This is a genomic window from Halopseudomonas yangmingensis (assembly GCF_900114825.1).
GTDB classification, from domain to species: Bacteria; Pseudomonadota; Gammaproteobacteria; order Pseudomonadales; family Pseudomonadaceae; genus Halopseudomonas; species Halopseudomonas yangmingensis.
Map to the genome: position 1 here is coordinate 1 of NZ_FOUI01000006.1, position 56,045 is coordinate 56,045.

Below are 56,045 nucleotides of genomic sequence, written 5' to 3' on the forward strand. Positions count from 1 at the left end.
CGTCGAAGACTACGACGTTGATAGGCTGGGTGTGTAAGCGTTGTGAGGCGTTGAGCTAACCAGTACTAATTGCCCGTGTGGCTTGACCATATAACACCCAAGTAATCTGGGTATGGCCGAGACACTCAAGATCGACAATGTGGAACTGCATGAGATTGCAAACCACCGAAGCCGTACTTCATCACTGACCCAATTCGCGATGGCGTGAAAGCATAGGCCCACACGACACCGCTAAAGAATTGCTTGACGACCATAGAGCGTTGGAACCACCTGATCCCATCCCGAACTCAGAAGTGAAACGACGCATCGCCGATGGTAGTGTGGGGTCTCCCCATGTGAGAGTAGGTCATCGTCAAGCTCCAAACAAAAACCCCGATCTGGAAACAGATCGGGGTTTTTACTTTGCGCTGGCGATTAGCGCTTTAGCTTGCTCCACTCATCTTCCTGAAGCTGACGCCACATTACTTTGCCTGTAGCAGAGCGGGGCAGGCTTGCGGCGAAATCTATCTCCACGGGGCATTTGTAGGCCGCCATCTGTTGATGGCACCAGGCAATGATCTCTTCGCTGGACGGTTGCTGACCCTCGGCAGCTACAACCACTGCCTTAACGGTTTCCCCGCGGCGCGGATGTGGCATGGAGATCACGCATACCTCACGTATCGCCGGGTTGGCATACATCAACGATTCCACCTCGGCGGGCCAGACCTTGTAGCCCGAGGCGTTGATCATGCGCTTGACCCGGTCTACCAGAAAGAAATATCCATCCTCGTCGATATAGCCAAGGTCGCCGGAGCGAAAGAAGCGTTTGCCGTCCAGTTCGATAAAGGCTTGGGCGGTTGCCACCGGGTTGTTCCAGTAGCCCTGGAACACCTGTTCACCCGCCATGATGATTTCACCGACCTGTCCTGTGGGCAGTGGCTGCAAGGTTTCAACGTCAATGACGCGTGAATCCACGCCAATCACCGGTATCCCGAGGCACTGGGATTTGCAGGCCTGTGGTGGATTGCTGTGGGTGGCGGCCATGGTTTCTGACAAACCGTAGCCTTCCATGTAGCTCAACCCGGTTTTTTCCTTGAGTTTGCCGGCAATGGCTGCTGGCATGGCGGCGCCACCGCCGCCGATATTGCGCAGACTGCGCAGGTCATAGCTGTCGATCGCAGGGTCGGACAACAGGTCTATGACCATGGTGGAGATATTGCGCCAGGTGTTGACCCGGCAGCGCTGGATCAGTTCTGCCGCTACCCGTCTATCCCAGCGGGTCATCACCACCAGAGTGCCGCCGGCATACAGGGTGCTGTTCATGCAGGACTGCATACCGGTGACATGGAACATGGGTACTGAAACCAGGTGCACCAGATCGTGCCGGGCGTTGATCCAGACGGCGGTGTATACCGCAGTGGCCATCACGCTGTGGTGGGTGTGGGCACACCCCTTCGGGTTACCGGTGGTGCCGGAACTGTAGGGGATTACCGCAAGATCAGTCGGGCCGGTACTGAGGGGCGGCGGCGTATATCCCGCGCTTATGGCGTCTGACCATGCAATTACATTATCAGGCAGTCTCGCTGGCGGGTTAGCCAGAAGCTCATCCGGCAGACTAAGGTCGGTTGGCTGGCTCAGGTAGTCGCGGTAATGGGTCAGCACAATCTGATCAACCTGGCCCTGCTGCTGTAGTGGCAGAATATAGTCCAGCAGCTCGCTGGCACAGAGCGCCACCCGCGCGCCGGTGTCCTCAATCAGCCAGGCCAGTTCGGCGCTGCGGTTCATCGGGTTGACCGGAACCACCACGGCATTTGCCCGCAGAATTGCATAGAAACTGATGATGTACTGCGGGCAGTTCTGCATATACAGCAGCACTCTGTCTCCCTTGACTACGCCACAGCTGGCCAGATAACCGGCCAGCGCCTCGGCCTGTTGTTCAAGGCTTTGGTAGGTGACTCGGCTGCCGTAATAGTTGATGGCGGTGTGCTGCGGGTAGCGCAGGGCAGACACACTGATGTTGCAAAACAGATTGGTGTCCGGCAGTTCCAGATGCTGCGGAACTTGTGCAGGCCAGAATCGTGCAGATGGCTGGTTCATGCTTGTCTCTTTGTTATATGGGCATGCTAAGGCAGACTAAACGCTGCGGAGCCGGGCTGTGAAGTGCAAGTCGTTTGACTGCTGAGCCATCATAAGTGGCGCATGGGGTGGGCCGGTCAGATGTCGCATGCGGTATAGTATTGCCATGCAAAACCGAGGAGATGCCAGCATGACCCAGGATCGTGTGATCATATTCGATACCACCTTGCGCGATGGTGAACAGAGCCCCGGCGCTTCCATGACCAAGGAAGAAAAACTGCGTATCGCCAAGGCACTGGAAAAACTGCGGGTGGATGTGATCGAGGCCGGTTTTGCGATTGCCAGTCCCGGTGACTTCGAGGCAGTCAAGGCGATTGCCGACAGCATCAAGGACAGTACAGTGTGCAGCCTGTCGCGGGCAGTGGATGCTGATATCGAGCGCGCCGCCGAGGCGCTGGCTGGTGCCAACAGCGGACGTATCCATACCTTTATCGCCACAAGTCCGATCCATATGCAATACAAGCTCAAGCTGCAGCCGGATCAGGTGGTTGAGCAGGCCGTGCGAGCGGTAAAACGTGCGCGCAACCTGTGCGCCGATGTGGAGTTTTCCTGCGAGGATGCCGGTCGTTCCGAGATCGATTTTCTCTGCCGGATCATTGAGGCGGCGATTGATGCCGGCGCGCGCACCATCAATATTCCGGATACTGTTGGCTATGCGATTCCCCATCAGTTTGCGGAAACCATCCGCACCATCATTCAGCGGGTGCCGAATGCCGACAAGGCGGTTTTTTCGGTGCATTGCCATAATGACCTCGGACTTGCCGTAGCCAACTCGCTGGCTGCGGTGACGGCTGGTGCGCGTCAGGTGGAGTGCACCATCAACGGTCTTGGCGAGCGCGCGGGCAATGCCTCGCTGGAAGAAATCGTGATGGCGATCAAGACCCGTCAGGACGTGCTGGGTGTGCATACCGGCATAGTCACCGAACATATTCTCAGCACTTCACGGTTGGTGTCGGGGATTACCGGTTTTCCGGTACAACCGAACAAGGCCATCGTCGGCGCCAATGCCTTTGCCCACGAGTCCGGTATCCATCAGGATGGTGTACTCAAGCACCGTGAAACCTATGAAATCATGAGTGCCCAGTCAGTCGGCTGGCACACCAACAAGTTGTCACTGGGCAAGCTGTCCGGACGCAATGCGTTCCGCTCGCGGCTGGAGGAGCTGGGTATTCAGCTCAGTGGTGAGGAGCTGAATGCCGCCTTTGCCCGCTTCAAGGAGCTGGCTGATCGCAAGCATGAAATCTATGACGAGGACCTGCAGGCGCTGGTATCGGATACGGTGACCAATGTCGAGGAGCAGGTCCGCCTGCTGCACCTTGAGGTGGCGTCGCGGATGGGTGAAATCCCGCATGCCCATGTGTTGCTGAGTATTGACGGTGCAGAGCGTGAGGCAGACGCCGAAGGCTCGGGCCCGGTGGATGCAACCTTCAAGGCGATCGAGAAGCTTGTTGGCTCGAATGCCTCGCTGCAGCTGTACTCGGTGAATGCCATCACCGAAGGCACTGACTCGCAGGGCGAGGTGACCGTGCGCCTTGAGCGTGGTGGCCGTATCGTCAACGGTAACGGGGCCGATACCGATATCGTGGTGGCCTCGGCCAAGGCCTATATCAATGCGCTGAACCTGATGCTCTCCGGTGCGCCCAAGGCGCATCCGCAGGCGGCCGACGTCTGATGCTGGAGTCCACCCGGCTGGCCTGTTTACAGGCCATGGGTATTCAGGCCTGGACGTTGCGTCAGGCACTGCCGGGTGTGCCCGCACGCATTGCGCCGGCGAGGGCGGATCTTGTGCTGCTGCAACAGCCGGAGGTGCAGAAGCCAACTGAACCTGAGGTGGCCGCCGTCGTGACTGCCGCCGCCCCGGCTATCGATGCCCTGCGTGCGCGTTTGCAGGCGGCGGGCAGCCGCTCGGTTGAGCTGCCGTCTAAACAGCCTGCGGTAAACTCGGGTGCTACTGCTTCGCCAGCCATTCCCGCCGCGCTGCCAGCCATAACGCCCTTCCGGGTCGAGTTGTGGGCAACAGACTCGACCGCAGTGCTGCTCGAAGCGCCCGGCTTCAGCCGCAGCCGCGAGTTTTTTCGCAGCCCACAGTTGGACGATGTGCTGCGTGTACTCGAGCTGTCACTGGCTGAGCCGCTCGCGGCCTTTCACTGGCCGATCAGTCAAAGCCCGCTGCTCGATCGCAGTGCCGTGGCAGCCAGTGAGGCGCTACAGACCTTTGTGGCCTCCCGGCTTGAGGGGCGCGGGGTGTCGCAGTTACTGTGCCTCGGCCGCGGCAGCTGGCTGGTAGCACACAGCGATATTGGGTCACTGCAGCCGGGACCGTTGGCGGGGCCTGCTACGCTGCCCGGTCAGCTGTGGCTGGTTGAGGGGCTGGAACTGCTCGCACAGGCGAGCGGGCGGCAGGTGCTGTGGCAGCAACTTCAGGGTTTTCTGCGTGCGGTGCGTCACTCCCATGGCTGAGGTGTCCTTTAGGCGTATGACACTGGATGATCTGGATGCCGTGCTGCGCGTTGAGTTTGCCGCCTTCACCCATCCCTGGACCGGCGGGATTTTCCGCGACTGCATCAACTCCGGCTATGAGTGCTGGGTGATGTTGGTCGGCAGTCAGCAGGTCGGGCATACGGTGCTGATGCTCGGCGGTGATGAAGGGCATCTGCTGAACATTACGGTGAAGCCGGAAAGTCAGGGGCGCGGCCTGGGCCAGCAGCTCCTCGGGTTTATTGCAGCACGTGCCGCCGCTGCCGGGGTGGAGACCCTGTTCCTCGAGTTGCGTGCTTCCAACCGTGCTGCCTTCCGGCTTTACGAACGGTTTGGTTTCAACGAGGTGGGGCGGCGCAAGGGCTATTACCCGGCGGTAGGTGGGCGCGAAGATGCGCTGGTGATGGCCTGCATGCTCGACCCTGAGGATTGTCCGGCGTGACGCACCAACGCCAGACGGCGTCCAACCGGCTATTCAACCTGGAAAATGGAATTACGCATGTCTGAGTTGCAGCAATTGTTTGCCAACAACCGCGACTGGGCCGAAGCGATAAAGCAGGAAGATACGGACTTTTTCAGCAAACTGGCCAACCAGCAGGCACCTGAATACCTGTGGATCGGTTGTGCCGATTCGCGGGTACCGGCTAACGAGATTGTCGGCCTGTTGCCGGGTGAGTTGTTCGTCCACCGCAATGTGGCCAATGTGGTGCTGCACACCGATCTCAACTGCCTGTCGGTGATGCAGTACGCCGTCGACGTGCTCAAGGTCAAGCACATCATTGTCACCGGCCACTATGGCTGTGGTGGTGTGCGTGCTGCCATGCAGCAGCAACAACTGGGCTTGATTGATGGCTGGCTGCGCAGCATCCGCGACCTGTATTACGAACAGCGTGGCCGGTTGCAGCTGCTGGCCAGTGAAGAGTCACGGCTTGACCTGATGTGCGAGCTGAACGTGATTCAGCAGGTCGCCCATGTCAGCCACACCAGCATAGTGCAGAACGCCTGGCACCGCGGTCAGCCCCTGTCTGTGCACGGCTTTATCTATGGCATCAAGGATGGCCAGCTGAAGGATCTCGGCGTGACGGTCACCAGTTCCGAGCAAATCCCCGAGCAATACCGCCTGACGCCCCCGGCGGAAATCAACTGCGCCGGTCAGTAGTTATCAGCATGTATCGGCTCTGCGTAATTCCCGGGGATGGTATCGGTCGCGAGGTGGTGCCGGTTGCCGTGCGCGCCTTGCAACGCCTGTTGCCGGGGTTGCAGACCATTCAGCTGGAGGCTGGATGGGACTGTTTTACCCGGCATGGCACAAGTGTGCCGCAGGCTACCCTGGAGCAGTTGCGCGAACATGGCGCCGGGCTGTTTGGCGCAGTGTCCTCGCCGTCCGGTGCTGTCCCCGGCTACCGCAGCGCAATCCTGACGCTGCGTCAGCAACTGGATCTGTACCTCAACCTGCGTCCGGTTCGCAGCCTGCCGGGGGTGTCCACGCGGGATGATGTGGATCTGCTGTTGCTGCGGGAGAATACCGAATGCCTGTACGTTGGTCGGGAGCGCATGCTGGGTGATGACGTGACGATTGCCGAGCGGCAGATTTCCCGCCGCGCCAGCGAGCGGCTGGCGGCCTGCGCTGTGGCCCTGGCGCCGCAGCGCCAGCCGCGACGGATTACTCTGGTGCACAAGGCCAATGTGCTGCCGCTGACCTGTGGCCTGTTTCGCGACAGTTGCCGGTCGGTGTTGGAGGCTGCTGGACTGTCGGCGCTGGTGGATGAACGGCTGGTCGATGTGGCTGCCCTGCAACTGGTGCAGGAGCCGCAGAATTTCGACATGCTGCTGACGACCAATCTGTTTGGCGACATTCTCTCGGATCTGGCCAGCCACTGGGGTGGCGGGCTGGGGTTGGCACCCTCGCTGAATCTGGGCGATGGCATCGCGCTGGCCGAACCAGTGCACGGCAGTGCCCCGGATATTGCAGGCACTGGCCGCGCCAATCCGGCGGCGGCACTGCTGAGTGCTGCCCTGTTGCTGCGGCATCACTGGCACTTGCCGGAGCAGGCCGCACTGCTGGAGTCAGCAGTCGATGCCGCCCTGGCCTTGCTGGCTGGACAGTCCACCGGCACCCGCACTACCGCGCTTGTTGAGCAGCGGGTACTGGAGCATCTGCAGCGGCTGGCTTGAAGCAGCGGGATTGATCCCCGATACTGCCTGCAGTTACGGTGCTGCGGCGCCGGATTTCCATTGTTCCAGCTGAGTATTGCGCATGACCACAGATGCCGCCCCCGCGCTGATCCGCGAAACCTTTCCGGTCGGCCCCCTGCAGTGCAACTGCACCATCATTGGCGACCCCCTGACGAAAAAGGCCATAGTGGTCGATCCGGGTGGGGATCATCAGTTTATCCTGCAGCGCCTGGAGATCTTGGGGCTGAAGGTGGTCAGCATCATTCACACACACGCCCACCTGGATCATTTTCTTGCTTCCGGGGAAATGAAAAAGGCCACAGGCGCCAGCCTGCACCTGCATGAGGACGACAAGTTCCTGTGGGACAACCTGGAAATGCAGTGCCGGATGTTCGGTGTGCCCTATACCCCGGTGCCGGCCCCGGATCAGTGGTTGCGTGATGACGAGGAACTGGCCTGTGGTTGCGGCGTAGCCTTGCACACGCCGGGGCACACGCCGGGGTCGATGAGTTTCTGGTTCCCGCGTGACAAGCTGCTGATCGCCGGGGATACGCTGTTTCGCCGGGGTATTGGTCGTACTGATCTGTGGGGCGGGGATTATGCGAGTATCGAGAAATCCATTCGCCAGCGTCTGTACCGGCTGGATGAGGACGCGGTGGTGGTGACCGGACATGGGCCGGATACGCGCATCGGCGATGAAATGCGCAGCAATCCCTTTGTGCGTGGTTGAGTGCTGAACCATCAGAGTTTTTGCGGGTCTTTAGGGGTGATTGGCCGTGCAGGGTGTTATCCTGCATTGGTAGCAACAACCAACAAGGATATTGTCAATGAAAACTCAAGGCTTGATCGTTGCCGGATTTGCCGCACTGCTGATGACCGGCTGTGCTACTCAGAATCCTTACACCGGTGAGCAGCAGACCAGCAAATCAACCATTTATGGTCTGGGCGGCGCCGCTGCCGGTGCCGTGGTAGGTGCGGCCACCTCCAGTAAGAAGGACCGCACAAAAGGGGCGCTTATTGGTGCTGCGGTAGGTGGTGCGGCAGGTGGCGGTTACGGTTACTACGTTGATCAGCAGGAAGCCCGCTTGCGCCAGGAGCTGACCGGCACAGGCGTACAGGTGATTCGCAATGGCAACGATCTGCAGTTGGTGATGCCGGGTAATATCACCTTTGCGACCAACTCATCGGATATCTCCAGTAGCTTCTATCCGACGCTGAATTCACTGGTGAAGGTATTCAAGGAGTTTGACAAGAACGGTATCGATATCGTCGGTCATACTGACAGTACCGGTTCGATGGAGCTGAACATGCGCCTGTCACAGCAACGTGCCAGCAGCGTGGCCTCGTATCTGACCGGTCAGGGCGTGTTGCCGGGTCGTATCAGCAGCCGTGGCGTCGGCCCGACCCAGCCGATTGCCAGTAACGATACAACTACTGGTCGGGCACAGAACCGCCGGGTGGAAATCAACCTGCGTCCGCTGTAAAAGCCTGCAGGTATCTGTAAAAAGCCAGCCCGAAAGGCTGGCTTTTTACATTGGTCCATTGCTCAGTTGCGTTTCGGGTATTGCTGGTATAGCTGATCCAACAGCGCATCCTTGTCTTCCCACAGACCGTTGACCCATTGCTGGAAGCGCTCGCGGAAGGCTGCATCGTTCTGGTAGTCCTGGCCGAGAAATTCGGCGGGGATCGGACGAATGCTGCAGCGCACTACCACGCTGCGCACCTTGCCGCAGAGCAAGTCCCAGAAGGTCGGGTCGCCATCCGGGTAGTGGATGGTGATATCCACCAGCGAGCGCAGTTGCTCACCCATGGCATCCAGTACAAAGGCAACTCCACCAGACTTGGGTTTCAGCAGGTGGCGGAACGGTGATTGCTGCTGGTCATGCTTGGCCTTGGTAAACCGGGTGCCCTCAAGGAAGTTGAACACCGCGACCGGGGTGGTCTTGAATTTCTCGCAGGCCTTGCGTGTGGTGGCCAGATCCTGGCCGGCTTTCTCCGGATGCTTTTCCAGATAGGCCTTGCTGTAGCGTTTCATAAAGGGGAAATCCAGCCCCCACCAGCACAGGCCAATCACCGGGACCCAGATCAGTTCCTGCTTGAGGAAAAACTTCAGCATCGGCATGCGGCGATTCAGGGCGTGCTGCAGGGCCAGGATGTCGACCCAGCTGCGGTGGTTGCTGGTAACCAGATACCAGCCATTCTGGTCCAGGCGTTCACGGCCCTGAATATCCCATTCAATGCGTCGGTTCAGGTGCATCCAGCCGCTGTTGCCGAGTATCCAGATTTCGGCGATGCGAATCAGTACGCGGGTCAGCAAGCGCTGCAGTGGTGGTATTGGTAGCAACTTGAGCAGTGACAGAGGAATCAACAGTGACGCCCAGAACAGGGTATTCAGGGCCAGCAGCAGCGCTGCGATTGTGCCGCGCAGGGCGGCGGGCAGGAAGCTCAGCATCGATTCTCGCTTGCGTCCGGCACCCGGAGGACCGGGCGCCGGGCGTACATCAGTGGTTGTCGGCAGACTGGATGGCAGTCAGTGCAATAGTGTATACGATGTCATCCACCAGCGCTCCGCGCGAAAGGTCATTGACCGGCTTGCGCAAGCCCTGCAGCATCGGGCCGACACTGACTACGTTGGCACTGCGCTGCACCGCCTTGTAGGTAGTGTTGCCGGTGTTCAGGTCGGGGAAGATGAATACCGTTGCCTGGCCTGCTACCGGACTATCCGGTGCTTTTTGCTTGCCAACGCTGGCAATCGCCGCAGCATCGTACTGCAGTGGGCCGTCGATCAGCAGATCCGGCGCCTTTTCCCGGGCCAGTCGGGTGGCTTCGCGCACCTTGTCGACATCGGCGCCGGTGCCCGAACTTCCGGTGGAGTAGCTGATCATGGCGACCCTTGGCGGGATGCCGAAAGAGGCTGCCGAGCGGGCGCTTTGGATGGCAATTTCTGCCAGTTCCTCGGCGTTCGGGTCCGGGTTCACCGCACAATCGCCATAGACCAGTACCTGTTCCTGTAGCAGCATGAAGAACACCGAGGACACCAGATTGTATTCCGGGGCTGTCTTGATCAGCTGGAATGCCGGTCGAATAGTGTTGGCGGTGGTGTGAATGGCACCGGATACCAGTCCGTCTACCTCGTCCAGTGCCAGCATCATGGTGCCCAATACCACGTTGTCTTCCAATTGCTGTAGCGCCATAGGCGCATTCAGTCCGCGTCCCTTGCGCAGCTCGATCATCGGTTCGACATAGCGCTCGCGGACGCTGTCCGGATCAATAATCTGCAGCCCTTCGGGCAGCGTGATGTGCTGGGCACGCGCTACCGCCTCAACCGATTCCGGTTTGGCCAGCAGGATGCACTGAGCAATACCGCGGCGCTGGCAGATGGCTGCTGCCTGTACGGTGCGCGGTTCGTCACCCTCGGGTAGTACGATGCGTTTTCCAGCTTTCTGTGCGCGGCGTACCAGTTCGTAGCGAAACGCCGGCGGCGACATGCGCAGCTCGTTAGGCGTGCCGCAGCGGCGCTGCAGCCAGGCGTGGTCGATGTGCGAGGCAACATAGTCGGTGACTCGGGTGGCCCGCCCGCTGTCATCAATCGGGATTTCGCGGTTCATGCGATCCAGGTTGGTCGCGGTATTGAAGCTGTTGCTGTCAACCACCATCAGCGGCAGTCCGCTATCCAGTGCCGGTTGGCAAAGCTCCAGAATGCGCGGGTCTGGTGCCATGCCGCCGGTCAACAGCAGGCCGGCCAGTGGTGTGCCGGCCAGGGACGCCAGGCTGCTGGCAATAATAATGTCGTCACGGTCGCCCGGCGTGACGATCAGCGCGCCCGGTTTCAGCCGGTAGATAATGTTTGGCACGGTGCGTGCGCACAGGGCAATGTCCATGACCCGGCGCTGGTCTATATCCCCTGCGTGCAGGGTGCGGGCTCCCAGCAGTTGGGCTACATCCGAGGTGCGCGGTGCGTTCAGTTCATCCTGCCAGGGCACGCAGCCGATCAGGCGGAAATCCTCGGTATCCAGCACCTTGGATTGCTGCTTCAGAGCCAGTGCAAATTCCTTCAGGGTTTGTTTCAGCTCGCTGCGATCCACTGGCAGGGTGTCGGCATTTTCCAGGCCCTGTACCTTGTTGACGATGACCCCGAGCACCTTGGGATGGCGTGGTCCGCCGAAGGTTTGTGCGTGAATTTCGATACGGTCGGCCAGGCTGGCCATGTCGTCGCCATCGGGTGCAGTGACCAGAATGACATCGGCATCCAGCGTCTTGGCCAGATGGTAGTTGATGCGCGCGGCATAGCTGACGTGGCGGGTTGGCACCATGCCTTCCACCACCACTACGTCGGCACCCTCGGCAGCTTCGCGGTAACGGCTGACAATGTCTTCCAGCACATCATCCAGTTCGCCATTGGCCAGACGGTGCTCTACTTCGCCTAACGGCAGAGGTGTGGGCGGTTGCAGGCCAAGGGTGCGGCTGATCAGTTCTGTTGAGCGTTCTGGGCCTGCATCACCGGGGTGCGGCTGGGCGATAGGTTTCAGGAAGTGGGTGCGCAGGCCGCTGCGCTCCAGAGCGCGAACCAGACCCAGGCTGGTGGAAGTCAGGCCTACGCCAAACCCGGTGGGGGCGATGAAAAAAGTGTGCATGGCAAGTCTCCGTAGGGTCAGGCGCCGGGCGCGTCAAGCAGCGCCAGACTCTCGTCGGCAATCTGGCGTTCTTCGTCGGTGGGGATCACCAGAATGGCGGGTGATCCTGCCTGCTGGATCTGTCCGGCCTGGCCGCGCGGCAATTGCTGGTTTGCAGCAGGGTCAACGGAAAGGCCAAGTACCTGCAGGTGCGCAACGGTCTTCGCGCGTATCAATGGTGAGTTTTCGCCAATGCCACCGGTAAAAATCAGCCCGTCAAGACGAGGCAGGGCTGCAGTCAGGCCGGCCAGGGAGCGGGCCAAACGGTAGCAGAACACCTCGATGGCCAGCGTGGCGCCGGCATGCCCTTGCTTGTGGGCTTCCTCCAGTGTGCGCATGTCGTTGGAGAGTCCGGACAGCCCCAGCAGACCGCTTTCACGGTTCAGCAGGTTTTCGATGCGCGGTATGTCCCAGCCCAGTGCCCGGTGCAGGTGAGCATAGAGGTTGGGGTCCACATCACCGCTGCGGGTGCCCATGACCAGCCCCTCAAGAGGCGTCAGACCCATACTGGTATCCAGGCTGTGATCGTCCAGAATCGCACAACTGGAGCAGCCGTTGCCCAGATGTGCGGTCAGCCAGGCGCCGCTACCTGACGGCTTGCCCAGCAGTAGGCTGGCCTGACGGCTGACATAACGATGGCTGGTGCCGTGAAAGCCGTAACGACGCACGCCCTGCTCGCGGTAGAGGTTTTCCGGCAAAGCGTAACGATAGGCGTGCGGCGGCATGCTTTGATGAAAGGCGGTATCGAAGATGGCGGTATGTGGAACCTGATCAAAAACCAGCATGGCAGCCCGGATACCGATCAGATTGGCCGGGTTGTGCAGTGGTGCCAGAGGGGCGCTGGCTTCAATGGCTTGCAATACCTGCTCATCAATCAGGCTTGCGCCGGTAAAGTGTTCGCCACCATGCACCACGCGGTGACCGACGGCGCTCAATGGCTGGTCAGCGTGCTCGCCAATCAGCGGCAGCAAGGCGGTCAAGGCGGTTTGATGATCCGCCCCCGGCAGTTCGCGGGTCTGTTTGAGGCTGCCGGCTTTCCAGTGCAGGCAGGCTGAAGGGCTTTCCAGTTGCTCTGCCAGGCCGCTGATCAGGGGTTGGCTGTCACCTTCACGGCGCAGGGCGAATTTGATGGATGAACTACCACAGTTAATTACCAGTACCAGACGTGAAGACATGCAGAGTTTTCCGAAGATGAAGCATTGAAGTGCCCAATTGTAGACAAAATACCGGCAAGCTGCTGCGGCGAGATTGTCGCAGGCCCCCTGTTCGCGGGATGCGTTTGTCATTCAATCGGCGTACACTGCCCCTTTTACAAATGAACTGACAGGTATCCAGATTATGCAGATTTCCGCCAACAAGGCTGTCTCCATCGACTACACCCTGACTAACGACGGTGGTGAGGTCATCGACTCCTCCGCTGGCGGCCAGCCGCTGGTTTACCTGCACGGTGCAGGTAATATCATTCCCGGCCTGGAAAGCGCCCTTGAAGGCAAGCAGGTAGGTGACGAGCTGAATGTGTCGATTGAGCCGGAAGAGGCCTATGGCGAATTCAGCGCCGAGCTGGTGGCAGTACTGGGTCGTCAGATGTTCGAGGGTGTGGATGAGCTGGAAGTCGGTATGCAGTTCCATGCTTCGGCACCGGACGGCGGCATGCAGATCGTTACCATTACCGCCCTGGACGGTGATGAGGTCACTGTGGATGGCAACCATCCGCTGGCTGGCCAACGGCTGACTTTCGAGGTCAAGGTGATCGATATTCGCGATGCCAGTGAAGACGAACTTGCCCATGGTCACATCCATGGCGAAGGTGGTGTACACCACTGAGTTGTGCCGGGTCCCTGTTGTCCAGGGACCCTCTGTTTCTGTCTGTCTGTCTGCGACGCCCTGCGTCCGTCCCCGCCCCCTCTCTGATTTGTACGCCGTTGTGATTCTGCCGGTTATGCCCGGACGGTCTTCATAGCTGTGGATCACGCAGCATTATCACTAATCATTATGATGGTTATTTAAAAGATATGACCGGTCGTATAGTGTCCGCTATGAACAGCATTCAAGACAAACGTGCACGCATTCTGGCCGCCGGTACCGAGGTGATGCTGCGCAAGGGTTACAACGGTACCGGCGTGCAGGAGATTACCCAGGGTGCCGGTGTGCCCAAGGGCTCCTTCTATCACTATTTCGAGAGCAAAGAAGACTTTGCCATTCAGGCGTTGCATTACTACTACACGCCGCGTCTGGAGCGCTTTGCCAATGCCCTCGCTGCCAGTGACGTTTCGCCCCGCGAGCGAATCCTGCGCTGCTACCGGGACCTGGTCGGTTACTTTGCCAATCAGGAACAGCCTACCCACCAGTGCTTTATTGGCAGCCTGTGCCACGAAAAGGCCGACGAAAGTCAGCCGATCGGTTATGCCGCCAGCGCCATCCTCAAGCGCTCCAGTGATTTGCTGGCCGATTGCCTGGAGCAGGCAAAAGCCGCCGGCGAGTTGCCGGCACAGAGCGACTCGCAGGCACTGGCCGGATTTATCGGTGCAGCCTGGGAAGGTGCCCTGTTGCGCATGAAGATTGACCGGCAGATTGGTCCGTTACGGGTGTTCATCGAACAACTGGAGCGTTTGCTGAGTCATTGAGTGTCCCGATGAGGCTTGACTGCCTACAACCAGACGACCGGTCATACGGATACGGTCGCAACCGGTGGCTCAGGCCGCCAGCTCCCCCATCATCCCTATTTGGAGAACGTCTAATGACCGCTGATGTCAGATCCCTGTTCCAGTCCTTCAGTTATGGACCGCTGCAACTGAAGAACCGTATCGTCATGGCTCCGATGACCCGTAACTTTTCGCCGGGCAACGTGGTCAACGAGGCGGTGGTCGAGTATTACCGCAAGCGTGCCGAGGCAGGTGTTGGCCTGATCGTCACCGAGGGCACCTATATCGGTCATGCGGCGGCCAATGGCTATGCCAATGTGCCGGCAATCCATGGTGAGGCGGCGCTGGCCGGCTGGAAAAAAGTAGTCGATGCAGTGCACGCGGCCGGCGGCAAGATTGCTCCGCAGCTCTGGCATGTGGGCAACGTGCGGCGCCTGGGTACTGAGCCGGATGCCAGCGTGCCGGGCTACGGTCCTATGCAGAAGCTCAAGGACGGCAAGGAAGTTGTGCATGGCATGACCAAACAGGACATCGCCGATGTGGTGGCTGCCTTCGCCCAGGCTGCCCGTGATTCCAAGGCCATCGGGTTTGATGCGATCGAGTTGCATGGTGCCCATGGCTACCTGATCGACCAGTTCTTCTGGGAAGGCACCAACCAGCGCGACGACGAGTATGGCGGCAGCATGGCCAATCGTGGGCGATTTGCGGTGGAAATTATCCGTGCCGTGCGCGACGCAGTTGGCCCGGAATTCCCGATCATTTTCCGCTTCTCCCAGTGGAAAATGCAGGATTACAGCGCCCGTCTGGCGCACAACCCTGAAGAGCTGGAGGCCTTCCTCAAGCCATTGGCCGAGGCCGGCGTGGATATTTTCCACTGTTCGCAGCGTCGCTTCTGGGAGCCCGAGTTTGATGGTTCTGATTTGAATCTGGCAGGTTGGGCACGCAAGATCACCGGCAAGCCGGCAATCACTGTTGGCAGTGTCGGGCTCGACAGCGAGTTCCTTGAGTACATGGTCAAGACCGAGAAGGTGGCACAAACTGCCAATATTGACGATCTGCTCAAGCGCCTGCAGGCAGACGAGTTCGATCTGGTAGCTGTTGGCCGTGCCTTGATCGTGGATCCCGCCTGGGCAGACAAGGTCCGCGATGGTCGTTTCGAGGATATCCTGCCATTCAGCCGCGAGGCGCTTGGCCAACTGGCCTGAGTCAAGGCTGCAACTGGCCTGCCGGCAATGCCGTGCAGGCCGCTTGCTGCAGATACCCCTCGAAGCGCTGTACAACCTGCGACCAGTCCAGTTGGCAGGCGCGATGACGTGCATGCAGACGGATATTGCGGCGGCCCTGGGCATCGGCAATCAGCCAGGTCAGGTTGTCGATGAACTGGGCTTCGTCAGCCATGTCGGCCAAACAGCCACTGATGCGATCACTGATGTGTTGTCCGGCGGCGGCGTGCTCGAAGGCACATACCGCCAGCCCGGACGCCATGGCCTCTGTCACAACGTTGCCGAAGGTTTCACTGAGCGACGGAAAAATAAAAATGTCAGCACTGGCATAGGCGCGGGCCAGTGATTCCCCCTCCAGCATTCCGGTAAAGAGCGCGCCAGGCAGCCGCCGCTGTAGTTCGGCACGCTGCGGACCGTCACCTACAATCACCAGCCGAAGCGAGATATTGTTCAGGATCTGCCTGCTGCGCAGCGTTTGCCAGGCATCTACCAGCAATTGCAGGTTTTTCTCGGCTGCCAGCCGTCCTGTGTGCAGTAATACCAGATCACCCTCAGCCACTCCCCAGCTGCGTCGCAGGGCCGGGTCCCGATGGGCCGGAGAAAACTGTTCGCAGTCAACGCCGCGACCAAGCAGAGTGCAGGGTTGGATGCCCAGTTGCTGCAGTTCGCGCAGGTGTGAGTGACTGGCGGCAAGGGTCAGTCGTGTGTGGTTGTGGAACCAGCGTAGATAGCTCGCCATGCTGCCCTGCAGAAATCCCAGCCGGTAATGGTTGCAATAGCCATCGAAGCGGGTATGGAAGCCGCTGATCACCGGGATGCCCATGCGTCTGGCAAGCCGCAGGGCTGACCAGCCGAGAGGGCCTTCAGTGGCCAGGTACACGGCATCCGGGAGTTGCTGCTGCCACAACCGACGCAGTGCGCTGGTCGCTGGCAGTCCCCACTGTAATTGCGGGTAGCCAGGTAAAGGCATGCCGCGTACACGCAGGTCTGTGCGGGCTGATGCCTGGTTCAGGCCGATTTTCTCGGCGCCCTGCGCTGGCCGGACAATCTGCAGATGATGGCCGCGGGCAAGCAGACCCTGACTGAGATGGCTCAGGGTATTGGTCACCCCGTTGATTTGGGGTGACCAGGTTTCGCTGACAAGGGTAAAACACTGTGCCGTTTTCATCGACACAGTGTCGGTCAGCCGGGTTATCGGCAGATGATGTTTTTATTGCGGTTTAATGATTGCGGGGCTGTTGCCTGTTTCAGTTGCCCTGTTGCCGGGCCTCGCGCACCCAGAGCAGAGTGGCGCCTGCCACAGCAGCCGGCATGACCAGCAGGTTGACCAATGGCAACATCAGCCCGAAGTAGACGGGCAGGCCAAAACCGAGCACCTTCATGCGCTGTTTGCGAAGTTGCAACAGCATGTCATTGAAGCCGACCTGATCGTTGTCTGCCTGATAGTCCAGATACTGCACCGCCATCATCCATACACCGAACAGCAACAGCAGAGGCGAGGCCAGAAGATTGATCCCCGGCAACAGGCTGAGCAGCAGCAAGGCCAGCAGCCGCGGCAGATAATAGGCCAGCTTGCGTAATTCGCGTCCAAGGCTGCGCGGCACGCTGATTAACAGCGCCTGCCAGCTTTGATCGGGACTGGCGCTGCCGCGCTCATCGGCGGCGACACGTTCGGCCAGCATGCCGTAGAAGGGTGAGGCAATCAGATTGGCCACCACGCTGAAGCCGAAGAACAGTGCCAGCAATACTACCAGGGCAAAAATCGGCCACATCAGCCACTCGAGAAACCCCAGCCATTGAGGAAGTCCGCCGATCAGGCTGTCCATCCAGCGCCCGAAGGCACTTGCGCCCCAGCCGATCAGGCTGGCGAACAGCACAAGATTGAGTGCCAGCGGGATCAGCACAAAGCGGCGCACGCCCGGCTGGCGAATACGTTGCAGCCCCAGGCGCAGGTAGCCGGGGCCGCTAACGGCGGATTGCGATAGTGACACGGACTGGCTCCAGAGCGCCGATCAAAGGGTTGACCCGGATGTGTCAGTGAAAGCCCTGCACGGCCGGAATCCATAGGTATACACTATCCGCCCGATCGACAGATTGAAATCCCCGTTGCCGGGCGTGGCCCTTATGATGACGCCCGACACCTGCACAGGAGTGTCCAATGAGTGTTCTGGTAAACCGTCCGGCTCCGGACTTCGTGGCGCCGGCGGTGCTGGCTGATGGCAGTATCGTAGATGCCTTTGATTCAACCAGTCTGCGTGGCCGTTATGTGGTGCTGTTTTTCTGGCCGCTGGATTTCACCTTTGTCTGTCCGTCCGAGATCATTGCCCACAACAACCGTATCGACAAGTTCCGTGCCCTTGATGTGGAGGTGGTTGGCGTTTCTGTTGATTCGCAGTACACGCATTACGCCTGGCGTAATACGCCGGTGGAACAGGGTGGTATAGGCCCGGTCGAGTTCACCATGGTAGCTGACGTCAAGCACGAGATAGTGCGCGCTTACGGTATCGAGCATGAAGACGGTGTGGCGCTGCGCGCCTCTTTCCTGATTGACCGTGACGGACGGGTGCAGCATCAGGTAGTGAACAACCTGCCGCTGGGTCGTGAAGTGGACGACATGATCCGCCTGATCGAGGCGCTGCAATTTACCGAAGAGCACGGTGAGGTTTGTCCGGCCGGCTGGCGCAAGGGGCAAAAAGGCATGCAGGCCAGTGCCGCCGGGGTGTCGTCCTATCTGGCCGCGAACGCCGAACAGCTTTGAATTCATCGAATATCACGGCCGCCTGCGGCCTTTGGAGGAAATATGTCTGACGTGCGTCATCACCGCCTGATCATCCTGGGTTCCGGCCCTGCGGGCTACACCGCGGCCGTGTATGCCGCCCGGGCAAACCTCAAGCCGGTGCTGATCACCGGTATGCAGATGGGCGGACAGCTGACCACCACTACCGAGGTCGACAACTGGCCGGGTGACGTGGCCGGTGTGCAGGGCCCGGAGCTGATGGAGCGGATGCGTATGCATGCCGAGCGCTTCGAGACCGAGATTGTCTTCGACCATATCAATCGCGTCGATCTGACCAAGCGTCCGCTCAGCCTCTGGGGTGACAATGGTGAATATCAGTGCGATGCGCTGGTGATTGCCACAGGCGCCTCGGCACGCTACATCGGCCTGCCGTCGGAAGAGGCCTTTATGGGTAAAGGCGTATCCGCCTGCGCCACCTGTGACGGGTTCTTCTACCGTAACCAGCATGTCGGCGTAATTGGTGGTGGCAACACCGCCGTGGAAGAGGCGCTGTATCTGGCCAATATCGCCAGCAAGGTGACCCTGGTGCACCGCCGCGATACCTTCCGCGCCGAGAAAATCCTGATCGACAAGCTGATGAGCCGGGTGGCAGAGGGCAAGATAGAACTCAAACTGAACGCCAATCTGGAAGAGGTGCTGGGTGACGAGAGCGGTGTGACCGGCATGCGTATCCGTCTGGATACCGGTGCGAGTGAGGATATCGAGTTGCGCGGTGTGTTTATCGCCATTGGCCACAGCCCGAATACCGGCCTGTTTGAAGGGCAGTTGGAGATGAAGGGCGGTTACCTCACTGTGCATGGCGGCAGCGAAGGCAACGCCACCCAGACCAGTATTGCCGGCGTGTTTGCTGCAGGCGACGTGGCCGATCATATTTATCGTCAGGCGATCACATCGGCCGGCTCCGGCTGCATGGCCGCGCTGGATGCCGAGCGGTATCTGGATCAGCACTGATCCTTGCTGGATGTCTTGAAGCGGATGTCCTTTTTAGGGCGTCCGCATCTTCTGGCTTATTGATTTAAGTCAAGTTAATTTTTTTGTTTGTTGTAACTGTTTTTGAGGATAAGATTCGCGGCGGCCATGAGGGCCACCTGCTATTACATGTAAGGATCTTATTCGATGAAAATCAACCGCTCGATTGCGCTTTCAGTCATGCTTGCCGCCTCTACCGCTCTGGTGACTGGTTGCGCGAGCATTATCAGTGATTCTCAGTACCCGGTTGCCATGACTTCAGCGCCTGCTGGCGCATATTTTGAAGTTCGTAATGAGACGGGGGTAGTGATTCATCAAGGAACAACTCCCAGCACGGTTACCCTGAAAGCAGGCGACGGGTTCTTTAGCGGAGCCAATTATTCCGTAACGTTCAAGAAAGACGGATATGCTGATCAAGTTAACGCTATCCAGCCGAGCATTGATGGCTGGTACGTTGCCAATATTTTATTTGGTGGGCTGATTGGTTTGCTGATTGTTGATCCGGCGACCGGTGCAATGTACAAGTTGCCGGAAGGCTCTACTGCTTCGCTTTCCCCTCTCAAGGTGCAAATTGGTCAGCATGAGTTGAATGTTGTCAGTCTGGATGCGCTGAGCGCGGAGCAGAAGCTTGCAATGGTTCCGCTTGCTCGCTGAGTATTGAAGGTAGCTGAAGGGAGGGTCGCATTTGCGGCCCTTTTTTGTGCTCGCCTTGGTTTGTTTGCTGTCTTCATGCCATACGAGTCATGCATGAAGAGTTCTACTAGATGGTGCCCCGAGGGAGAATCGAACTCCCACTCTGTCACCAGAAACGGATTTTGAATCCGCCGCGTCTACCAGTTCCGCCATCGGGGCCAATTGCAGGTCGGGGCGGAGTATACGAACCGTTACAGTTGGTGGTCAATGGCATTCGTGGCCTGCTGCCGGCTTTTCCGCTACCATGGGCGACTTTTTTTCATCCCCTGAAGCCTGGTTTGTATGCACGTCAGTGATTTCCATTTCGATCTGCCTGATAACCTGATCGCCCGCCACCCTCTTGCCGAGCGCCGTGCCAGTCGTCTGCTCTGCCTTGACGGGCCGAGCGGTGCGCTGGCACATCGACAATTTGTCGACCTGCTGGACTATCTGCGCCCCGGCGATCTGATGGTGTTCAACGATACCCGGGTGATTCCGGCGCGGCTGTTCGGGCGCAAGGAAAGTGGCGGGCAGCTGGAGATTCTGGTCGAGCGGGTGCTGGACGGGCAGCGGGTGCTGGCGCATGTGCGCTCGAGCAAGTCGCCGAAACCCGGCAGCCTGATCCTGCTTGAGGATGGCACGCCAGTGCGCATGCTGGCCCGTCACGGGGCCTTGTTCGAACTGGGTTTTGATACCGATGTGCTGGCGTTGCTTGAGCGTGTCGGGCATATGCCGTTGCCGCCCTATATCGACCGGCCGGATGAGACGGCTGACCGTGAGCGTTACCAGACCGTGTATGCCGACAAGGCCGGCGCGGTGGCGGCGCCGACCGCCGGCCTGCATTTTGACCGCGAACTGCTGGCGGCGATTGAATCCATGGGCGTGCAAACCGCCCGGGTCACCCTGCATGTGGGGGCCGGTACCTTCCAGCCGGTGCGTGTCGAGCGCATTGAAGAGCATCACATGCACAGCGAGTGGCTGGAGGTCAGTGCCGGGGTGGTGGAGGCCGTCAGGGCCTGCAAGGCGCGTGGCGGGCGGGTGATCGCCGTGGGAACCACCAGCGTGCGCTCACTGGAAACTGCCGCCCAGTCCGGCGAGATCGCGCCCTACACGGGCGACACCGATATCTTTCTGTACCCCGGCAAGCGTTTCAATGTGGTGGATGCACTGGTGACCAACTTCCATCTGCCGGAGTCGACCCTGCTGATGCTGGTGGCGGCCTTTGCCGGCTACCCGCAGGCCATGGCCGCCTATCGCGCCGCAGTGGAACAGCAATACCGCTTTTTCAGTTACGGGGATGCCATGTTCATCACCCGCAATCCGGCGCCGCAAGGCCCCGAGGACAGATCATGAGTCATATGCACTTCGAATTGTTGGCCACCGATGGCAAGGCCCGTCGAGGTCGCCTGACCTTCCCGCGCGGGGTAGTGGAAACGCCGGCCTTTATGCCGGTTGGCACCTATGGGACGGTAAAGGGCATGTTGCCGCGCGACATCGAGGCGATCGGTGCGCAGATCATCCTTGGCAATACCTTTCACCTGTGGCTGCGTCCGGGCACCGAGGTGATACGCCAGCACGGTGATCTGCACGACTTCATGCAGTGGCAGGGCCCGATTCTCACCGACTCCGGTGGCTTTCAGGTGTTCAGTCTCGGTGCCATGCGCAAGATCAAGGAGGAGGGGGTGTATTTCTCCTCGCCGGTGAATGGTGCCAAGGTGTTTATGGGGCCGGAGGAGTCGATGCAGGTACAGCGCGAGCTGGGCTCCGATATTGTGATGATCTTTGATGAATGCACGCCGTACCCGGCGGATCACGATACCGCGCGGCGCTCCATGGAGCTGTCGCTGCGCTGGGCGCAGCGCTCGAAAAATGCACACGAGGGCAATCCCTCGGCGCTGTTCGGCATTGTCCAGGGCGGCATGTACGAGGATTTGCGCCTGCGCTCACTGGAGGGGCTGGAGCAGATCGGCTTTGACGGCTTGGCGATTGGTGGCCTGTCGGTGGGCGAGCCCAAGGAAGAGATGATCCGCGTACTGGATTTTCTGCCGCCGCAGATGCCGGCCGACAAGCCGCGCTACCTGATGGGGGTTGGCAAACCGGAGGATTTGGTCGAGGGCGTGCGTCGCGGCGTCGACATGTTCGATTGCGTGATGCCAACCCGCAATGCGCGTAACGGTCATCTGTTCGTTGACAGTGGCGTGCTGAAAATTCGCAATGCGGTGCACCGGCATGACCAGTCACCGCTGGATGCCGGCTGCGACTGCTATACCTGCCAGCATTTCTCCCGCGCCTATCTGCACCATTTGGACAAATGCGGTGAAATGCTCGGCAGCATGCTCAATACCATCCACAATCTGCGCCATTACCAGCGACTTATGGCCGGTTTGCGCGAGGCTGTGCATCAGGGTAAATTGGACCACTTTGTCGAGGCCTTCTACGCTCGACTGGGTCGCCCGGTGCCGCCGCTGGAGACTTGAAATCCGCCATTCAGGCACCATAAACCCCATCTTGCGCTTACGCATATCAACAGGAGCAACACATGAGCTTTTTCATCCCCAGCGCCATGGCCCAGTCCGCCGGTGGAGCTGCACCTGCCGGTGCAGGCTTCGAGTGGATTTTCCTGATCGGTTTTCTGGCGATCTTCTACCTGATGATCTGGCGTCCCCAGGCCAAGCGTGCCAAGGAGCACAAGAGCTTGATTGGCAGTCTGGCGGTGGGTGACGAGGTGGTTACCGGCGGTGGCATTCTTGGCAAGGTGAAGAAGGTCACCGACGAATTCATCGTACTGGAGGTCGGTGACGGCCATGAGATGAAATTCCAGAAGACCGCCGTGATTGCCGCGCTGCCCAAGGGCACGCTGAAAGCCATCTGATTTATCTTCTGTCCGGGCGCCTGTTGGCGCCCTGATTGCATACGGACCCGCTATGCTCAACCGTTATCCGTTATGGAAGTACCTGCTGATTGTCGCGATTCTGGCACTTGGCATCATCTATGCGCTGCCCAATCTGTATCCGGATGATCCGGCCATCCAGATTTCCGGTGCCAGCTCAACCCAGACTATTAATGAACTTGATTTGCAGCGCATGGAAACTGCATTGCAACAGGCCGGTATTGCCACCAAGGGCACCGAGCTTGGCAATCAGGCGCGTTCCGGTCTGGTGCGACTGGTGAACCGGGGAGATCAGTTGCCGGCCCAGGATGTAGTCCGCCGTACCATGGGCGAAGCGTTTGTGGTTGCCCAGAATCTGGCACCGACCACACCGGCCTGGCTGATGGCAATTGGTGCCGGCCCGATGAAGCTGGGTCTGGACCTGTCCGGTGGTGTGCATTTCCTGCTGGAAGTGGACATGGAAAAGGCTATCGAGGCGCGGGTCAATGTGTATGAAAGCGAATTGCGCGGCCTGCTGCGCAGTGAGCGCATCCGTTATCGCAGTTTGCCCAGTCAGGGCAATATGCTGCAGTTTTCCTTCAGCGACAGTGATCAGTTGGTTCAGGCGCAGCGGACTATCAACCGCCAGTACAGCCAGTTCACCAGCAACACGCTGGCGCGTGACGGCAGCCAGGTATTGCAGTTGACCCTGACTGACGCCGAGATGACCGAGATTCGCGAGTACTCGGTGCGCCAGAACCTGACCACGGTGCGTAACCGGGTCAACGAACTGGGTGTCGCCGAACCGCTGGTGCAGCGTCAGGGCGCTAACCGCATCGTGGTTGAGTTGCCGGGTGTGCAGGACACGGCCGAAGCCAAGCGGATTCTGGGCAAGACTGCCAACCTTGAGTTCCGTCTGGCGGCTGATCCGAATGCTGCACGTGCGACCGTAGAAACCTTCGACTTCCGCGATGGCAGTCGCCCGCCGGCCGATGTCGAACGCAGTATTATCCTCACCGGCGACCATGTCACCGATGCCCAGTCGAACTTTGACGAGAATGGCCGTCCGCAGGTGAATATCCGTCTGGATGGGCACGGTGGCGAACTGATGACCCGCGCCACTCGCACCAATGTCGGTCGTGGTATGGCCGTGTTGTTTATCGAACAGCGTCAGATCAGCCGCCAGGTACAAAAGGAAGTTGATGGCCAGATGCAGACGGTCGAGGTGCCAGCCTTTATCGAGGAAAAGGCGATCATTAGTCTGGCCACCATCCAGTCAACGCTGGGTAACCAGTTCCGTATTACCGGGTTGAACTCGCCGGCCGAGGCTTCGGAGCTGGCCCTGCTGCTGCGTGCCGGTGGTCTGGCCGCGCCCATGCACTTTGTTGAAGAGCGCACCATTGGCCCGAGCCTGGGCGCGGAAAACATCGCCAAGGGCGTGACCGCCACCCAGGTCGGTTTTGCTCTGGTGCTGATCTTCATGATCGTCGTGTACAAGGGCTTTGGTGTATTTGCCAGTATTGCCCTGACCTTCAACCTGGTGTTGCTGCTGGCGCTGATGTCGCTGCTCAGCGCCACCCTGACCCTGCCGGGCATTGCCGGTATCGTCTTGACCCTGGGCATGGCGGTGGATGCCAACGTGCTGATCTTCTCGCGTATCCGCGAGGAGATTAATGCCGGCATGTCGATCCAGCGGGCCGTGCATGAAGGTTTTGACAAGGCGTTTTCGGCGATTGTCGACGGCAACCTGACTACCTTGCTGGTTGGGGTAATCCTCTTTGCCATGGGGTCCGGGCCGATCAAGGGGTTTGCGGTTACCCTGTCCCTGGGCATCCTGACATCCATGTTCAGCGCCATCATGGTCACCCGTGCCATGGTCAACCTGAGTGTCGGCGGTCGCGACATCAAGAAGCTGTGGCTGTGAGGAGCGCATCATGAATATCAAAACCATCAACTTCATGGCGCTGCGCAAGTTTTTCTTCGTGGTCGCCGTGGTACTTATGCTGGGTTCGGTGGCCAGTCTGGTAACCAAGAACCTTAATCTCGGGCTGGACTTTACCGGTGGTGCGCTGATCGAGCTGAACTATCAGGAAGCGGCTGACCTTGAGTCTATCCGCCAGACCCTGCGTGAGGCCGGCTGGGCGGATGCCATTGTGCAGAACTTCGGTGCCAGCACCGATGTGATTGTGCGCCTGGCCAGTGAGGACCCCAACCTCGGCAGCGAAATTGCGCGGCTGATACAGCGTGAGGATGCCGGCGAGGTGACCGTCAAGCGGGTTGAGTTTATCGGCCCACAGGTTGGCGAGGAGCTGCGCGATCAGGGTGGTTTGGGCATGCTGCTGGCAATGGCCGGGATCCTTCTGTATGTCACCCTGCGCTTCCAGATGAAGTTTGCCGTGGCGGCGATTGCCGCACTGCTGCATGACGTGATCTTCGTGCTGGGCTTCTTTGCCTTTTTTGGTCTGCAGTTCGATCTGACCGTACTGGCGGCGGTGCTGGCGGTAATTGGTTACTCACTGAACGACACCATCGTGGTGTTTGACCGGGTCCGTGAAAACCTGCGGCTGATGCGCAAGACCGAACTGGAGGAAGTGATTAACGTCTCTACCACCCAGACCCTCGGCCGTACCCTGGCAACCTCGGCATCGACCATTCTGGTATTGCTGGCGTTGTTCTGGTTTGGTGGCGAGAACATCCATGGCTTCGCTACGGCGCTGCTGATCGGCGTGGGTATTGGTACCTACTCGTCGATTTATGTGTCGAACGGTCTGCTGATGACCTTCAAGCTGACCCGCGAGGACCTGATCCCGCCGCAGATTGAAGAGGCGGTGGACGATCGTCCCTGAGGCCTGTCTGCTCAAGAACCCGGCCGCTGGCCGGGTTTTTTGTGCCTGATCCCGGCTATTGCAGCAGGTCGATTCGCCCCCGACCAAGCTGCACACGGCCCTCGCGCTCAAGCTCCTTGAGCAGCCGGCTGACCACTTCGCGGGCGGTACCCAGTTCCTCGGCCAGTTCCTGATGGGTGATCTGGATGCAGCGCTGATCGGTGTGCTGTTGCAGCCAGTCGAGCAGACGCTGGTCCATGCGGCGGAAGGCGACTTCCTCGACCAGCATCATCAGGTCGTCCAGACGGCGACCGTAAGAGGCCAGTACCAGCCGGCGGAAGGCCGGAGACGCGTCGAGCAATCGTTCAAAGCTGTCACGCGGCAGCAACAGGGCGCTGCCGGCTTCCTCGACCAGCGCCTCTGCCCGGTAATCGCGCTGGCTCATCAGGCAGCCAATCGACAACGTGCAGATATCATCCTGGCCCATGCGGTACAACACGATGCCATTGCCGCTGGCACCCAGCATCTGCACCCGTACCGAGCCGGACAGCAATAGCGGGAGCCCTTGGCACTGGTCGCCGGAGCGGAAGATGATCTGTCCGGGCTGCAGGGCAACAGGATGCAGGTGGCGGTCGGCATACTGGCGCAGTTCTCCAGGCAGGCTGTCGAGCAGGCTGTGGCTGGGCATCGTGGCTCCCTTGATAAATCCAGACAAAAATCGCCGTTGTGTGACTGTGGTCACTGAACGCATCAGCGGCCAAGTCTAACATTGCGCCATCAACATCCGTTGCTGGAGGTAATCGAGATGGGTAAAAACATGGGTAATGCTGATCGTCTGGTTCGGGCGCTGGTCGGGCTGGTGCTGATCGCGCTGGTATTTGTTGGGCCGCAGACGCCCTGGGGCTGGATTGGTCTGGTGCCATTGCTGACCGCTGCGTTGGGTAACTGTCCGGCTTACTCGATCTTCGGGATCAAGACCTGCAAGACCGGTAAGTGATGCCGTTCTGCTTTTAGCGGCAGAGCGAAGGTTGACACCGATTGTTCAGCGTGGGGCTGTCAATCGTGCTTCGGGCGCCCTTGGCAGGCTTGATTTCCTGCCCGGGCGCCCTTTTTTTGTTTGTTGCGAAAGACGAGGTGGCAGATATGCAGAACACTGGAATACGCCAGGCGCTGCCATTGCCGTTGTTGGCGTCGGTAATGGGTATTGCCGGACTGGGGATGGTCTGGCGTCAATTGGAATTGTTGCTGCAGTGGCCGGCGCTGGTCAGCCAGTTATTGAGCTGGCTGGGGTTGCTGGTATTGGCTGCGTTTCTGGTCGGTTATGTCGCAAAGTATCGGCGTAGCCCGCAAGCCGTCCGTGGTGAGCTTGGACATCCGTTGCGCATCAACTTCCTGCCGGCACTATCGATCGGGCTTGTGTTGCTGGGGGCGCTGTTGCAGACCGGGTGGCCAGGTTTCGGTGCGCTGTTATGGCAATCTGGTGCGTTGCTGCAGGTGTTCTTCAGCGTTGTAATCATTAATCGCTGGTTTGGTGGCGAGCAGCCTGCAGTGGCGATCAATCCGGCCTGGTTTATTCCCCCTGTGGGGCTGATTGTGGTGCCGTTGGCTGCTGTGCCCGCTGGCTGGATTGAAACCGCCTGGCTGTTCTTTGCGGCTGGCCTGGTGTTTTGGCTGATCCTTTCAGCCATTGTATTTCAGCGGCTTATTACCGGGCCCGCGTTGGAGCCGCCGCTGATGCCAACGCTGGCAATACTGCTGGCGCCGCCGGCGGTGGGTTCGGTCAGCGCGCTGTTGCTGGCTGGTGAGGTGGCCGTGCTGGTGCGCCTGCTGTATGGCTGCAGTGTGCTGGTGGCACTGTTGCTGTTGGCGCGCTTGCCGGCTTTTGCCAGGCTGCCTTTCTATCCCTCCTGGTGGGCCTGGAGCTTTCCTTCGGCAGCCTTTGTTGCCGCCAGCCTGCAGTATGCCAATGCCATCGGTGTGACCTGGCTGTGGCCGCAGCTGCTGCTGGTGGCAGCGGTGACGCTTCTGATTGTGTTGATATTCCTGCGTACCTTGCTGGCACTGCTGCGTAATGAATCCGTACACTGAGCGCTTTATGGCGAGCGGAGCATTCAGGATGAAAGTGGAAGTCCAGCAGGTACGGGTAGGGCGGCTGCAGCCTTTGGCCAATAGCGGTCTTGAGACAGGGATTTTCAAGCAGCCAGTGACCGAGTCGTGGCTTGCGGAAACCGGATTGCAGGGTGACCAGCAGGGTGATACCAGGCACCACGGCGGCGTGGAGAAGGCGTTGCACCATTATCCGGCAGAGCACTATCTGGCCTGGTGCGAGTTGTTGCCGGAGCTGGCGGCTGAGTGGCAACCCGGTGCTTTTGGTGAAAATATCTCGGCCTACGGACTGACCGAAGTCGACGTGTGTATCGGTGATATATTTACGTTGGGCGAGTCGCAGGTGCAGGTGTCGCAGGCGCGTCAGCCGTGCTGGCGACTCAATCAGCGCTTTGGTCACCCGGGTGTGTCACTGGCGGTGCAGCAACAGATGCGTACTGGCTGGTACTACAGGGTGCTGCAGCCGGGACGGGTATGGGCGGGCTGCGAGTTGCAGCTGCTGGAGCGTCCACATCCGGGCTGGAGCTTGCAACGAATTCTTGAGCTTTTCTATCGCGACTGCCTGAATCGCCCGGCCCTGGTCGAGCTGGCGGCACTGCCGGAGCTGGCCGATAGTTGGCGAACTGTGCTGCAGCGGCGGCTGGATAGCGGCGCGGTGGAGGATTGGCAGCACCGCTTGTACGGTGCTGCCTGAGTTTTTATTTCAACGCTTCATTGCCGGCGTCAGGTGCGGCTGGATGGCAGTGAGTACTGCCTTGAAGCATTTCGGGTTGCCGGCGACCACGTGGCCCTTTTCCAGGTGCTGGTGGTTGCCGGTGAAGTCGCTGACCAGTCCGCCGGCTTCCTGGATCAGCAGGCAACCGGCAGCCATGTCCCACTCGGCCAGGCCGAATTCCCAGAAGGCGTCATAGCGGCCGGCGGCAACATAGGCCAGATCCAGGCTGGCAGCGCCGCAGCGGCGGATGCCGGAGGTCTGGCCGACCAGGCTGCGGAACATCCCGAGGTAGTTGTCCAGGGCGTCGAGCTGGTTGTCGCGGAACGGGAAGCCGGTGCCCAGCAGGGCGCCTTCCAGCGATTTGCGCTTGCTCACGCGCAGGCGCTTGCCATTAAGGGCGGCGCCACGACCGCGACTGGCGGTGAACTCTTCCTGACGGATAGGGTCGAGAATCACCGCATGTTCGATGCGGCCCTTGATGCGGCAGGCAATGCTCACCGCAAAGTGCGGCACGCCACGCAGGAAGTTGGTGGTGCCGTCCAGCGGGTCGATGATCCAGACAATGTCCGCGCCTTCGCCATGTCCTGGCTGGAACCCGGATTCCTCGGCATGGATGCCGTGGTCGGGGAAGGTTTTACGCAGTTGCTGGATGATCGCCTGTTCGGCGGCCCGGTCGACTTCGGATACGTAGTCGCGCGCATCCTTTTCGCTGACGGTCAGGGCATCCAGTCGATCCATGGAACGGTAAATGAGTTCTCCGGCGCTGCGCGCGGCGCGCAGGGCGATATTCAGCATCGGCTGCATAGGACTGTCTCGGAATGTAAAGGAACGGGGGAATCGGGGGATTGTAGCAGAAAGCTGCAGATTGATGAATGGTCATCAGGGCCTGCATTTTGTAAGATGCGAAGCTAACTTCCCCCTGTTTTCTGGAGTTCACGGTGCTCGATTCGGTCCGTATCGTTCTGGTCAATACCAGCCATCCCGGCAATATCGGCGCCGCCGCGCGGGCCATGAAAAACATGGGGCTGAGCCGGCTGGTACTGGTCGATCCGGAGCGCTTCCCCGATCCCGAAGCGCGTGCACGTGCAGCCGGCGCCGATGATGTGTTGCAGCAGGCGCAGGTGGTGACGACGCTGGAAGAGGCGATTGCCGATTGCGTGCTGGTCATGGGCACCAGTGCCCGCGACCGGCGCATTCCCTGGCCGGTGCTGGATCCGCGGGAATCCGCCGGCAAGGTGCTCGACCAGCTTGCCGAGTTGCCGGCGGCGCCGATTGCGCTGGTGTTTGGTCGCGAGGACTCGGGGCTGACCAGCGATGAACTGCAGCGCTGCCAGTACCATGTGCATATTCCCTCCAATCCGGACTTCAGCTCGCTGAATCTGGCTGCCGCAGTGCAGGTGCTGAGCTACGAGCTGCGCATGGCGCAGCTGGCCCGCGAGGGGCTGCCGACCAAGATGCACAAGGTTGAGACCACCGCGATCCATAACGAAATTCCCGCGACCGCTGAGGAGTTGGAGCATTTTTATGCCCATCTGGAGCAGGTGCTGGTTGAAATCGGCTTCCATGACCCGCAGAAACCCCGGCAGCTGATGCCGCGCCTGCGTCGACTCTACGGGCGCACCGGTTTGAACCGCATGGAAATCAACATACTGCGCGGCATCCTCACAGAAACCCAGAAAGCCGTTGGCGTCCAGGCCGCCGGCGAGCGGAGAAGCTGATCATGTTCGAGCGCATGAAGGAAGACATAGCCAGCGTGTTTCACCGGGACCCGGCCGCGCGCAATACCTTCGAGGTGGTGACCTGCTACCCGGGCCTGCATGCGGTCTGGCTGCATCGGGTTGCGCATGCGTTGTGGCGGCGCAATGCCTTCTGGCTGGCGCGGGCGGTGTCGAACTTCTCGCGCTGGCTGACCGGCATCGAGATTCACCCGGGCGCACGCATTGGCCGGCGCTTCTTTATCGATCATGGCATGGGCGTGGTGATCGGCGAAACCGCCGAGATCGGTGACGATGTCACCCTTTATCAGGGGGTCACCCTGGGCGGTACCAGCTGGAACAAGGGCAAGCGTCACCCGACGCTTGAGGACGGCGTGGTGGTTGGCGCCGGTGCCAAGGTGCTGGGGCCATTCAGTGTTGGCAAGGGCGCCAAGATCGGTTCCAACGCGGTGGTGACCAAGGCGGTGCCGGCCGGTGCTACGGCGGTTGGTATTCCCGGGCGGATCATCACGCGCGAGGCTGACGGTGGTGACGAGCAGTGCGCGCGGCGTCAGGCCATGGCGGAAAAGCTTGGCTTCGATGCCTACGGCGTATCACCGGATATGCCGGACCCGGTGGCCAAGGCCATCGGCCAGATGCTCGATCACCTGCATGCGGTGGATGCCCGGCTGGAGGGTATGTGCAAGGCACTCAGCGACCTTGGCAGTGATTACTGCGCCAAGGAGCTGCCGGTGCTGGATGACCAGGACTTCGAGGCGTTGCGCGATGATCAGCCGGCGGCTGATGCCCCGCCAACGCCAACGGAGCCGCGCTGATGCGTCTGCCGATCTACCTCGACTATGCCGCGACCACCCCGGTTGATCCGCAGGTGGCGCAGAAGATGTGTGCCTGCCTGACCCTGGACGGCAATTTTGCCAATCCGGCCTCGCGCTCGCACCTGTATGGCTGGCAGGCCGAGGAGGCGGTTGAGCTGGCACGCCGGCAGGTGGCCGATCTGGTCGGTGCCGACCCGCGCGAGATCGTCTGGACCTCGGGCGCCACCGAGTCCGACAACCTGGCAATCAAGGGCATGGCCGAGGCGCTGGCCGGACGTGGCAGGCACCTGATTACCTCGCAGATCGAGCACAAGGCGGTACTCGACAGTTTTCGCGAGCTGGAACGGCGTGGCTTTGAGGTGACCTGGTTGCGTCCGGGAGCTGACGGGGTGATCCATCCCGAGCAACTGGCCGAGGCGTTGCGCGAGGACACCCAGCTGGTGTCGCTGATGCATGTCAATAACGAGATCGGCACCATCAACGATATCGCCGCGCTGGGTGCGCTGTGCCGTGAACACGGCGCGGTATTCCATGTGGATGCGGCACAGTCGACCGGCAAGCTGCCGATTGATTTGCGCAACCTGTCGGTTGACCTGATGTCGTTCAGTGCGCACAAGACCTATGGCCCCAAGGGGGTTGGCGCGCTCTATGTGCGCCGTGGTCTGGAAGCCCGGCCGCTGGCGCAGATCCACGGTGGCGGTCATGAGCGCGGCTTGCGTTCCGGGACCCTGCCGACCCATCAGCTGGTTGGCATGGGTGAGGCCTTTGCCATGGCCGGACAGTTGCTGGATATGGAAAATGCCCGGATTGCCGCCCTGCACCAGAGGCTGCTCGACGGGCTGGCCGATCTGCCGGATGTCAGCCTGAACGGCAGTGCCAGCCAGCGGGTGCCGCACAACCTGAATCTGGCCTTCGCCGGGGTGGATGGCGAGTTGTTGCTGCTGGCACTCAAGGATATCGCTCTGTCCACCGGTTCTGCCTGCACCTCGGCGTCGGTCGAGCCCTCCTATGTGCTGCGCGGCATAGGCCTGCCGGATGCGCTGGCGCACAGTTCGCTGCGCCTGTCGCTGGGACGTTTCACCGATGAGGCTGAGGTGGAGCGAGCCGCCGCAATTCTCTGTGACGTGGTAACCCGCCTGCGCAGCGCGGCCTGACCGCCGCTTCCTTTCGTATCTGCAGATGTCCGCAGGCGCAATTGGCCGCCTGTGGGGCTGTTGCGCAGTTATGCATCAGCCTGCAATGCGCGTATAATCCGCGGGTTAAACTTTCCACCCAACCCATTAATCAGCCATCCATCCGGAGATTTCCATGGCCGTAGAACGTACCCTGTCCATCATCAAGCCCGACGCCGTTGCCAAGAACGTAATCGGCAAGATCATCAGCCGTTTCGAAGACGCTGGCCTGCGTGTGGTTGCCGCCAAGATGGTGCAACTTTCCCAGTCCGACGCCGAAGGCTTCTACGCCGAGCACAAGGAGCGTCCGTTCTTCAAGGATCTGGTTGGCTTTATGACCTCCGGTCCGGTCGTGGTTCAGGTGCTGGAAGGCGAGAACGCCGTCCTGAAAAATCGCGAGCTGATGGGCGCCACCAACCCCAAGGAAGCCGCTGCCGGCACCATCCGCGCTGACTTCGCCGAGTCGATCGATGCCAACGCGGTACACGGTTCCGACTCCACCACCTCGGCTGCCCGCGAAGTGGCCTACTTCTTCGCCGAAACCGAGCTGTGCCCGCGTACCCGCTGAGCACTGACTCCCGAACCTGAAGTGATGTGACCGCCATGACCGAACCGACCGGCAAGACCAATCTGCTGGGCCTGACCCAGGCGCAGCTGGAAGCCTTCTTCGAACAGCTCGGAGAAAAACGTTTCCGCGCCGGTCAGGTGATGAAATGGATCCATCACTTCGGGGTCGACAACTTCGATGACATGACCAACCTCGGCAAGGCCCTGCGTGAAAAGCTCAAGGCGCAGGCCGAGATTCGTGGTCCGGAAGTGGTCAGCGAAGACATTTCCGCCGACGGCACGCGCAAGTGGGTAGTGCGTGTGGCGTCCGGCAGCTGTGTGGAAACCGTGTACATCCCGCAGAATGGCCGCGGCACCCTGTGTGTGTCGTCGCAGGCCGGCTGTGCGCTGGATTGCAGTTTCTGTTCCACCGGCAAACAGGGATTCAACAGCGATCTGACCGCGGCCGAGATCATCGGTCAGGTGTGGATCGCCAACAAGTCGTTCGGCACCGTGCCGGCGAAGATCGACCGTGCCATCACCAATGTGGTGATGATGGGCATGGGCGAGCCGCTACTGAACTACGACAACGTGGTTAATGCCATGCGCATCATGATGGATGACCTTGGCTATGGCATTTCCAAGCGCAAGGTGACCCTGTCGACCTCCGGTGTGGTGCCGATGATCGAGCGCCTCGCCGATGACATTGACGTGTCGCTGGCGCTGTCGCTGCATGCCCCGAATGATGCGCTGCGTGACCAGTTGGTGCCGCTGAACCGCAAGTATCCGCTGGCGGTGCTGCTGCAGGCCTGTCGCAACTACATTGCCCGGCTTGGCGAGAAGCGCGTGCTGACCATCGAGTACACCCTGCTGGCTGGAGTCAACGACCAGCCGGAACATGCCCGGCAGATGATCGAGCTGCTGCGCGATACCCCCTGCAAGATCAACCTGATTCCGTTCAATCCGTTCCCGCATTCCGGCTACCAGCGTCCCAGCAACAATGCCATCCGGCGTTTTCAGGAACTTCTGCAGCAGGCCGCTTTCAATGTTACCGTGCGTACCACACGGGGAGAGGATATCGACGCGGCCTGTGGTCAGTTGGTCGGCCAGGTAATGGACCGCACCCGGCGCAGCCAGCGCTATATTGCAGTGCGCCAACTGGAAGCCGGTGAGTCGGTTGCCGACACCCAGAACAACAGATGAACGCTTCAGCCAGGGAGAGACACTGATGAACAAGTTCACGCCATTGCTGTTGGCAGCAGTACTGGTTTCCGGTTGTGTCAGTACCGGTGACCAGCCGCGCAAGGCCGACCCGCAAGCCGCCCGTGATGCCTTTATTGCTCTGGGAATAGGTTTTTTGCAGGAAGGTGAGACCGAACGGGCCAAGAAGCCGTTGGCTGATGCACTGGCAATAGATCCGCGATCGGCCCAGGCCAACATGGTACTGGCACTGGTATTCCAGCAGGAAGGCGAATACAAGACCGCAGAAAAGCATTATCGCCAGGCATTGTCGTCTGATCCGAATAATTCCCGGCTGTTGAACAACTACGGTGCATTCCTGTTGCAACAGCAGCGTTATCCAGAGGCGCTGACACAGTTCCAGAAGGCCGCTGAAGACAATATGTACGGTGAGCGCTCGCGGGTATTCGAGAATCTCGGCCTGACCTACCGGCAAATGGGGGATAACGAGAATGCTCGCAGCCACTTCGAGCGTGCGCTGCGCCTGAACAGCCGCCAGCCCCAGGCGCTGCTGGAGCTGGCGCGGATTGAGTTCGAGGCGCAGAACTACGTGCCGGCCTGGAATTATTACCTCGGCTTTACCCAGCAGGCACCCCAGGACGCCTCGACTCTCTGGCTAGGCTACCGGATGGCTAAACGCTTTGAGGATCACAGCCGCGCCGCCAGCTATGCGTTGCAACTGCGTCGACTTTACCCTGCCAGTCAGGAAGCTGCGGCCCTGCGTGATGCGGAGGGGCAATGAGCCAGGATTCGTTGCACGAGCCTGTAGAGATACAGCGACCTGACGACCCAGGTACCACGCTGCGTAATGCACGTGAGTCCCAGGGGCTTGCGTTGCAGGATGTGGCCGCACGCTTGAAACTGTCCCGACAGGTTGTTGCGAACATTGAAGCAAGCGCCTGGAGCAAGTTGCCGGGTGATGCGTTTTCACGTGGCTATATTCGCAGCTATGCCCGTTTGCTGGGGTTGGATCCAAATCGTCTGGCGCTTGAATTTGACCGTGTGCGAGGCACGCTGGTAACACGTCCGGCGCCCGTGCCGAGCGGTCGTATCGAGCTGCATTCCCGTCGCAAGGGCTCTCGACTGCTCAAGTTGAGCTCAATGCTGATGCTGCTGCTGATTGTTGCCAGCCTGGTGTTGTGGTGGCAGGAGAAACGCGACAATCCCGCACTGGATGATACTGGCAGCCAGTTGCAGGCACTTGAAGATATCCGCATCGATGCCATGGCAATGCCGGATATGCTGAGTGCGCCGCCCAGCCCCGAGCTGGCCAGTGCGCTGGCCGAAATTGACCGTTTGATGCCGTCAGAATCCGCCGCACAGACGGGAGACGCGGAGTCCGCCGAGGCGGCGGCCAGTGAAGAGTCTTTGCAACCACAGGATGATGTGCCGGCAGAGGCGTTCCCCGTTGAAACTGCACAGCCGTCCGGGCAGGCGGAATTGTCTGCCGATACACGTGATCTGCTGCGTCTGGACTTTTCTGCAGATTGCTGGGTTCAGATCAGCGCAGGCGGACAGGTGTTACACAGTGCATTGATGCGCGCCGGTCAGCAGATAGAGATGCGCCACCCTGGCCCGCTGGATCTGGTGCTGGGTGCCGCCCAGGCCGTTCAGAGTGTTCATTATCAGGGCCGCAAGGTCGAGTTTGACAGCAATCGCAGCGGTGTTCTTCGCCTGCGTGTTGCCCAGCAGGAATGACAGATGCACCAGGAATCTTCGGTCAAGCGCAGGCAGTCCCGTCAGATCAGTGTCGGCAAGGTAAAGGTGGGCGGCGACGCACCGATCTCGGTGCAGAGCATGACCAACACCGAAACCTGTGACGTCGAGGCCACGGTGGCACAGATCCGCCGGCTGGAAGCCGTCGGCGCCGATATAGTAAGAGTCTCGGTGCCGAGCATGGAGGCCGCCGAGGCCTTCGGGCAAATTCGCCGGCAGGTCGAGGTGCCACTGGTGGCGGATATCCATTTCGATTACCGCATCGCCCTGCGGGTTGCTGAGCTCGGCGTTGACTGTCTGCGCATCAATCCCGGCAATATCGGCCGCGAGGATCGTGTGCGTGCGGTGGTGGATGCCGCCCGACACCATGGCATTCCGATCCGTATCGGGGTGAATGCCGGCTCGCTGGAGAAGGACCTGCAGAAGAAGTACGGCGAACCGACGCCCGAGGCCTTGGTGGAATCGGCGTTGCGGCATGTCGAGCACCTGGATCGGCTGGATTTTCAGGACTTCAAGGTCAGCGTCAAGGCTTCCGATGTGTTTATGGCGGTCGGTGCCTACCGCCTGCTGGCCAGCCAGATAGAGCAGCCATTGCACCTTGGCATCACCGAGGCCGGTGGCCTGCGCAGCGGTACCGTGAAGTCTGCGGTCGGGCTGGGCATGCTGCTGGCGGATGGTATCGGCGATACCATCCGGGTGTCGCTGGCCGCCGATCCGGTGGAGGAAATCCGCGTTGGCTACGACATTCTCAAGTCGCTGCGGTTGCGCTCGCGTGGTATCAATTTTATTGCCTGTCCCAGTTGCTCGCGGCAGAACTTCGACGTGGTCAAGACCATGAACGAGCTGGAGTCGCGGCTTGAGGATGTGCTGACCCCGCTGGATGTTGCGGTGATCGGCTGCGTGGTAAATGGCCCGGGTGAGGCCAAGGAGGTCGATATCGGCCTGACCGGCGGCAGCCCGATGAACCTGATCTACCGCGGCGGCATACCGGACAGCAAAGTCGACAACGCGCATCTGGTCGACACCCTGGAACGCATGATCCGCGACAAGATTGCACAAAAGCAGGCGCTGGAAGCCAATACCATCGCCCGTGGCTGAATCGAGGAATACCCGTTTGAAGAATCTGCAGGCCGTTCGCGGCATGAACGACATACTGCCAGGCGATAGCGCCCTGTGGCAGTACCTGGAATCCACAGTGGCAGGGCTGCTGGCCGGTTACGGCTATCAGCAGATACGCCTGCCGATTGTCGAGTCGACCGAACTGTTCAAGCGCTCTATCGGCGAAGTCACCGATATCGTTGAGAAGGAAATGTATACCTTTGCCGACCGCAATGGCGACTCGCTGACCCTGCGTCCCGAGGGCACTGCCGGTTGCGTGCGCGCCATGCTCGAGCATGGCCTGCTCGGTGGCGGAGTCAGTCACAAGGTCTGGTACAACGGTCCGATGTTCCGCCATGAGCGTCCGCAAAAAGGCCGCTACCGGCAGTTCCACCAGATTGGCGTGGAAACCTTCAATCTTGGCGGGCCGGACATAGATGCCGAACTGATCATCCTGTGCTGGCGCCTGTGGCAGCAACTGGGCCTGCGTGAGGCGGTGACCCTCGAGCTGAACAGCCTGGGCAGCATCGAGGATCGGGCCCGCTACCGCGCCGATCTGGTCGAGTACCTGAGGGCCCGTTTCGATCAGCTGGACGAGGACAGTCAGCGGCGTCTCGACAGCAATCCGCTGCGCGTGCTCGACAGCAAGAATCCCGATACCCAGGCATTGCTGACTGATGCGCCCAAGCTGGCCGACTACCTGAATGATCAGGCGCGCGCGCACTTTACCGGCCTGACTGCCTTGCTGGAGGCGGCTGGTGTGCCCTACGTGATCAATCCGCGCCTGGTTCGCGGGCTGGATTACTATGGACTGACAGTGTTCGAATGGACTACCGACCGCCTGGGTGCCCAAGGTACCGTGTGTGCTGGTGGACGTTATGATGGACTGGTCGAGCAACTGGGTGGCAAGTCGGCACCGGCGGTGGGTTTTGCCATGGGCATTGAGCGGTTGCTGCTGCTGATTCAGACGCTTGAGCAGGTGCCGGCTGAACTGTCGCGTCAGGTTGATGTGTATCTGGTTACCCTGGGGGATCAGGCCGCACTGGCTGGTGTACAACTGGCCGAACAGTTGCGTGACGCCTTGCCGGGGCTGCGCCTGCTGGTGCATTGTGGCGGCGGAAGCTTCAAGAGCCAGTTCAAGAAGGCCGACAAGTCCGGTGCGCTCTATGCGCTGATTCTTGGCGAGGAGGAGGCGGCCCGCCGCCAGGTTGGCCTCAAGCCGCTGCGCGCGGAAGGCGAGCAGTTGACGCTGGAGTGGGATGCGCTGGCAGCGCAATTGCAGTCACTGATTTGAAGCACTGCCGTACTGGCAGCAGGCAAAGGAGCAAAGTGTGAGTTACCAGTCAGACGAAGAACAGGTAGAAAAGCTAAAGGAAATGTGGAAGCGTCATGGCATGCCCCTGCTGACCGGGGTGGCTTTGGCGCTGGCCGGCACCTTTGGCTGGCAGGGCTGGAACAACTATCAGGACGGCCTGGCGGCAAATGCCAGCGCGCTGTACCAGAACATGCTGGAAAGTACGCTGGAAAGCGAAGGCGTCGAGGCTCGCATTCGTGCGGCAGCCCTTGCCGAGCAACTGCGTGCTGACTATCCGAAATCACGCTATGCGGGTTATGCCGCCTTGATGCAGGCGCGTCTGGCGGTAGAGGCGGATGATCTGGACGCTGCTGAAAAGCTGCTGCGTGAGGCGGCAGCCTTCAAGGGTGATCCAATTCTCAAGGAAGTCGCCAGTCAGCGGCTGGCTCGTGTGCTGGGTGAGTTGTCGCGTGCCGAGGAAGGCTTGGCGCTGCTCAGCGGCGACGTACGTGGCGAGTTGTTGGCCGGGCGTGAAGAAGTACGTGGTGATCTGTTGCTGCAACTGGAGCGTACTGACGAGGCGCGCGCTGCCTATCAGGCAGCCATTGCTGCCGTGGAAGACCCGCGGGCACGACCGCAGTTGCAACTCAAGCTGGATGATCTGGCGGAGGAAGTCCTTTGAATAGTCTCGCCAAAGTAGTGCTGGTGACTGCTGCAGCCCTTATGTTTGCCGGCTGTGGCAGCGCTTCCAAGAAGGAGCTGAAGCCGGCCGAGCTGGAAAAGTTCAGCAGCGAAGTCGAGCTGGAGCGTAGCTGGAAGCGCAATATCGGTGTTGGTCAGGGCAAGGGCCTCAACCATCTGGTGCCTGCGCTTGACGGTCTGACACTTTACGCTGCGGATGCCCGTGGACAGGTGGTGGCGATGGATCGTGATGACGGTTCGATACGCTGGCGCAGTCGTCTCAAAGAGCGCATGTCCGGTGCTGTGGGTGTGGGCGGCGGCCGTGTATTGGTCGGCACTCTGGATGGCGAAGTCATTGCCCTCGATGAAGCCGATGGCAGTGAGCTCTGGCGTGCCCGGGTATCCAGTGAAGTGCTGGCACCACCGCAAAGCAATGGCGATGTGGTAGTGGTTCAGACGCTGGATGACACGCTAGAGGCGCTCGACATTACCAGCGGTGAGCGTCGCTGGATCTACGAGTCCAGCCTGCCGGTGCTGACCGTGCGTGGTCACGCTGCTCCGCTGGTTACCATTCGCACCGTTTTTGCCGGTCTGGCCAGTGGTCGGGTGGTGGCGCTGGCTGCCGATACCGGCCTGCCGCTCTGGGAGCAACGGGTTGCCCAGCCACAGGGGCGCTCGGAGCTGGAGCGTATGGTAGATATTGATGGCGATCTGGAACTGGTTGGCGAGACCCTGTATGTCGCCACTTTCCAGGGCAACATTGCAGCACTGGATGCGGCCAGCGGGCAGGTGCGCTGGCAACGTCCAGCCTCCAGTCATGGCGGTGCCTCGGCCTCATTGGGCGTGGTCTATCTGAGTCATGCCGACGGCGTGGTCGAAGCCTTTGATGCGGCGCGCGGTACCCCCGTGTGGCGCAATGAGTCGATGCTGCGCCGACAACTGACTGCACCGGCGGTATTCAGCAGTCATGTGGCAGTAGCTGACTATCAGGGCTATATCCATCTGCTGGCACAAACCGATGGACGGCCTACGGCGCGTTTGCGGGTTGACCGTAAAGGGGTGCGTGTGCAGCCGCTGGTGGTCGGTGACCGGATCTATGTGTACGGCAACAGCGGTGATCTGGTCGCCCTGCGGCTGAAGTAATCCAAAAGCGGTTATACTTTGGCGGCCGCTGCGCACAGGTGCAGCGGCCGTCGTCTTTTTCAGGCCTGTGCGCGGAGTTTTCATGGTACCTGTCATCGCCCTGGTGGGGCGGCCGAATGTCGGCAAGTCCACCCTGTTCAACCGTCTGACCAAGAGTCGCGATGCGCTGGTAGCCGATTTTGCCGGCCTGACCCGCGACCGCAAGTACGGTGAGGCCAGCTGGCGCGGCCAGTCGTATATCGTGATCGATACTGGCGGTATCAGTGGCGATGAGCAGGGGATCGACGAGCTGATGGCTGGTCAGTCGCTGCAGGCCATCGAAGAGGCCGATGCGGTGCTCTTTCTGGTCGATGCGCGTGCCGGCCGCACCGCTGCCGACGAGATGATTGCTGATCACCTGCGCAAGCGTAACAAGCATGCCTTTGTCATCGCCAACAAGATAGACGGTGCCGACCCGGATGCCATTCTGGGCGAGTTTGCCGCGCTGGGGCTCGGTGAGCCGCTGGGGATTGCTGCTGCCCACGGGCGCAACATCAACCCCATGCTGGAGGCTGTGTTTGGCCCGGCGGAGGAGCAGCCGGCAGAGCAGGACGAGGCTGGGCATGACGCAGCCGCTGGCGAAGAAGGCGTCGTGACGCAGACCGCCGAGGCGCGCGTGATCAAGCCGCGAGGTACCAAGATCGCGGTGATCGGGCGACCCAATGTCGGCAAGTCGACGCTGGTCAACCGCATGCTTGGCGAAGACCGCGTGGTGGTCTTCGACCAGGCTGGCACCACCCGCGACAGTATCTACATTCCCTACGAGCGACACGACAAGCCCTACACGCTGATCGACACTGCCGGTGTGCGCAAGCGCGGCAAGATCTTCGAGGCAGTGGAAAAGTTCTCGGTGGTGAAGACCTTGCAGGCCATCCAGGACGCCAACGTGGTGATCTTTGTGGTGGATGCCCGCGAGGGCATTGTCGAGCACGATCTGAATCTGCTGGGCTTTGTGCTGGAAGCTGGCCGTGCGCTGGTGATTGCGGTAAACAAGTGGGATGGCATGGCCGAGGAGCAGAAGGCCTTCGTCAAGACCGAACTGCAGCGCCGGCTGATCTTTGCCCAGTTTGCCGATATCCACTTCATCTCCGCCCTGCATGGTAGCGGCGTGGGCTTGCTGTACAAGTCGGTGGACCAGGCATTCGCCAGCGCCATGACCAAAGTGCCGACCAAACGCATGACCGAAATCCTCGAGGATGCGGTCAGTGAGCACCAGCCGCCGCTGGTCAATGGTCGTCGTATCAAGCTGCGCTATGCGCACCTGGGTGGTTCAAATCCACCGATCATTATTGTCCACGGCAATCAGGTCGACAGTGTGCCGCGCTCCTATACGCGCTATCTGGAGAACACCTTCCGCAAGGTGCTGAAACTGGTGGGGACACCATTACGGGTGGAGTACAAGGGTAGCGACAACCCATTTGCCGATCGCAAGAACCCGCTGACCGAACGTCAGGTCAACCGCAAGAAGCGCCTGATGAGCCACCACAAGAAGGCCGACAAGAAGCGCAAGGACAAGCGCTGAGAGTTGCCTGCCGGCTGGACCGGCAGGCCGTGTTGAGGATCAGGCGGCCTGACTGTCAGCAATCCGCAGCGCGCGGTTGAGCGCGCTGAACAGGGCGCGGAAGCTGGCCGTGGTGATGTTCTCGTCAATACCGATGCCATGCAGCGGACGCTGGCCCTGCAAACGCAGTTCGATGTAGGCGGCAGCCCGTGCGTTGGTGCCGGAGCCGATCGAGTGCTCGTGGTAGTCCATGATCTCTACGCGGATCGGCAGCGAGGCCACCAGGGCTTCCAGCGGCCCCTTGCCAATGCCCTGCCAGTGTTCGGCCCCCTCGTCGGTCTGCACTTGCAGATCCACCGCACTGGTGCCGTTTTCCTCCTGCAGGCGATGCCCGACCAGCTGGTAGGGTGACTTCAGTTGCAGGTATTCACGGTCAAGCAGTTGATGAATCTGCAGGGCGCTGAGCTCCAGGCCAAGGCGGTCGGTTTCACTCTGTACTACCTGGCTGAACTCGATCTGCAGGCGTCGCGGCAGGCTGATGCCGTACTCCTGCTCGAGCAGGAAGGTGATGCCGCCCTTGCCCGACTGGCTGTTGACGCGGATCACCGCCTCGTAGCTGCGGCCAATATCGGCTGGGTCAATCGGCAGATAGGGAACTTCCCAGATACCCTCCGGGTTCTGCTGGGCAAAACCCTTGCGAATGGCATCCTGGTGCGAGCCGGAGAAGGCGGTATGCACCAGATCGCCGACATAGGGGTGGCGCGGATGGACCGGTAACTGGTTGCACTCTTCCACGACCTTGCGCACCGCGTCGATATCGGAAAAGTCCAGCCCCGGGTGTAATCCCTGGGTGTACATGTTCAGCGCCAGGGTCACCAGATCGACATTGCCGGTACGCTCGCCATTGCCGAACAGACAGCCCTCGACACGGTCGGCGCCGGCCAGCAAGCCAAGCTCGGTGGCCGCCACGCCAGTGCCGCGGTCGTTGTGGGTGTGCAGGCTGATCAGCACGCTGTCGCGGCGGCTGATGTGCCGGCAGAACCACTCGATCTGGTCGGCGTAGATATTCGGCGTGGAGACTTCCACGGTGGCCGGCAGGTTGAGAATCACCTTGCGCTCGGGGGTCGGCTGCCAGACATCCAGCACCGCATCGCAGACCTCAACGGCGAAGTCCAGCTCGGTGGAGCTGAAGATTTCCGGCGAGTACTGGAATTGCCAGTCGGTGTCCGGCTGTTCGGCAGCCAGGTCGCGGATCAGTCGCGCGGCATTCACTGCAATCTCGACCACCCCGGCCTTGTCCTGATTGAACACGATGCGCCGGAAACTGGGCGCGGTGGCGTTGTATACATGCACGATGGCGCGTTTGGCGCCGCGCAGGGACTCGAAGGTGCGGCGGATCAGGTCCTCGCGGGCCTGGGTCAGCACCTGGATGGTCACATCGTCGGGGATGTGGTTGCCCTCGATCAGTGTGCGCACGAAGTCGAAGTCGGTCTGCGAGGCCGAGGGGAAGGCTACCTCGATCTGCTTCAGGCCAACCTTCACCAGCGTCTGGAAAAACCGCAGCTTTTTCGCCGGGTCCATGGGTTCGATCAGCGACTGGTTGCCATCGCGCAGATCCGAGCTGCACCAGATCGGCACTTCGGTGATGGTGTTTGATGGCCACTGGCGGTCGGCCAGAGCGATAGGCTGGAAGGCGCGGTATTTGCGGGAGGGATCGGCAAGCATGCTCATGGCGTGTTTCCTGCGCTGGGCCTTGTGGGCGGAAATGGGAGCTGGATTGGTGCTGTGATGCGCCAAAGACTAGTTTTGCTTTTGTCTGCTTGCAAGTGATTGCAAAAAATTGGTGAGTTCTGTCTTTTTTGTGGTTTTCTGTGGAATAAATTGCATTTTGAGGCGCTTGCCTGTTGGAAAATTGCGCGGGCGCTCAGTGAATGTAGGCGCCGATAAAGATGCTCGGGTCCACCCGCACATTGTTCAGGCTGACATTCCAGTGCAGGTGAGGGCCGGTGGCGCGTCCGGTGGCGCCGACCTTGCCGATATGGCCGCCGCGCGGCAGCTCGTCACCAACCGCCACGTCGATGGCCGACAGGTGGCAGAACATGCTGACCAGCCCCTGGCCGTGATCGACAAATACCGTCTTGCCATTGAAGAAATAGTCGCCGGTGAGAATTACCCGGCCGGCCGCTGGTGCCTTGATCGGTGTGCCGGCGGGCACGGCAAAGTCCAGCCCGGAATGCGGATTGCGTTCCTCGCCGTTGAAGAACCGGCGTACGCCAAAGGGGCTGGACAGGCGCCCGTTGACCGGTCGATCAAACAGCAGGTTGCTCGGTTGGCGCGCACTGAAGGTGGCGTAGGCCGCCAGTTGTTCCTGCAGTTCGCGCTGGATGCGGCGCTGGTGCGCCGGGTCAGGGGTGACGTGCTGCTGGTTGCGCAGGGTGATGTGCTGCGCCGGGTATTCCCGGCTGTTGACGCTGAAGCGCAGCGAGCGGCCGTCGTCCAGCTCTACCTGCTGCTCGCCGCTGGCGGTGCCGAGGGGGATGCCGGCGATGGCGATCCAGCGCTGGCCGTCCTCACGGATGACCAGCAGTGGCTGGCCGTTGTAACTGGCACGCGGTGCCTGCGGCTGTTCCGGCAGACCGATCACCGCCACCCCGCCGGGGACCGGCTTGTGCAGCAGGCGGGTGATAAAGCCGCCCTCGGCGAGGCTCGGCAGGCTCAGCAGTGACAGCAACAGCAGCAGGGCGGTACGCAGCAGCATGGTTCAGTCCGACAGGGGCAGGGGCAGGGTTTCAGGTGGGGCTTCAGGTGTGTCAGCTTCAACGCGCAGGTTCAGCTGGCCATGCTGCAGGCGGGCCTGCAGCCGCTGGCCGGGGCGGGTCTGCCAGGCGCTGCGCACGGCTTGTCCCTGCTGATCGAGCAGGATGCTGTAGCCGCGCCCCAGGGTGGCCAGCGGGCTGACCAGATGCAGGCTGTGCAGCAGCGCTTCAAAGCGCTGACGACGCTTTTCCAGTTGCTGCAGCATGGCCCTTGGCAGGCGCTGCTGCAGGTGTTGCAGGCGCTGTTCGAACAATTGCAACTGGCGGCCCGGATGCCGTGCGCGCAAGCGGTCATCCAGCCGTTGCAGGCGTTGTTGCTGGGCCGCCAGCTGTTGGCACTGGGCGCGGCGCAGGCGCAGCTCCAGCTCATCCAGTCGCTGCGCCTGCTGGGCCAGACGTTCGCCGGGATGGCGCAGGCGCTGGCGCAGACTGTGCAGGCGCAGTTGCTCGCGGGCCAGTCGATCGGCCATGCGTGCCTGCAGCTGACGCTGCAGCAACTGGAATTGGCGCAGCAGTGTCTGCCGGTCCGGGCTCAGCAGCTCGGCGGCCGCCGAGGGCGTCGGCGCACGCAGATCGGCAACGAAGTCACAGATGGAAAAATCCGTCTCGTGGCCGACGGCGCTAATGGTCGGTAGCGGGCAGGCGGCCAGTGCCCGGGCCACGGCTTCCTCATTGAATGGCCAGAGGTCCTCCAGCGAACCGCCGCCACGGCCAATGATCAGCGCATCCAGCCCGGCGCTGGAAGCGCGGCGCAGCGCCTCGATCAGCTGCGGCGCGGCATCGTTGCCCTGGACTGCCGCCGGCATCACCAGCAGTTCGATCCAGGGCGCGCGGCGCTGGAACACGCTGATGATGTCGCGCAGGGCCGCGCCGCTCGGCGAGGTGATGATACCGACGCGCTGCGGGTGGGCGGGCAGCGGGCGCTTGCGCTGCGCGTCAAACAGGCCTTCGGCCTGCAGCCGTGCCTTGAGCGCCTCGAAGGCCTGGCGCAGCGCGCCATCGCCGGCCGGTTCCAGACTGTCGACGATCAGCTGATAGTCGCCGCGGCCCTCGTACAGGCTGACCCGGCCACGGGCGCGCAGCAGCAGACCGTCGCGCAGCTCCAGGCGATGGCGCTGGGCGTGCTGACGAAACAATGCGCAGCGAATCTGTGCGCGACTGTCCTTCAGGGTGAAATACAGATGCCCGGAGGAGGGGCGCGACAGGTTGGACAGCTCACCCTCCACCCAGACCTGGGCAAACACCTCTTCCAGCAGCCCGCGTGCGCGCGCATTCAGCTGGCTGACACTGAGAATTTCCCGGCTCCGGGACAGGCTCTGAAACAGCAGGTCGTCATTCATGTCGGCATCTTATCCTGTGTTGCCGGTCGCGGGAAAACACAGAATGATGGGTTTGTCCGTCGATCGGCAATTGAGTGCAGGGGGTTGCATAGGTATAATGACGCGCTTCCATTTTTCCCGCCTGGGAGCCCCCTGCGATGCTGCGAATCAGTCAAGAAGCCCTTACCTTCGACGATGTTCTGCTGGTACCCGGATATTCCGAAGTGCTGCCCAAGGACGTCAGCCTCAAGACCCGGCTGACCCGCGGGATCGAACTGAACATTCCGCTGCTGTCGGCGGCCATGGATACCGTAACCGAAGCGCGCCTGGCGATTGCCATGGCCCAGGAAGGCGGCATGGGCATTATCCACAAGAACATGACCATCGAGCAGCAGGCCGCCGAAGTGCGCAAGGTCAAGCGCTACGAATCCGGCGTAGTGCGTGATCCGATCTGCATTGATGCCGACGCCACCGTTGGTCAGCTGTTTGATCTGACCCGGCAGAACAACATCTCCGGGGTGCCGGTGATGTACAACGGCAACCTGGTTGGCATTGTTACCTCGCGTGATGTGCGTTTCGAAACCGACATGCAGGCGCGGGTGCGCGATGTGATGACCCCGAAGGAGCGTCTGGTTACGGTCAAGGAAGGCGCCGACATGCAGGAGGTGCGCAAGCTGCTGCACCGTCACCGCATCGAGCGCGTGCTGATTGTGAACGACCAGTTCCAGCTGCGCGGCATGATGACCGTCAACGATATCGAGAAGGCCCGTGCCTATCCCTGGGCCAGCAAGGATGACCAGGGTCGCCTGCGCGTCGGCGCGGCAGTCGGCACCGGCGCCGACACCCCGGACCGGGTGGCGGCATTGGCCGCTGCCGGGGTTGACGTGATTATCGTCGACACTGCCCACGGTCACTCCAGGGGTGTTATCGACCGGGTCCGCTGGGTCAAGGACAACTTCCCGGCAATCCAGGTGATTGGTGGCAATATTGCCACTGGCGCGGCTGCCCGTGCGCTGGCCGAGGCCGGTGCCGATGCGGTCAAGGTTGGCATCGGTCCCGGTTCCATCTGTACCACCCGTATTGTTGCCGGTGTCGGCGTGCCGCAGATCTCGGCAATTGCCGATGTCGCTGCCGCACTCAAGGATACCGGTGTGCCGCTGATTGCCGATGGCGGCATCCGCTTCTCCGGCGATCTGGCCAAGGCAATTGCCGCCGGTGCCTCGGTGGTGATGATGGGCTCGATGTTTGCCGGTACCGAAGAGGCGCCTGGCGAAGTCGAGCTATTCCAGGGCCGCTCCTACAAGGCCTACCGTGGCATGGGCTCGCTGGGTGCCATGGCGAATGCCGGCGGTGGCTCGGCCGACCGCTATTTCCAGGATTCCAGTGCCGGTGCCGAGAAACTGGTGCCCGAGGGCATCGAAGGTCGGGTGCCCTACAAGGGGCCGCTGGCGGCGATCATCCACCAGTTGATGGGCGGACTGCGTGCCTCGATGGGCTACACTGGCTGTGCAACCATCGAAGAGATGCGCAGCAAGCCGGAATTCGTGCGCATTACCGGCGCCGGCATGAGTGAATCCCACGTGCATGACGTGCAGATCACCAAGGAAGCCCCGAATTACCGCGTCGGCTGAGCGCGGCTTAGCCGACCAGCGGCAGGCGACAAGCTCCAGGCTGCAAGCAGATCTGCTTTTGCTTGTAGCTTGTCGCTTTAAGCTTGCTGCTTAATTTCTCTGAGGAACACCCATGTCCCACGATATTCACGCCCACCGCATCCTGATTCTGGACTTCGGTTCGCAGTACACCCAACTGATCGCCCGCCGGGTACGCGAGATCGGTGTTTATTGTGAAATCCACCCCTGGGACATGGATCCGGCAGCGATTACCGGGTTCGCACCGCGCGGGATTATCCTCGCCGGTGGTCCTGAGTCAGTGACCCTGGAAGACACCCCGCGTGCGCCGCAGCAGGTATTCGAGATGGGCGTGCCGGTGCTGGGCATCTGCTACGGCATGCAGACCATGGCCGAACAACTGGGCGGCAAGGTCGAAGGTTCGGATGAACGTGAGTTCGGCTATGCGCGGGTCGATATCGTTGGCAAAAGCCGGTTCTTCGCCGGCATCGAAGACCATATCGATACCGATGGCGTGCTCTCGCTGGATGTCTGGATGAGCCATGGTGACAAGGTGATCCGTCTGCCCGAGGGTTTCCATATCCTGGCCAGCACGCCGAGCTGCCCGATTGCCGCGATGGGCGACGAAAGCCGGCACTTCTACGGCGTGCAGTTCCATCCCGAGGTCACCCATACCAAGCAGGGTCTGCGTATCCTGTCGCGCTTTATCCTCGAGCTGTGTGGCTGCGAAGCGCTGTGGACACCATCAAATATTGTCGAGGACGCGATTGCCACGGTACGCACCCAGGTTGGTGATGCCAAGGTGCTGCTCGGGCTGTCCGGCGGCGTTGACTCCTCGGTGGTGGCAGCCCTGCTGCACCGCGCGATCGGTGATCAGCTGACCTGCGTATTCGTCGACAATGGCCTGCTGCGCCTGCATGAGGGCGAACAGGTGATGGCCATGTTTGCCGAGAACATGGGCGTCAAGGTGATCCGCGCCAACGCCGAGGACAAGTTCCTCTCGCGCCTGCTCGGGGTCACCGACCCCGAGGAAAAGCGCAAGATCATCGGCCACACCTTTATCGAGGTATTCGATGAGGAAGCCACCAAGCTGCAAGGCGTCAAGTTCCTCGCCCAGGGCACCATTTACCCGGACGTGATCGAATCGGCAGGCGCCAAGACCGGCAAGGCCCATGTGATCAAGTCGCACCACAACGTGGGCGGTCTGCCGGAGGACATGCAGTTCCAGCTGGTCGAGCCGCTGCGTGAACTGTTCAAGGATGAAGTGCGCAAGATCGGCCTGGAACTGGGGCTGCCCTACGACATGGTTTACCGTCATCCATTCCCCGGTCCGGGCCTGGGCGTGCGCATCCTCGCTGAAGTGCGCAAGGACTACGCCGACATCCTGCGCCGCGCCGACCATATCTTTATCGAGGAGCTACGCAAGGCCGACCTCTACCACAAGACCAGCCAGGCCTTCGCAGTATTCCTGCCGGTCAAATCGGTGGGTGTGGTCGGTGACGGCCGCCGCTACGAATGGGTGATCGCCCTGCGTGCGGTGGAAACCATCGACTTCATGACCGCGCGCTGGGCGCACCTGCCCTACGAGTTCCTCGAAACCGTCTCCAACCGGATCATCAATGAAATAACCGGTGTCTCGCGGGTCACCTACGATATCTCCAGCAAGCCGCCAGCGACTATTGAGTGGGAATGATTGACCGGTAATAAGCAAAACGCCACGCAGCTGACTGCGTGGCGTTTTGCTGTGCGGCCCGGCCCGGCCCGTCTGTGACAGACCGGTAGCATCCCGATGGTGATCAGCTGCCGATCACACCACCATCATTTTTCCAGATCACCACGGTTGCCGAGCGCGGCGGGTAGTTGAACAGGTCGTTGTCAGGCCAACTGCTGGTCGCTTCACCTGCCGCCCACTGCGCCGGGCTGGTGGTGGCACCCGGGTGCTGCACGTTGATGAACATGGTGCGCTGGTCCGGGGTGGTGATCACGCCGGTGATCTCCTGGCCGACCGGACCCACCAGGAAGCGGCGGATTTCTCCGGTTTGCGGGTTGGCGGCAAACATCTGGTTGTTGCCGAAGATCTCGAACACGCCGGTGTTCTGCGAGCTTTCGCCGATATCGGTCTGGATCCAGATGCGGCTGTCGCGGTCAATCCACAGACCATCCGGCGAGCTCATGTAGGCTTCTTGCCCAAGCACCTGGCCATTCAGGTCGCGACCGGTCAGGTTGACCTGGCCGGATTCGCCACCGTCGCCGGCCAACAGGAACATATCCCACTCGAAGCTGGTGGCGCTGTGATCACCGCCGGCTTCGGCCCAGCGAATGATATGGCCATGGCGGTTGGTAACGCGCGGGTTCGGGTCATTCTCGCTGGCCGTGTTGCGCGCACTGTTGTTGGTCAGGGTGAAGTACACATCACCGTTGGCCGGGTCAACCGCGCCCCACTCCGGGCGGTCCATCGGCGTGCCACCAACCCGGTCAGCGGCCAGACGGGTGTTCACCAGCACATCGGCCTGACTGGTAAAGCCGTTGTCTGGGGTCAGGCCGTTCTGGCCATAGACCAGCGGCAGCCACTCGCCAGTGCCGTCGCTGTTGAAGCGGGCGACATACAGGATGCCGTTATCCAGCAGGCTGCCACTGGCAGTGGCGGCGTTGTAGCTGTCGGCACTGACAAACTTGTAGATGTACTGGAAGGTCGAGTCATCACCGGAATAGCAGACTACCGGGCGGCCCTCGGCCGCCGGGGCGAACACCACGCCTTCGTGGGCAAAGCGACCCAGTGCGGTGCGCTTCTTCGGCACGCTGTCGGGATCGAAGGGGTCAACCTCGCACATCCAGCCGAAGCAGTTGGGCTCGTTGCGGTAGTCGCCGGTGGCGTCTGCCGTCTTGATGCTGGCATCAAAGCGCACATACTGGTCCTCGCCGCTGGCTGCCAGCTCCCAGGCATAGCGGCCGCGCCCGGTGGGGCTGGCATTGACCCCGTAGCGGGCGTGCTCGCGGGGGTTGTCGCCACCGTTGCGGAAGTAGCCGGCCCAGTTCTCCTCGGAGAACATATAGGTATTCCACGGGGTGACGCCATGCGCGCAGTTGTTCAGGGTGCCCCGGGTCAGGGTACCGGTCGGGCTGTACAGGGTGCGGACAAAGCTGGAGCCGCGCACCGGGCCATGCAGCTCCATCGGGGTCAGGGCGGTAATCCGCCGGTTGAGCATGTCCGGCTGTACCGACCAGCGGTTATCCATGCCCTTGCGCACCCGTACGATGCTGATGCCGTGGGCATTCATTTCCTTGAGCACTTCATCGGTGTTGCGGGTGCCATCTCCGGCGACAATCACGCCACCACTGCCGAGTGCTTGGCCGGCATGTGAAGCATGCATGAAACGCGGCTCGACGTATTCATGGTTGAGTACCAGCAGACCGTCGGTCGAGCTGCCTTCGAACGGATCCTGACCCTCGATCGGGAAGAAGTGCATACCGTCGTGGTGCATGCCGATCTGTTCGGCCTGATCGGCGCCACTGTTGTTGACTGAAAAGCTCGGATAGCTGCCGGTGATCGGTGTCCCCCAGGGAATGAACACCTGATAGCTGTATCCCTCGGGTACCACAATGGTATCTGCCACGCTGGTGGCGATGGCGCTGAAGCCCAGCAGGGCGGCTTCCGGGGCAGGGGTGCCGGTATCACCGCCGTCGCGGTTCGAACTGGAGCTGCTGCGGCAGCCGGCCAGGCCAATACCGAGAAAGCCGAGGGCGGCCGCGCCCATGCTGCCCTTGAGCAGATCGCGACGCGACAGGCGTGCGCGCATGACCGAGTCAAAGGTGGGGTTCGGTGACAGGTTCACCTGCGGCTCGTCACCGGCACCATGGTCTACGATGCTGATGACAGTGTTCTTTTCGCTGGACATCCGGAATTCCTCATCAGGGGTTGTTAAGAACCGCTCTAGGATGGGAAGGACGAATGACAAACACGCAAACAGCGGATGAAGCTTTAATGTCGTTTGGATGATTGAAGAGCGCAGGCATGGAGTCCTGCGCACCGGCTCGGTTGGTCGGCGTGCTCAGAGTGAATCTGTCAGGGCTCAAACCCTTGCAACTGCAGCAGGCTCCAGTCGATCAGCTCGCGAGTCACCTGGTCCAGCGCGGCAGCCTGGGCGCGAACTACAGCAGGCACTTGCGGGTCTGCCGGTAATTGCTCTGCGCGGAAGATCCGGCTGGCTAATACCCGTCGGGCAGCCGGCTCGATCAGTCGGGCTTCCAGCTCCACAATGGCAACAGGCTGCTGGTCACGATAGACCACCTGGAAGCTCAGCAGGTCGCTGCCCAGCAGGACATCGGCATGCAGGGCATGCTCGTCACTGCTGACACTGGACAGTGCGCCTGACTGTACAAAAGCACGTCGCAGGTGCTCGCGCACCATGGCCGGCAGAGGCTCAGTCCAGCGCGCGCCCTTGTAGCTGCTCAACTGGTCACCCTGCGGGTTGACCAGTAGTCGCGGACTGCTGTGAGCAAAACCAGCCTGCGGTGTATTGATGCGCAGCGCCAGTGGCAGTGCTTCGCCAGCCCGCTGCTCGATAGAAGGAGGCGGCATCTGGTAGAAACTTGCCGGTTGGGTTTGCGGCAGCAGCGTGCAGCCGGAAAGTAACAGGGAGGCGACCATCAGGCCTGCCAGCAACGTTTTCAGTCTCACGGTTCGAACTCCTCCATGCTGTCGCGTCCAAGCAGGAAACGCCCCGGGTTGTCTTCCAGGCGCCGGGTTATGTTGCGCAGAGCAATCAGACTTCCGCGCAGCTCGGTAATCGCAGGTTCCAGCTGGCCAAGGCCCTGCATACCGCTACTGAAAGAGTCGCTGTTATCGGTCAGCAGTTTCTCCAGCGTTTGGCTGGTGCGGGCAATGGAAGCCAGCGCCTGCTCGGCACCATCCAGCGTGCGACTGCCCTGTTGGTTGAGCAGCCGGTCGGCGCTACCAAGCAGCAGGCTGGTCTGCTCCAGAGTGGCGCTGGCCTGACGGCTGGCCTGGCTGAGGTCGGTCAGCAGGCGCTGCAGGTCGTCGCCCTGGCCGGCGATGCTGACGGTGGCCTGCTCGATGGCAGTCAGGGTGCGGTTGAGGCTGGCGGCGTTTTCCTCGGACAGGATGCTGCGGGCACTGGCGACCAGTTGGTTGATATTGGTCATCAGGTCTTCACCGTTGGCCAGCAGCGCGGAAATCGGTGATGGCGAGGCGATGATCTGCGGGTCTTCACCCGAGCGGCTGCGCAGTATCGGCGAGTCAGGGGTTCCGTGGCTGAGTTCGATCACCGACGTGCCGGTAATGCCGGTAAATGACAGTCGGGCACGGGTATCCTCACGCAGAGGGATATGGCTATCGACACGGATGTGCGCCAATACCCGTCTGGGGTCCTGTGGGTCAAGGCGTAGCTCGACGATATCGCCAACACGGATGCCGCTGTATTGGACAGTACTGCCTCGCGACAGGCCGCTGACGGCTTCGTTGAATACGACGGTATAGTGGTTGTAGTCACGACTCGAGCTGGTATTGCCCAGCCATATCGCAAACCCCACTGCAGCCAAGCTGCCAAGCAGGGTAAACAGGCCGATCAAAACGTGATGGGCACGGGTTTCCATATCAACAATGCTCCTTGGCAGGGGCGGTGGCGGCGAAAGCGGCGGCACGTCCGCGAGGGCCGTGGAAGTATTCCTGAATCCAGGTGTTATCGGTAGCGGCAACCCGTTCGAGAGTATCTGCTACCAATACCCTGCGTTCGGCGAGTACGGCAATGCGGTCGCAAATGGCGTACAGGGTGTCCAGATCATGAGTGACCAGAAACACGCTGAGGCCCAATGCATCGCGAAGGGTGCGGATCAGTTCGTCAAAGGCAGCGGCACCGATAGGGTCCAGGCCTGCGGTCGGCTCGTCGAGAAACAGGATGTCCGGGTCAAGTGCCAGTGCTCGTGCCAGTGCGGCACGCTTGACCATGCCGCCAGACAGCTCGGACGGGTATTTGCTTGCAGCCAGTCTGGGCAGGCCGGATAGCGCCAGTTTCATTTGTGCCAGATGCTCTGCATCTCGACGACTCAGTCCGGCATGCTCAATCAGCGGTAAGGCAATATTCTCGGCCACCGTTAGTGAGGAAAACAGCGCGCCGCGCTGGAAGAGCACACCAAAACGGCGCTCGTAAATTGAGCGCTGAGCCTCACTGAGCGCCTGCAAGTCCTGGCCGAATACCCGAACTGCGCCAGCGGTAGGGCGGTGCAGGCCGACGATAGAGCGGAGCAGTACCGATTTTCCGGTGCCCGAACCACCAACCACGCCAAGAATTTCGCCTTGGCGGATATCCATATCCAGGTTCTCGTGTACGGTCTGTGGTCCGAAGCGGTTGATCAGACCGCGCACCTCGACCAGCGTGTCAGCGGCTCCACTCACCAGCCCATCTCCATATAGAACATGGCGGCCAGGGCATCGACCAGAATTACCACGAAGATTGACTGAACCACGCTGGAGGTGGTGTGCTCGCCGACCGACTCGGCACTGCCGGTGACCTTGAAGCCTTCAAGGCAGCCGATTACTGCAATCAGAATGGCGAATATTGGTGCCTTGGCCATGCCAAGCACAAAGTGGCGCATCTCTATGTTCTGCTGCAGCAACCCCATAAACATGGTGGGCGAGATGTCCAGCGACAGGGCGCACACCAGTGCGCCGCCAAACAGGCCGGAAATGATCGCCACAAAGGTCAGCAAAGGCAGGGTAATGAGCATTGCCAGTACCCGTGGCAGTACCAGCATTTCCAGCGGGTTCAGGCCAAGGGCGCGAATGGCATCGATTTCTTCGTTGGCTTTCATCGAGCCAATTTGCGCGGTGAAGGCACTGGCGGTGCGACCCGCCAGCAGTATGGCTGCCAGCAGAACACCAAACTCGCGCAGAAAGGCGAAAGCAACCAGATCCACGGTGTAAATCGTGGCTCCGAACTCGGCCAGGACAGTGGCACCAAGGAAAGCTACCACGGCGCCAACCATAAAGGTCAGCAATGCCACGATAGGTACCGCGTTGAGGGCTGTTTGTTCCAGCTGCGCGGCTATTGCCGTTGGGCGCCAGTGACCTGGGCGTACCAGATTGCGCAGCAACCCGATGAGGGTGAGACCGATAAAGCCGAACAGGTCAATGGCATGTCGATAGAAGGTCAGTGTGGCCTTGCCACTGCGTTCGAGTATGTCGATCAGCAGGCCGGGAGTGGCTTGTGGCTCAGGGGCGGGTTGCAGGCAGCTCAGGGCAACGCGACGCAACAGAGCTCGTCTCGAGCTTTCCAGGGCGTCGCTTTGCTCGCAGATGTTGAGTAGACGCTCTGCACCCAGCAGGTCAGCTATCAGTTGGGCTCCGGCGGTATCAAGGCGCTGGATGCTGGACAGTTCGACAGGGCAGTGCGGGTCTGGTGCAGATACTGAAACCAGCTCACGCAGTGCCGCGTAATGCTCCAGCGTCCAATCACCCTGCAGGGCAAGCTGGTCGCCATTGTGCTGAATGGCAGATTGGGTGGCCGGCTTGCCCATGTGCTGGATGTGTCAGATATGGTGCTTGCGACTGGCGCTGAAGTCTTCGGACAGGGTGCCGGGGCTGTCTTCGGATTTCGGCGCATAGTCGCGTGGAGGTTCCAGGCTGTCGAATGCCGCAGGCCCCTTGTCTTCCAGACTGGCAGTAGTGCTTTGCTGCATGGCCGCCAGCAGACGTTGGCGTGATATATCGTCCGGAGCCAGTTCCATGGCGCTCTGGGTGAGGTGTTGCTGGATGTCCTGATAGTCACGGTTGAGGCGGGCTACCAGGCCGGCAGTGGTCTTGAAGTGGCCGGCGACTTCCTGCTGGTACTCCTCGAAGCGCAGCTGCAGGCTTTCCAGCTGGCGCTGGCTGCTGCCGCCTACGCCGCCACTCAGGCGGCGAGCCAGGCCGGCCACGACAACGCCAATCACCACGCCGATGGCTAGTGCGGCTGTCACGCTAATCCACAGGTTTTCGCTTGATTCCACCTTCAGGTCCCTCGTATGCAAAATGTTCAGGGAGACGGCTTGTACTGATGGACTGCGTCCGAGAGCCTTTCCCTGTGACTGGGTCAAGAGTAGGGTAACCACAATTGACCGGCAAGGCCAATTGGCCAATGGTTGCAGAGTGTGGACGCAAGGCCTGTCGGACAGGTCACGCAGGAGAAGACAATGGTATTGGAAGATGAACAGCGCTTGATGATTGACGGCCCCGCGGGGCGTCTTGAGGCGCGTTATACCCCAAGATCAGGGGCGCGGGCGCTGGCCGTGATCTGTCACCCCAATCCGCTGCACGGCGGCAGCCTGCAGAACAAGGTGGTGCATACCTTGTTGCGTGCCGCCGTAAGTTGCGGCGCGGCCAGCCTGCGTTTTAACTTTCGTGGTGTGGGTAACAGTCAGGGCGAGCATGCCAGCGGCTTTGGCGAGGTGGATGATTGTCTTGCGGCAATCGACTGGCTACGCGGCGAGGCGGGTGATCTGCCCTTGTGGCTGATGGGGTTTTCCTTTGGTGGCTATGTTGCGGCGGCTGCAGCATCGCGTTTGCCCGAATGGCCGGAGCGGCTGCTGTTGGCAGCGCCGTCGGTGGTTGCACAGCCGTTTGATGCCCTGTTGCCGCTTGGTGGGCCGGTTTCTGTGCTGGTGCCGGCGCAGGACGAGGTGGTGCCTGCCAGCGCGCAGCGGGCGATGTTTGCCGACAGCATGCAGGCCCAGCTGGTAGAGTTTGCCGATTGCGGCCACTTCTTCCACCGGCGGCTTGGCGAGTTGCGTGATTGTGCCGAGTCGTTGCTGGCCGATTGATTGCCAAGCGCCGGGGCGGGCGGGTACATTATCGACCCCCCGCTATCCAGCCAGGAATGGTCGATGACCCCGCTCGAACGCTACCAATCCGATCTTCAGCGCCCTGATTTTATCCATGATCCTGCCCAGCAGCGTGCAGTCGAGCATTTGCAGCGCCTGTTTGATGAGCTGGTGGCGAGCGAGAACACAAGGAAGGGCGGTTTGCTGGGCAAGCTGCACAAGCGTCGCGAGCCGGTCAAGGGGCTGTATT

The 56,045-nt window shown here is 60.7% G+C and carries 54 protein-coding genes, 1 tRNA gene and 2 rRNA genes (1 of these 57 running past the window's edge); 39 read left to right on the forward strand and 18 right to left on the reverse strand.

The genetic code is table 11. The annotated features are described in order from the left end of the window. Both BMZ23_RS07205 and rrf read left to right on the forward strand, forming a co-directional pair. Window positions 1–90: ribosomal RNA gene (locus BMZ23_RS07205) — 23S ribosomal RNA — on the forward strand; the annotation flags it as partial. Window positions 91–242: 152 nt separating this feature from the next. Then, window positions 243–358 (forward strand): 5S ribosomal RNA (rrf, locus tag BMZ23_RS07210). Window positions 359–414: 56 nt separating this feature from the next. On the opposite strand, the gene BMZ23_RS07215 is transcribed toward rrf, so the two are convergent. Then, window positions 415–2,076 (reverse strand): long-chain-fatty-acid--CoA ligase, encoded by a 1,662-nt coding sequence (locus BMZ23_RS07215; protein WP_093474753.1) that lies wholly within the window; start codon window positions 2,074–2,076, stop codon window positions 415–417. Between the two features lie 169 nt (window positions 2,077–2,245). Between BMZ23_RS07215 and BMZ23_RS07220 the strand changes: the two genes are divergently transcribed. The 7 genes from BMZ23_RS07220 (at window position 2,246) to BMZ23_RS07250 (ending at window position 8,252) form a co-directional block, all read left to right on the forward strand. Beyond that, a complete protein-coding gene (locus BMZ23_RS07220; protein ID WP_093474755.1) occupies window positions 2,246–3,787 on the forward strand; it encodes a 2-isopropylmalate synthase in 1,542 nt (513 codons plus the stop codon). Further along, the gene (locus tag BMZ23_RS07225; protein ID WP_093474758.1) at window positions 3,787–4,575 is read left to right on the forward strand and encodes a hypothetical protein; all 789 of its coding nucleotides are present in this window, start codon (window positions 3,787–3,789) and stop codon (window positions 4,573–4,575) included. Before BMZ23_RS07220 ends, BMZ23_RS07225 begins: the two co-directional genes overlap by 1 nt. Continuing rightward, entirely contained in the window at window positions 4,568–5,035 is a 468-nt protein-coding gene (gene rimI, locus BMZ23_RS07230; protein WP_093474761.1) for a ribosomal protein S18-alanine N-acetyltransferase, read from the forward strand. Before BMZ23_RS07225 ends, rimI begins: the two co-directional genes overlap by 8 nt. Window positions 5,036–5,092: 57 nt before the next feature. Then, window positions 5,093–5,752, forward strand: coding sequence for a carbonate dehydratase (gene can, locus BMZ23_RS07235; protein ID WP_093474763.1), 660 nt, complete (start codon window positions 5,093–5,095; stop codon window positions 5,750–5,752). Window positions 5,753–5,760: 8 nt separating this feature from the next. Continuing rightward, entirely contained in the window at window positions 5,761–6,768 is a 1,008-nt protein-coding gene (locus tag BMZ23_RS07240) for an isocitrate/isopropylmalate dehydrogenase family protein (RefSeq protein WP_093474766.1), read from the forward strand. A gap of 82 nt (window positions 6,769–6,850) precedes the next feature. Then, complete coding sequence (locus BMZ23_RS07245; protein ID WP_093474769.1) at window positions 6,851–7,498, forward strand: MBL fold metallo-hydrolase; 648 nt, start codon at window positions 6,851–6,853, stop codon at window positions 7,496–7,498. Between the two features lie 97 nt (window positions 7,499–7,595). Beyond that, window positions 7,596–8,252, forward strand: a complete 657-nt coding sequence (locus tag BMZ23_RS07250; protein WP_093474772.1) for a YiaD family glycine zipper/OmpA-like lipoprotein — start codon at window positions 7,596–7,598, stop codon at window positions 8,250–8,252. A 62-nt stretch (window positions 8,253–8,314) separates the two neighbouring features. Here the strand turns inward: BMZ23_RS07250 and BMZ23_RS07255 are convergent, their stop codons facing one another. Genes BMZ23_RS07255 through BMZ23_RS07265 form a run of 3 tightly spaced genes read right to left on the reverse strand, consistent with a single transcriptional unit; the run spans window position 8,315 to window position 12,616 of the window. Beyond that, entirely contained in the window at window positions 8,315–9,220 is a 906-nt protein-coding gene (locus BMZ23_RS07255) for an acyltransferase (RefSeq protein ID WP_093474775.1), read from the reverse strand. 49 nt (window positions 9,221–9,269) lie between these two features. Further along, window positions 9,270–11,402, reverse strand: coding sequence for a phosphate acetyltransferase (gene pta, locus BMZ23_RS07260; RefSeq protein WP_093474778.1), 2,133 nt, complete (start codon window positions 11,400–11,402; stop codon window positions 9,270–9,272). Window positions 11,403–11,419: 17 nt separating this feature from the next. Continuing rightward, window positions 11,420–12,616, reverse strand: a complete 1,197-nt coding sequence (locus BMZ23_RS07265) for an acetate kinase (RefSeq protein ID WP_093474781.1) — start codon at window positions 12,614–12,616, stop codon at window positions 11,420–11,422. Window positions 12,617–12,779: 163 nt separating this feature from the next. On the opposite strand from BMZ23_RS07265, the gene BMZ23_RS07270 reads away from it, so the two are divergent. The 3 genes from BMZ23_RS07270 (at window position 12,780) to BMZ23_RS07280 (ending at window position 15,288) form a co-directional block, all read left to right on the forward strand. After that, window positions 12,780–13,265: an FKBP-type peptidyl-prolyl cis-trans isomerase gene (locus tag BMZ23_RS07270; RefSeq protein ID WP_093474784.1), complete on the forward strand. Its 486-nt coding sequence runs from the start codon at window positions 12,780–12,782 to the stop codon at window positions 13,263–13,265. Between the two features lie 212 nt (window positions 13,266–13,477). Then, window positions 13,478–14,065, forward strand: a complete 588-nt coding sequence (locus BMZ23_RS07275; RefSeq protein WP_177197241.1) for a TetR/AcrR family transcriptional regulator — start codon at window positions 13,478–13,480, stop codon at window positions 14,063–14,065. Between the two features lie 113 nt (window positions 14,066–14,178). Then, window positions 14,179–15,288 carry an NADH:flavin oxidoreductase gene (locus tag BMZ23_RS07280; RefSeq protein ID WP_093474787.1) on the forward strand — a complete coding sequence of 370 codons (1,110 nt, stop codon included), beginning with the start codon at window positions 14,179–14,181 and terminating at the stop codon, window positions 15,286–15,288. 1 nt (window position 15,289) lies between these two features. On the opposite strand, the gene BMZ23_RS07285 is transcribed toward BMZ23_RS07280, so the two are convergent. Together BMZ23_RS07285 and cysZ are read right to left on the reverse strand one after the other, a co-directional pair. Next, window positions 15,290–16,474 (reverse strand): glycosyltransferase family 4 protein, encoded by a 1,185-nt coding sequence (locus tag BMZ23_RS07285; RefSeq protein WP_093474790.1) that lies wholly within the window; start codon window positions 16,472–16,474, stop codon window positions 15,290–15,292. 79 nt (window positions 16,475–16,553) lie between these two features. Continuing rightward, the gene (gene cysZ / locus BMZ23_RS07290; RefSeq protein ID WP_093474793.1) at window positions 16,554–17,297 is read right to left on the reverse strand and encodes a sulfate transporter CysZ; all 744 of its coding nucleotides are present in this window, start codon (window positions 17,295–17,297) and stop codon (window positions 16,554–16,556) included. Between the two features lie 167 nt (window positions 17,298–17,464). Here cysZ and BMZ23_RS07295 point away from each other — a divergent pair, with 167 nt between their 5' ends. From BMZ23_RS07295 to BMZ23_RS07305, 3 genes are all read left to right on the forward strand, one after another. Further along, window positions 17,465–18,064 (forward strand): peroxiredoxin, encoded by a 600-nt coding sequence (locus BMZ23_RS07295; protein WP_093474796.1) that lies wholly within the window; start codon window positions 17,465–17,467, stop codon window positions 18,062–18,064. Window positions 18,065–18,106: 42 nt separating this feature from the next. Next, window positions 18,107–19,054 (forward strand): thioredoxin-disulfide reductase, encoded by a 948-nt coding sequence (gene trxB, locus BMZ23_RS07300; RefSeq protein WP_093474799.1) that lies wholly within the window; start codon window positions 18,107–18,109, stop codon window positions 19,052–19,054. A gap of 165 nt (window positions 19,055–19,219) precedes the next feature. Beyond that, on the forward strand, window positions 19,220–19,726 hold the full coding sequence (locus BMZ23_RS07305; protein ID WP_093474802.1) for a hypothetical protein: 507 nt from the start codon (window positions 19,220–19,222) through the stop codon (window positions 19,724–19,726). A gap of 111 nt (window positions 19,727–19,837) precedes the next feature. On the opposite strand, the gene BMZ23_RS07310 is transcribed toward BMZ23_RS07305, so the two are convergent. Beyond that, window positions 19,838–19,924, reverse strand: a tRNA-Leu gene (locus BMZ23_RS07310). Window positions 19,925–20,047: 123 nt separating this feature from the next. Between BMZ23_RS07310 and queA the strand changes: the two genes are divergently transcribed. The 5 genes from queA to secF all read left to right on the forward strand — a co-directional run bounded on the left by queA (window position 20,048) and on the right by secF (window position 25,459). Continuing rightward, on the forward strand, window positions 20,048–21,097 hold the full coding sequence (gene queA / locus BMZ23_RS07315) for a tRNA preQ1(34) S-adenosylmethionine ribosyltransferase-isomerase QueA (RefSeq protein ID WP_093474805.1): 1,050 nt from the start codon (window positions 20,048–20,050) through the stop codon (window positions 21,095–21,097). 5 nt (window positions 21,098–21,102) lie between these two features. Continuing rightward, window positions 21,103–22,221: a tRNA guanosine(34) transglycosylase Tgt gene (tgt, locus tag BMZ23_RS07320; protein ID WP_093475151.1), complete on the forward strand. Its 1,119-nt coding sequence runs from the start codon at window positions 21,103–21,105 to the stop codon at window positions 22,219–22,221. Between the two features lie 62 nt (window positions 22,222–22,283). Further along, window positions 22,284–22,616 carry a preprotein translocase subunit YajC gene (gene yajC / locus BMZ23_RS07325; protein WP_093474808.1) on the forward strand — a complete coding sequence of 111 codons (333 nt, stop codon included), beginning with the start codon at window positions 22,284–22,286 and terminating at the stop codon, window positions 22,614–22,616. Between the two features lie 52 nt (window positions 22,617–22,668). Then, entirely contained in the window at window positions 22,669–24,537 is a 1,869-nt protein-coding gene (secD, locus tag BMZ23_RS07330; protein ID WP_093474810.1) for a protein translocase subunit SecD, read from the forward strand. A gap of 10 nt (window positions 24,538–24,547) precedes the next feature. After that, window positions 24,548–25,459 carry a protein translocase subunit SecF gene (gene secF, locus BMZ23_RS07335; protein ID WP_093474813.1) on the forward strand — a complete coding sequence of 304 codons (912 nt, stop codon included), beginning with the start codon at window positions 24,548–24,550 and terminating at the stop codon, window positions 25,457–25,459. Between the two features lie 55 nt (window positions 25,460–25,514). Here the strand turns inward: secF and BMZ23_RS07340 are convergent, their stop codons facing one another. Then, on the reverse strand, window positions 25,515–26,126 hold the full coding sequence (locus tag BMZ23_RS07340) for a Crp/Fnr family transcriptional regulator (RefSeq protein ID WP_093474816.1): 612 nt from the start codon (window positions 26,124–26,126) through the stop codon (window positions 25,515–25,517). 117 nt (window positions 26,127–26,243) lie between these two features. Here BMZ23_RS07340 and BMZ23_RS07345 point away from each other — a divergent pair, with 117 nt between their 5' ends. From BMZ23_RS07345 to BMZ23_RS07355, 3 genes are all read left to right on the forward strand, one after another. Next, window positions 26,244–26,435, forward strand: coding sequence for a YgaP family membrane protein (locus tag BMZ23_RS07345; RefSeq protein ID WP_093474819.1), 192 nt, complete (start codon window positions 26,244–26,246; stop codon window positions 26,433–26,435). 146 nt (window positions 26,436–26,581) lie between these two features. Continuing rightward, complete coding sequence (locus BMZ23_RS07350; protein WP_093474822.1) at window positions 26,582–27,526, forward strand: SLAC1 anion channel family protein; 945 nt, start codon at window positions 26,582–26,584, stop codon at window positions 27,524–27,526. A 28-nt stretch (window positions 27,527–27,554) separates the two neighbouring features. Then, the gene (locus BMZ23_RS07355; RefSeq protein WP_093474825.1) at window positions 27,555–28,238 is read left to right on the forward strand and encodes an MOSC domain-containing protein; all 684 of its coding nucleotides are present in this window, start codon (window positions 27,555–27,557) and stop codon (window positions 28,236–28,238) included. 9 nt (window positions 28,239–28,247) lie between these two features. Here the strand turns inward: BMZ23_RS07355 and suhB are convergent, their stop codons facing one another. Beyond that, complete coding sequence (gene suhB / locus BMZ23_RS07360) at window positions 28,248–29,063, reverse strand: type III secretion system regulator SuhB (protein ID WP_093474828.1); 816 nt, start codon at window positions 29,061–29,063, stop codon at window positions 28,248–28,250. A gap of 134 nt (window positions 29,064–29,197) precedes the next feature. Between suhB and trmJ the strand changes: the two genes are divergently transcribed. The 12 genes from trmJ to der all read left to right on the forward strand — a co-directional run bounded on the left by trmJ (window position 29,198) and on the right by der (window position 41,239). After that, window positions 29,198–29,977 carry a tRNA (cytosine(32)/uridine(32)-2'-O)-methyltransferase TrmJ gene (trmJ, locus tag BMZ23_RS07365; protein ID WP_093474831.1) on the forward strand — a complete coding sequence of 260 codons (780 nt, stop codon included), beginning with the start codon at window positions 29,198–29,200 and terminating at the stop codon, window positions 29,975–29,977. A gap of 2 nt (window positions 29,978–29,979) precedes the next feature. Continuing rightward, entirely contained in the window at window positions 29,980–30,789 is an 810-nt protein-coding gene (gene cysE, locus BMZ23_RS07370; RefSeq protein WP_093474834.1) for a serine O-acetyltransferase, read from the forward strand. After that, window positions 30,789–31,943, forward strand: coding sequence for an IscS subfamily cysteine desulfurase (locus BMZ23_RS07375; RefSeq protein ID WP_093474837.1), 1,155 nt, complete (start codon window positions 30,789–30,791; stop codon window positions 31,941–31,943). The genes cysE and BMZ23_RS07375 overlap by 1 nt, the downstream gene beginning before the upstream one ends. 154 nt (window positions 31,944–32,097) lie before the next feature. After that, complete coding sequence (ndk, locus tag BMZ23_RS07380; protein WP_093474841.1) at window positions 32,098–32,529, forward strand: nucleoside-diphosphate kinase; 432 nt, start codon at window positions 32,098–32,100, stop codon at window positions 32,527–32,529. A 35-nt stretch (window positions 32,530–32,564) separates the two neighbouring features. Then, window positions 32,565–33,710, forward strand: a complete 1,146-nt coding sequence (gene rlmN, locus BMZ23_RS07385; protein WP_093475154.1) for a dual-specificity RNA methyltransferase RlmN — start codon at window positions 32,565–32,567, stop codon at window positions 33,708–33,710. Between the two features lie 25 nt (window positions 33,711–33,735). Then, complete coding sequence (gene pilW / locus BMZ23_RS07390; protein WP_093474844.1) at window positions 33,736–34,488, forward strand: type IV pilus biogenesis/stability protein PilW; 753 nt, start codon at window positions 33,736–33,738, stop codon at window positions 34,486–34,488. Beyond that, complete coding sequence (locus tag BMZ23_RS07395) at window positions 34,485–35,444, forward strand: RodZ domain-containing protein (protein ID WP_093474847.1); 960 nt, start codon at window positions 34,485–34,487, stop codon at window positions 35,442–35,444. The genes pilW and BMZ23_RS07395 overlap by 4 nt, the downstream gene beginning before the upstream one ends. A gap of 3 nt (window positions 35,445–35,447) precedes the next feature. Beyond that, window positions 35,448–36,560, forward strand: a complete 1,113-nt coding sequence (ispG, locus tag BMZ23_RS07400) for a flavodoxin-dependent (E)-4-hydroxy-3-methylbut-2-enyl-diphosphate synthase (protein ID WP_093474850.1) — start codon at window positions 35,448–35,450, stop codon at window positions 36,558–36,560. Between the two features lie 16 nt (window positions 36,561–36,576). Further along, window positions 36,577–37,854 carry a histidine--tRNA ligase gene (gene hisS, locus BMZ23_RS07405; protein WP_281242311.1) on the forward strand — a complete coding sequence of 426 codons (1,278 nt, stop codon included), beginning with the start codon at window positions 36,577–36,579 and terminating at the stop codon, window positions 37,852–37,854. A 37-nt stretch (window positions 37,855–37,891) separates the two neighbouring features. Further along, window positions 37,892–38,536, forward strand: coding sequence for a YfgM family protein (locus tag BMZ23_RS07410; protein WP_093474853.1), 645 nt, complete (start codon window positions 37,892–37,894; stop codon window positions 38,534–38,536). Then, window positions 38,533–39,678: an outer membrane protein assembly factor BamB gene (gene bamB, locus BMZ23_RS07415; protein ID WP_281242312.1), complete on the forward strand. Its 1,146-nt coding sequence runs from the start codon at window positions 38,533–38,535 to the stop codon at window positions 39,676–39,678. Before BMZ23_RS07410 ends, bamB begins: the two co-directional genes overlap by 4 nt. Before the next feature lie 82 nt (window positions 39,679–39,760). Then, window positions 39,761–41,239 (forward strand): ribosome biogenesis GTPase Der, encoded by a 1,479-nt coding sequence (gene der / locus BMZ23_RS07420; RefSeq protein WP_093474856.1) that lies wholly within the window; start codon window positions 39,761–39,763, stop codon window positions 41,237–41,239. Between the two features lie 39 nt (window positions 41,240–41,278). Here der and leuA read toward each other — a convergent pair whose 3' ends face one another. The 3 genes from leuA to xseA form a co-directional block, all read right to left on the reverse strand. Then, window positions 41,279–42,949, reverse strand: a complete 1,671-nt coding sequence (gene leuA / locus BMZ23_RS07425) for a 2-isopropylmalate synthase (protein WP_093474859.1) — start codon at window positions 42,947–42,949, stop codon at window positions 41,279–41,281. A 193-nt stretch (window positions 42,950–43,142) separates the two neighbouring features. Continuing rightward, entirely contained in the window at window positions 43,143–43,976 is an 834-nt protein-coding gene (locus tag BMZ23_RS07430; RefSeq protein ID WP_093474862.1) for a peptidoglycan DD-metalloendopeptidase family protein, read from the reverse strand. Window positions 43,977–43,979: 3 nt separating this feature from the next. After that, on the reverse strand, window positions 43,980–45,374 hold the full coding sequence (gene xseA / locus BMZ23_RS07435) for an exodeoxyribonuclease VII large subunit (RefSeq protein ID WP_093474865.1): 1,395 nt from the start codon (window positions 45,372–45,374) through the stop codon (window positions 43,980–43,982). Between the two features lie 137 nt (window positions 45,375–45,511). Between xseA and guaB the strand changes: the two genes are divergently transcribed. Both guaB and guaA read left to right on the forward strand, forming a co-directional pair. Continuing rightward, the gene (gene guaB / locus BMZ23_RS07440) at window positions 45,512–46,984 is read left to right on the forward strand and encodes an IMP dehydrogenase (protein ID WP_093474867.1); all 1,473 of its coding nucleotides are present in this window, start codon (window positions 45,512–45,514) and stop codon (window positions 46,982–46,984) included. 112 nt (window positions 46,985–47,096) lie between these two features. Continuing rightward, window positions 47,097–48,674, forward strand: coding sequence for a glutamine-hydrolyzing GMP synthase (gene guaA / locus BMZ23_RS07445; protein WP_093474870.1), 1,578 nt, complete (start codon window positions 47,097–47,099; stop codon window positions 48,672–48,674). 103 nt (window positions 48,675–48,777) lie between these two features. On the opposite strand, the gene BMZ23_RS07450 is transcribed toward guaA, so the two are convergent. The 6 genes from BMZ23_RS07450 to BMZ23_RS14970 all read right to left on the reverse strand — a co-directional run bounded on the left by BMZ23_RS07450 (window position 48,778) and on the right by BMZ23_RS14970 (window position 54,955). Further along, entirely contained in the window at window positions 48,778–50,877 is a 2,100-nt protein-coding gene (locus BMZ23_RS07450; protein WP_093474873.1) for a PhoX family protein, read from the reverse strand. A gap of 167 nt (window positions 50,878–51,044) precedes the next feature. Next, window positions 51,045–51,659: an ABC-type transport auxiliary lipoprotein family protein gene (locus BMZ23_RS07455; protein WP_093474876.1), complete on the reverse strand. Its 615-nt coding sequence runs from the start codon at window positions 51,657–51,659 to the stop codon at window positions 51,045–51,047. Next, window positions 51,656–52,594: an MlaD family protein gene (locus tag BMZ23_RS07460; RefSeq protein WP_093474878.1), complete on the reverse strand. Its 939-nt coding sequence runs from the start codon at window positions 52,592–52,594 to the stop codon at window positions 51,656–51,658. Before BMZ23_RS07460 ends, BMZ23_RS07455 begins: the two co-directional genes overlap by 4 nt. Before the next feature lies 1 nt (window position 52,595). Continuing rightward, window positions 52,596–53,393 carry an ABC transporter ATP-binding protein gene (locus tag BMZ23_RS07465; protein WP_093474880.1) on the reverse strand — a complete coding sequence of 266 codons (798 nt, stop codon included), beginning with the start codon at window positions 53,391–53,393 and terminating at the stop codon, window positions 52,596–52,598. Beyond that, window positions 53,390–54,514: an ABC transporter permease gene (locus BMZ23_RS07470; protein ID WP_143069572.1), complete on the reverse strand. Its 1,125-nt coding sequence runs from the start codon at window positions 54,512–54,514 to the stop codon at window positions 53,390–53,392. The genes BMZ23_RS07465 and BMZ23_RS07470 overlap by 4 nt, the downstream gene beginning before the upstream one ends. A gap of 12 nt (window positions 54,515–54,526) precedes the next feature. Further along, entirely contained in the window at window positions 54,527–54,955 is a 429-nt protein-coding gene (locus BMZ23_RS14970; RefSeq protein ID WP_177197242.1) for a Z-ring associated ZapG family protein, read from the reverse strand. Window positions 54,956–55,168: 213 nt separating this feature from the next. Between BMZ23_RS14970 and BMZ23_RS07480 the strand changes: the two genes are divergently transcribed. Together BMZ23_RS07480 and zapE are read left to right on the forward strand one after the other, a co-directional pair. Beyond that, window positions 55,169–55,795 carry an alpha/beta hydrolase gene (locus tag BMZ23_RS07480; RefSeq protein WP_093474884.1) on the forward strand — a complete coding sequence of 209 codons (627 nt, stop codon included), beginning with the start codon at window positions 55,169–55,171 and terminating at the stop codon, window positions 55,793–55,795. Between the two features lie 63 nt (window positions 55,796–55,858). Beyond that, window positions 55,859–56,045, forward strand: partial view of a cell division protein ZapE gene (gene zapE / locus BMZ23_RS07485; RefSeq protein WP_093474887.1) — the start only. 905 nt of this gene lie beyond the right edge of the window; 187 of the gene's 1,092 nt are visible here — the first part of the coding sequence; its start codon is at window positions 55,859–55,861; the stop codon falls past the right edge of the window.

Excerpts from the sequence above, each read along its gene's own strand:
- BMZ23_RS07340 (WP_093474816.1), bottom strand. The coding sequence starts at position 26,126 with ATGCCCAGCCACAGCCTGCTCGACAGCCTGCCTGGAGAACTGCGCCAG.
- yajC (WP_093474808.1), top strand. The coding sequence starts at position 22,284 with ATGAGCTTTTTCATCCCCAGCGCCATGGCCCAGTCCGCCGGTGGAGCT.
- BMZ23_RS07395 (WP_093474847.1), top strand. The coding sequence starts at position 34,485 with ATGAGCCAGGATTCGTTGCACGAGCCTGTAGAGATACAGCGACCTGAC.
- secF (WP_093474813.1), top strand. The coding sequence starts at position 24,548 with ATGAATATCAAAACCATCAACTTCATGGCGCTGCGCAAGTTTTTCTTC.
- queA (WP_093474805.1), top strand. The coding sequence starts at position 20,048 with ATGCACGTCAGTGATTTCCATTTCGATCTGCCTGATAACCTGATCGCC.
- trxB (WP_093474799.1), top strand. The coding sequence starts at position 18,107 with ATGTCTGACGTGCGTCATCACCGCCTGATCATCCTGGGTTCCGGCCCT.
- BMZ23_RS07450 (WP_093474873.1), bottom strand. The coding sequence starts at position 50,877 with ATGTCCAGCGAAAAGAACACTGTCATCAGCATCGTAGACCATGGTGCC.
- leuA (WP_093474859.1), bottom strand. The coding sequence starts at position 42,949 with ATGAGCATGCTTGCCGATCCCTCCCGCAAATACCGCGCCTTCCAGCCT.
- BMZ23_RS07265 (WP_093474781.1), bottom strand. The coding sequence starts at position 12,616 with ATGTCTTCACGTCTGGTACTGGTAATTAACTGTGGTAGTTCATCCATC.
- BMZ23_RS07250 (WP_093474772.1), top strand. The coding sequence starts at position 7,596 with ATGAAAACTCAAGGCTTGATCGTTGCCGGATTTGCCGCACTGCTGATG.
- BMZ23_RS07305 (WP_093474802.1), top strand. The coding sequence starts at position 19,220 with ATGAAAATCAACCGCTCGATTGCGCTTTCAGTCATGCTTGCCGCCTCT.
- BMZ23_RS07275 (WP_177197241.1), top strand. The coding sequence starts at position 13,478 with ATGAACAGCATTCAAGACAAACGTGCACGCATTCTGGCCGCCGGTACC.
- xseA (WP_093474865.1), bottom strand. The coding sequence starts at position 45,374 with ATGAATGACGACCTGCTGTTTCAGAGCCTGTCCCGGAGCCGGGAAATT.
- rimI (WP_093474761.1), top strand. The coding sequence starts at position 4,568 with ATGGCTGAGGTGTCCTTTAGGCGTATGACACTGGATGATCTGGATGCC.
- BMZ23_RS07280 (WP_093474787.1), top strand. The coding sequence starts at position 14,179 with ATGACCGCTGATGTCAGATCCCTGTTCCAGTCCTTCAGTTATGGACCG.
- BMZ23_RS07225 (WP_093474758.1), top strand. The coding sequence starts at position 3,787 with ATGCTGGAGTCCACCCGGCTGGCCTGTTTACAGGCCATGGGTATTCAG.
- BMZ23_RS07375 (WP_093474837.1), top strand. The coding sequence starts at position 30,789 with ATGCGTCTGCCGATCTACCTCGACTATGCCGCGACCACCCCGGTTGAT.
- BMZ23_RS07470 (WP_143069572.1), bottom strand. The coding sequence starts at position 54,514 with ATGGGCAAGCCGGCCACCCAATCTGCCATTCAGCACAATGGCGACCAG.
- BMZ23_RS07480 (WP_093474884.1), top strand. The coding sequence starts at position 55,169 with ATGGTATTGGAAGATGAACAGCGCTTGATGATTGACGGCCCCGCGGGG.
- der (WP_093474856.1), top strand. The coding sequence starts at position 39,761 with ATGGTACCTGTCATCGCCCTGGTGGGGCGGCCGAATGTCGGCAAGTCC.
- BMZ23_RS07460 (WP_093474878.1), bottom strand. The coding sequence starts at position 52,594 with ATGGAAACCCGTGCCCATCACGTTTTGATCGGCCTGTTTACCCTGCTT.
- BMZ23_RS07285 (WP_093474790.1), bottom strand. The coding sequence starts at position 16,474 with ATGAAAACGGCACAGTGTTTTACCCTTGTCAGCGAAACCTGGTCACCC.
- BMZ23_RS07220 (WP_093474755.1), top strand. The coding sequence starts at position 2,246 with ATGACCCAGGATCGTGTGATCATATTCGATACCACCTTGCGCGATGGT.
- BMZ23_RS07215 (WP_093474753.1), bottom strand. The coding sequence starts at position 2,076 with ATGAACCAGCCATCTGCACGATTCTGGCCTGCACAAGTTCCGCAGCAT.
- guaB (WP_093474867.1), top strand. The coding sequence starts at position 45,512 with ATGCTGCGAATCAGTCAAGAAGCCCTTACCTTCGACGATGTTCTGCTG.
- ndk (WP_093474841.1), top strand. The coding sequence starts at position 32,098 with ATGGCCGTAGAACGTACCCTGTCCATCATCAAGCCCGACGCCGTTGCC.
- BMZ23_RS07240 (WP_093474766.1), top strand. The coding sequence starts at position 5,761 with ATGTATCGGCTCTGCGTAATTCCCGGGGATGGTATCGGTCGCGAGGTG.
- BMZ23_RS07270 (WP_093474784.1), top strand. The coding sequence starts at position 12,780 with ATGCAGATTTCCGCCAACAAGGCTGTCTCCATCGACTACACCCTGACT.
- guaA (WP_093474870.1), top strand. The coding sequence starts at position 47,097 with ATGTCCCACGATATTCACGCCCACCGCATCCTGATTCTGGACTTCGGT.
- suhB (WP_093474828.1), bottom strand. The coding sequence starts at position 29,063 with ATGCAGCCGATGCTGAATATCGCCCTGCGCGCCGCGCGCAGCGCCGGA.
- BMZ23_RS07345 (WP_093474819.1), top strand. The coding sequence starts at position 26,244 with ATGGGTAAAAACATGGGTAATGCTGATCGTCTGGTTCGGGCGCTGGTC.
- BMZ23_RS07295 (WP_093474796.1), top strand. The coding sequence starts at position 17,465 with ATGAGTGTTCTGGTAAACCGTCCGGCTCCGGACTTCGTGGCGCCGGCG.
- cysE (WP_093474834.1), top strand. The coding sequence starts at position 29,980 with ATGTTCGAGCGCATGAAGGAAGACATAGCCAGCGTGTTTCACCGGGAC.
- can (WP_093474763.1), top strand. The coding sequence starts at position 5,093 with ATGTCTGAGTTGCAGCAATTGTTTGCCAACAACCGCGACTGGGCCGAA.
- pilW (WP_093474844.1), top strand. The coding sequence starts at position 33,736 with ATGAACAAGTTCACGCCATTGCTGTTGGCAGCAGTACTGGTTTCCGGT.
- BMZ23_RS07355 (WP_093474825.1), top strand. The coding sequence starts at position 27,555 with ATGAAAGTGGAAGTCCAGCAGGTACGGGTAGGGCGGCTGCAGCCTTTG.
- pta (WP_093474778.1), bottom strand. The coding sequence starts at position 11,402 with ATGCACACTTTTTTCATCGCCCCCACCGGGTTTGGCGTAGGCCTGACT.
- BMZ23_RS07245 (WP_093474769.1), top strand. The coding sequence starts at position 6,851 with ATGACCACAGATGCCGCCCCCGCGCTGATCCGCGAAACCTTTCCGGTC.
- BMZ23_RS07430 (WP_093474862.1), bottom strand. The coding sequence starts at position 43,976 with ATGCTGCTGCGTACCGCCCTGCTGCTGTTGCTGTCACTGCTGAGCCTG.
- secD (WP_093474810.1), top strand. The coding sequence starts at position 22,669 with ATGCTCAACCGTTATCCGTTATGGAAGTACCTGCTGATTGTCGCGATT.
- BMZ23_RS07255 (WP_093474775.1), bottom strand. The coding sequence starts at position 9,220 with ATGCTGAGCTTCCTGCCCGCCGCCCTGCGCGGCACAATCGCAGCGCTG.
- rlmN (WP_093475154.1), top strand. The coding sequence starts at position 32,565 with ATGACCGAACCGACCGGCAAGACCAATCTGCTGGGCCTGACCCAGGCG.
- BMZ23_RS07350 (WP_093474822.1), top strand. The coding sequence starts at position 26,582 with ATGCAGAACACTGGAATACGCCAGGCGCTGCCATTGCCGTTGTTGGCG.
- ispG (WP_093474850.1), top strand. The coding sequence starts at position 35,448 with ATGCACCAGGAATCTTCGGTCAAGCGCAGGCAGTCCCGTCAGATCAGT.
- tgt (WP_093475151.1), top strand. The coding sequence starts at position 21,103 with ATGCACTTCGAATTGTTGGCCACCGATGGCAAGGCCCGTCGAGGTCGC.